The sequence below is a fragment of the Caballeronia glathei genome, assembly GCF_000698595.1.
Lineage (GTDB): Bacteria > Pseudomonadota > Gammaproteobacteria > Burkholderiales > Burkholderiaceae > Caballeronia > Caballeronia glathei.
This window is the reverse complement of the sequence record NZ_JFHC01000034.1, coordinates 1-54,100: the sequence shown is the minus strand read 5'-3', so window position 1 is coordinate 54,100 and position 54,100 is coordinate 1. Positions and strand designations below refer to the sequence as shown.

The 54,100-nt window shown below is 65.1% G+C and carries 58 protein-coding genes and 1 pseudogene (1 of these 59 cut by a window edge); 32 read left to right on the top strand and 27 right to left on the bottom strand.

Annotation, left to right across the window (positions count from 1 at the left end; all coding sequences use genetic code 11):
* The 4 genes from BG61_RS21060 to BG61_RS21045 form a co-directional block, all read left to right on the top strand.
* Positions 1 to 8 carry the final stretch of a lytic transglycosylase domain-containing protein gene (locus BG61_RS21060; RefSeq protein ID WP_035924948.1) on the top strand. It extends 1,960 nt beyond the left edge of the window, so only the last 8 of its 1,968 coding nucleotides appear in the window; its start codon lies beyond the left edge, outside the window; the stop codon is at positions 6 to 8.
* Between the two features lie 99 nt (positions 9 to 107).
* The gene (locus BG61_RS21055; protein ID WP_035924946.1) at positions 108 to 1,064 is read left to right on the top strand and encodes a complex I NDUFA9 subunit family protein; all 957 of its coding nucleotides are present in this window, start codon (positions 108 to 110) and stop codon (positions 1,062 to 1,064) included.
* A 21-nt stretch (positions 1,065 to 1,085) separates the two neighbouring features.
* Complete coding sequence (locus BG61_RS21050; protein WP_035924943.1) at positions 1,086 to 1,703, top strand: glutathione S-transferase family protein; 618 nt, start codon at positions 1,086 to 1,088, stop codon at positions 1,701 to 1,703.
* A complete protein-coding gene (locus BG61_RS21045) occupies positions 1,700 to 2,947 on the top strand; it encodes a multifunctional CCA addition/repair protein (RefSeq protein WP_035924940.1) in 1,248 nt (415 codons plus the stop codon). The genes BG61_RS21050 and BG61_RS21045 overlap by 4 nt, the downstream gene beginning before the upstream one ends.
* Positions 2,948 to 2,966: 19 nt before the next feature.
* Here the strand turns inward: BG61_RS21045 and BG61_RS21040 are convergent, their stop codons facing one another.
* Together BG61_RS21040 and BG61_RS21035 are read right to left on the bottom strand one after the other, a co-directional pair.
* Positions 2,967 to 3,161 carry a DUF2905 domain-containing protein gene (locus tag BG61_RS21040; protein WP_035924937.1) on the bottom strand — a complete coding sequence of 65 codons (195 nt, stop codon included), beginning with the start codon at positions 3,159 to 3,161 and terminating at the stop codon, positions 2,967 to 2,969.
* Between the two features lie 10 nt (positions 3,162 to 3,171).
* Positions 3,172 to 4,377 carry a class I SAM-dependent methyltransferase gene (locus tag BG61_RS21035; protein ID WP_035924935.1) on the bottom strand — a complete coding sequence of 402 codons (1,206 nt, stop codon included), beginning with the start codon at positions 4,375 to 4,377 and terminating at the stop codon, positions 3,172 to 3,174.
* Between the two features lie 13 nt (positions 4,378 to 4,390).
* On the opposite strand from BG61_RS21035, the gene BG61_RS21030 reads away from it, so the two are divergent.
* The 5 genes from BG61_RS21030 (at position 4,391) to glmS (ending at position 9,999) form a co-directional block, all read left to right on the top strand.
* Positions 4,391 to 5,206, top strand: coding sequence for an SDR family oxidoreductase (locus BG61_RS21030; RefSeq protein ID WP_035924932.1), 816 nt, complete (start codon positions 4,391 to 4,393; stop codon positions 5,204 to 5,206).
* Between the two features lie 83 nt (positions 5,207 to 5,289).
* Complete coding sequence (locus BG61_RS21025) at positions 5,290 to 5,691, top strand: dihydroneopterin aldolase (protein WP_035924929.1); 402 nt, start codon at positions 5,290 to 5,292, stop codon at positions 5,689 to 5,691.
* Positions 5,688 to 6,662 (top strand): tRNA 2-thiocytidine(32) synthetase TtcA, encoded by a 975-nt coding sequence (gene ttcA, locus BG61_RS21020; RefSeq protein ID WP_035924928.1) that lies wholly within the window; start codon positions 5,688 to 5,690, stop codon positions 6,660 to 6,662. Before BG61_RS21025 ends, ttcA begins: the two co-directional genes overlap by 4 nt.
* A 97-nt stretch (positions 6,663 to 6,759) precedes the next feature.
* The gene (gene glmU / locus BG61_RS21015) at positions 6,760 to 8,121 is read left to right on the top strand and encodes a bifunctional UDP-N-acetylglucosamine diphosphorylase/glucosamine-1-phosphate N-acetyltransferase GlmU (protein ID WP_035924925.1); all 1,362 of its coding nucleotides are present in this window, start codon (positions 6,760 to 6,762) and stop codon (positions 8,119 to 8,121) included.
* 60 nt (positions 8,122 to 8,181) lie between these two features.
* On the top strand, positions 8,182 to 9,999 hold the full coding sequence (gene glmS, locus BG61_RS21010) for a glutamine--fructose-6-phosphate transaminase (isomerizing) (RefSeq protein ID WP_035924923.1): 1,818 nt from the start codon (positions 8,182 to 8,184) through the stop codon (positions 9,997 to 9,999).
* 221 nt (positions 10,000 to 10,220) lie between these two features.
* Here glmS and BG61_RS21005 read toward each other — a convergent pair whose 3' ends face one another.
* The 7 genes and pseudogenes from BG61_RS21005 to BG61_RS20980 all read right to left on the bottom strand — a co-directional run bounded on the left by BG61_RS21005 (position 10,221) and on the right by BG61_RS20980 (position 14,200).
* Positions 10,221 to 10,496: a hypothetical protein gene (locus BG61_RS21005; protein WP_035924920.1), complete on the bottom strand. Its 276-nt coding sequence runs from the start codon at positions 10,494 to 10,496 to the stop codon at positions 10,221 to 10,223.
* Between the two features lie 700 nt (positions 10,497 to 11,196).
* Complete coding sequence (locus BG61_RS21000; protein ID WP_051672689.1) at positions 11,197 to 11,502, bottom strand: hypothetical protein; 306 nt, start codon at positions 11,500 to 11,502, stop codon at positions 11,197 to 11,199.
* A gap of 244 nt (positions 11,503 to 11,746) precedes the next feature.
* Positions 11,747 to 12,013, bottom strand: coding sequence for a hypothetical protein (locus tag BG61_RS41340; protein WP_129572020.1), 267 nt, complete (start codon positions 12,011 to 12,013; stop codon positions 11,747 to 11,749).
* A gap of 440 nt (positions 12,014 to 12,453) precedes the next feature.
* Positions 12,454 to 13,017 carry a carboxymuconolactone decarboxylase family protein gene (locus BG61_RS20990; protein ID WP_035924918.1) on the bottom strand — a complete coding sequence of 188 codons (564 nt, stop codon included), beginning with the start codon at positions 13,015 to 13,017 and terminating at the stop codon, positions 12,454 to 12,456.
* 117 nt (positions 13,018 to 13,134) lie between these two features.
* Positions 13,135 to 13,454 (bottom strand): annotated as a pseudogene (locus BG61_RS44050) (aspartate aminotransferase family protein); the annotation flags it as partial.
* A gap of 112 nt (positions 13,455 to 13,566) precedes the next feature.
* The gene (locus tag BG61_RS20985; RefSeq protein WP_035925028.1) at positions 13,567 to 13,839 is read right to left on the bottom strand and encodes a cupin domain-containing protein; all 273 of its coding nucleotides are present in this window, start codon (positions 13,837 to 13,839) and stop codon (positions 13,567 to 13,569) included.
* Between the two features lie 88 nt (positions 13,840 to 13,927).
* Positions 13,928 to 14,200 carry a hypothetical protein gene (locus BG61_RS20980; RefSeq protein WP_035924915.1) on the bottom strand — a complete coding sequence of 91 codons (273 nt, stop codon included), beginning with the start codon at positions 14,198 to 14,200 and terminating at the stop codon, positions 13,928 to 13,930.
* Positions 14,201 to 14,747: 547 nt separating this feature from the next.
* Here BG61_RS20980 and arsC point away from each other — a divergent pair.
* The 5 genes from arsC (at position 14,748) to BG61_RS20960 (ending at position 18,454) form a co-directional block, all read left to right on the top strand.
* Positions 14,748 to 15,170 (top strand): arsenate reductase (glutaredoxin), encoded by a 423-nt coding sequence (arsC, locus tag BG61_RS20975; protein ID WP_035924914.1) that lies wholly within the window; start codon positions 14,748 to 14,750, stop codon positions 15,168 to 15,170.
* A gap of 146 nt (positions 15,171 to 15,316) precedes the next feature.
* Positions 15,317 to 15,601: a hypothetical protein gene (locus BG61_RS20970; protein ID WP_035924911.1), complete on the top strand. Its 285-nt coding sequence runs from the start codon at positions 15,317 to 15,319 to the stop codon at positions 15,599 to 15,601.
* 45 nt (positions 15,602 to 15,646) lie between these two features.
* Entirely contained in the window at positions 15,647 to 15,823 is a 177-nt protein-coding gene (locus BG61_RS42875) for a hypothetical protein (RefSeq protein ID WP_158447092.1), read from the top strand.
* Between the two features lie 109 nt (positions 15,824 to 15,932).
* A complete protein-coding gene (locus BG61_RS20965; protein WP_035924910.1) occupies positions 15,933 to 17,105 on the top strand; it encodes a GGDEF domain-containing protein in 1,173 nt (390 codons plus the stop codon).
* Positions 17,106 to 17,449: 344 nt separating this feature from the next.
* Positions 17,450 to 18,454, top strand: coding sequence for a porin family protein (locus tag BG61_RS20960; protein WP_035924908.1), 1,005 nt, complete (start codon positions 17,450 to 17,452; stop codon positions 18,452 to 18,454).
* 11 nt (positions 18,455 to 18,465) lie between these two features.
* On the opposite strand, the gene BG61_RS20955 is transcribed toward BG61_RS20960, so the two are convergent.
* Together BG61_RS20955 and BG61_RS20950 are read right to left on the bottom strand one after the other, a co-directional pair.
* A complete protein-coding gene (locus tag BG61_RS20955; protein WP_035924905.1) occupies positions 18,466 to 18,963 on the bottom strand; it encodes an MgtC/SapB family protein in 498 nt (165 codons plus the stop codon).
* Positions 18,964 to 18,998: 35 nt separating this feature from the next.
* Positions 18,999 to 19,472 carry an Lrp/AsnC family transcriptional regulator gene (locus tag BG61_RS20950; RefSeq protein ID WP_035924903.1) on the bottom strand — a complete coding sequence of 158 codons (474 nt, stop codon included), beginning with the start codon at positions 19,470 to 19,472 and terminating at the stop codon, positions 18,999 to 19,001.
* Positions 19,473 to 19,636: 164 nt separating this feature from the next.
* On the opposite strand from BG61_RS20950, the gene BG61_RS20945 reads away from it, so the two are divergent.
* Entirely contained in the window at positions 19,637 to 20,650 is a 1,014-nt protein-coding gene (locus BG61_RS20945; RefSeq protein ID WP_035924902.1) for a 1-aminocyclopropane-1-carboxylate deaminase, read from the top strand.
* Positions 20,651 to 20,849: 199 nt separating this feature from the next.
* A complete protein-coding gene (locus tag BG61_RS20940; protein WP_035924899.1) occupies positions 20,850 to 21,248 on the top strand; it encodes a RidA family protein in 399 nt (132 codons plus the stop codon).
* 60 nt (positions 21,249 to 21,308) lie between these two features.
* On the opposite strand, the gene BG61_RS20935 is transcribed toward BG61_RS20940, so the two are convergent.
* Positions 21,309 to 21,935: an alpha-ketoglutarate-dependent dioxygenase AlkB family protein gene (locus BG61_RS20935; RefSeq protein ID WP_035924896.1), complete on the bottom strand. Its 627-nt coding sequence runs from the start codon at positions 21,933 to 21,935 to the stop codon at positions 21,309 to 21,311.
* Between the two features lie 288 nt (positions 21,936 to 22,223).
* On the opposite strand from BG61_RS20935, the gene BG61_RS20930 reads away from it, so the two are divergent.
* A complete protein-coding gene (locus BG61_RS20930; protein WP_035924894.1) occupies positions 22,224 to 22,646 on the top strand; it encodes a response regulator in 423 nt (140 codons plus the stop codon).
* Between the two features lie 18 nt (positions 22,647 to 22,664).
* Here BG61_RS20930 and BG61_RS20925 read toward each other — a convergent pair whose 3' ends face one another.
* Both BG61_RS20925 and BG61_RS20920 read right to left on the bottom strand, forming a co-directional pair.
* Entirely contained in the window at positions 22,665 to 23,471 is an 807-nt protein-coding gene (locus BG61_RS20925) for an endonuclease/exonuclease/phosphatase family protein (protein ID WP_035924891.1), read from the bottom strand.
* A 44-nt stretch (positions 23,472 to 23,515) separates the two neighbouring features.
* Complete coding sequence (locus tag BG61_RS20920) at positions 23,516 to 24,037, bottom strand: hypothetical protein (protein WP_035924889.1); 522 nt, start codon at positions 24,035 to 24,037, stop codon at positions 23,516 to 23,518.
* 316 nt (positions 24,038 to 24,353) lie between these two features.
* On the opposite strand from BG61_RS20920, the gene BG61_RS42870 reads away from it, so the two are divergent.
* The 6 genes from BG61_RS42870 to BG61_RS20895 all read left to right on the top strand — a co-directional run bounded on the left by BG61_RS42870 (position 24,354) and on the right by BG61_RS20895 (position 29,184).
* Positions 24,354 to 24,518 carry a hypothetical protein gene (locus BG61_RS42870; protein WP_158447091.1) on the top strand — a complete coding sequence of 55 codons (165 nt, stop codon included), beginning with the start codon at positions 24,354 to 24,356 and terminating at the stop codon, positions 24,516 to 24,518.
* Between the two features lie 156 nt (positions 24,519 to 24,674).
* The gene (locus BG61_RS20915; protein ID WP_035924887.1) at positions 24,675 to 25,652 is read left to right on the top strand and encodes an AAA family ATPase; all 978 of its coding nucleotides are present in this window, start codon (positions 24,675 to 24,677) and stop codon (positions 25,650 to 25,652) included.
* A gap of 184 nt (positions 25,653 to 25,836) precedes the next feature.
* A complete protein-coding gene (locus tag BG61_RS20910) occupies positions 25,837 to 26,937 on the top strand; it encodes an NAD(P)/FAD-dependent oxidoreductase (RefSeq protein WP_035924884.1) in 1,101 nt (366 codons plus the stop codon).
* Positions 26,938 to 27,060: 123 nt separating this feature from the next.
* A complete protein-coding gene (locus BG61_RS20905; RefSeq protein ID WP_035925026.1) occupies positions 27,061 to 27,375 on the top strand; it encodes a high-potential iron-sulfur protein in 315 nt (104 codons plus the stop codon).
* A 177-nt stretch (positions 27,376 to 27,552) separates the two neighbouring features.
* Positions 27,553 to 28,860, top strand: coding sequence for an MFS transporter (locus BG61_RS20900; RefSeq protein ID WP_035924882.1), 1,308 nt, complete (start codon positions 27,553 to 27,555; stop codon positions 28,858 to 28,860).
* A gap of 12 nt (positions 28,861 to 28,872) precedes the next feature.
* The gene (locus BG61_RS20895; RefSeq protein ID WP_035924879.1) at positions 28,873 to 29,184 is read left to right on the top strand and encodes a cupin domain-containing protein; all 312 of its coding nucleotides are present in this window, start codon (positions 28,873 to 28,875) and stop codon (positions 29,182 to 29,184) included.
* Between the two features lie 25 nt (positions 29,185 to 29,209).
* Here the strand turns inward: BG61_RS20895 and BG61_RS20890 are convergent, their stop codons facing one another.
* Both BG61_RS20890 and BG61_RS20885 read right to left on the bottom strand, forming a co-directional pair.
* Positions 29,210 to 29,482, bottom strand: coding sequence for a hypothetical protein (locus tag BG61_RS20890; RefSeq protein WP_035924876.1), 273 nt, complete (start codon positions 29,480 to 29,482; stop codon positions 29,210 to 29,212).
* 86 nt (positions 29,483 to 29,568) lie between these two features.
* Complete coding sequence (locus BG61_RS20885) at positions 29,569 to 30,327, bottom strand: Mut7-C RNAse domain-containing protein (protein ID WP_035924875.1); 759 nt, start codon at positions 30,325 to 30,327, stop codon at positions 29,569 to 29,571.
* On the opposite strand from BG61_RS20885, the gene BG61_RS20880 reads away from it, so the two are divergent.
* The 4 genes from BG61_RS20880 (at position 30,315) to BG61_RS20865 (ending at position 33,076) form a co-directional block, all read left to right on the top strand.
* Positions 30,315 to 31,301, top strand: coding sequence for an NAD(P)-dependent oxidoreductase (locus tag BG61_RS20880; protein ID WP_306434143.1), 987 nt, complete (start codon positions 30,315 to 30,317; stop codon positions 31,299 to 31,301). The two genes, BG61_RS20885 and BG61_RS20880, sit on opposite strands and share 13 nt — an antisense overlap.
* 85 nt (positions 31,302 to 31,386) lie before the next feature.
* Entirely contained in the window at positions 31,387 to 32,013 is a 627-nt protein-coding gene (locus tag BG61_RS20875) for a LysE family translocator (protein ID WP_035924873.1), read from the top strand.
* Positions 32,014 to 32,256: 243 nt separating this feature from the next.
* Positions 32,257 to 32,703 carry a hypothetical protein gene (locus tag BG61_RS20870; protein WP_035924871.1) on the top strand — a complete coding sequence of 149 codons (447 nt, stop codon included), beginning with the start codon at positions 32,257 to 32,259 and terminating at the stop codon, positions 32,701 to 32,703.
* A gap of 7 nt (positions 32,704 to 32,710) precedes the next feature.
* Positions 32,711 to 33,076 (top strand): response regulator, encoded by a 366-nt coding sequence (locus BG61_RS20865; RefSeq protein ID WP_035924869.1) that lies wholly within the window; start codon positions 32,711 to 32,713, stop codon positions 33,074 to 33,076.
* Between the two features lie 274 nt (positions 33,077 to 33,350).
* Here BG61_RS20865 and argC read toward each other — a convergent pair whose 3' ends face one another.
* The 3 genes from argC to BG61_RS20850 form a co-directional block, all read right to left on the bottom strand.
* Positions 33,351 to 34,298, bottom strand: coding sequence for an N-acetyl-gamma-glutamyl-phosphate reductase (argC, locus tag BG61_RS20860; RefSeq protein WP_035924868.1), 948 nt, complete (start codon positions 34,296 to 34,298; stop codon positions 33,351 to 33,353).
* Between the two features lie 136 nt (positions 34,299 to 34,434).
* A complete protein-coding gene (locus BG61_RS20855; RefSeq protein ID WP_035924866.1) occupies positions 34,435 to 35,001 on the bottom strand; it encodes a flavodoxin family protein in 567 nt (188 codons plus the stop codon).
* 229 nt (positions 35,002 to 35,230) lie between these two features.
* A complete protein-coding gene (locus BG61_RS20850; protein ID WP_051672687.1) occupies positions 35,231 to 35,833 on the bottom strand; it encodes a YbhB/YbcL family Raf kinase inhibitor-like protein in 603 nt (200 codons plus the stop codon).
* A gap of 284 nt (positions 35,834 to 36,117) precedes the next feature.
* Here BG61_RS20850 and BG61_RS20845 point away from each other — a divergent pair, with 284 nt between their 5' ends.
* Positions 36,118 to 36,840 carry a response regulator gene (locus BG61_RS20845; protein ID WP_035924862.1) on the top strand — a complete coding sequence of 241 codons (723 nt, stop codon included), beginning with the start codon at positions 36,118 to 36,120 and terminating at the stop codon, positions 36,838 to 36,840.
* Between the two features lie 76 nt (positions 36,841 to 36,916).
* On the opposite strand, the gene BG61_RS20840 is transcribed toward BG61_RS20845, so the two are convergent.
* Positions 36,917 to 37,603, bottom strand: coding sequence for an orotate phosphoribosyltransferase (locus BG61_RS20840; RefSeq protein ID WP_035924861.1), 687 nt, complete (start codon positions 37,601 to 37,603; stop codon positions 36,917 to 36,919).
* Positions 37,604 to 38,164: 561 nt separating this feature from the next.
* On the opposite strand from BG61_RS20840, the gene BG61_RS20835 reads away from it, so the two are divergent.
* Entirely contained in the window at positions 38,165 to 40,438 is a 2,274-nt protein-coding gene (locus BG61_RS20835) for an NADP-dependent malic enzyme (RefSeq protein WP_035924858.1), read from the top strand.
* A 341-nt stretch (positions 40,439 to 40,779) separates the two neighbouring features.
* A complete protein-coding gene (locus BG61_RS20830) occupies positions 40,780 to 43,785 on the top strand; it encodes an ESPR-type extended signal peptide-containing protein (protein ID WP_035924857.1) in 3,006 nt (1,001 codons plus the stop codon).
* Positions 43,786 to 43,861: 76 nt separating this feature from the next.
* On the opposite strand, the gene BG61_RS20825 is transcribed toward BG61_RS20830, so the two are convergent.
* Positions 43,862 to 47,452 carry an indolepyruvate ferredoxin oxidoreductase family protein gene (locus tag BG61_RS20825; RefSeq protein ID WP_035924854.1) on the bottom strand — a complete coding sequence of 1,197 codons (3,591 nt, stop codon included), beginning with the start codon at positions 47,450 to 47,452 and terminating at the stop codon, positions 43,862 to 43,864.
* 348 nt (positions 47,453 to 47,800) lie between these two features.
* Between BG61_RS20825 and BG61_RS20820 the strand changes: the two genes are divergently transcribed.
* Positions 47,801 to 48,013: a hypothetical protein gene (locus BG61_RS20820; RefSeq protein WP_035924852.1), complete on the top strand. Its 213-nt coding sequence runs from the start codon at positions 47,801 to 47,803 to the stop codon at positions 48,011 to 48,013.
* Positions 48,014 to 48,156: 143 nt separating this feature from the next.
* On the opposite strand, the gene hppD is transcribed toward BG61_RS20820, so the two are convergent.
* Positions 48,157 to 49,260 carry a 4-hydroxyphenylpyruvate dioxygenase gene (gene hppD / locus BG61_RS20815; protein WP_035924850.1) on the bottom strand — a complete coding sequence of 368 codons (1,104 nt, stop codon included), beginning with the start codon at positions 49,258 to 49,260 and terminating at the stop codon, positions 48,157 to 48,159.
* A gap of 136 nt (positions 49,261 to 49,396) precedes the next feature.
* On the opposite strand from hppD, the gene BG61_RS20810 reads away from it, so the two are divergent.
* Positions 49,397 to 49,900, top strand: coding sequence for an Lrp/AsnC family transcriptional regulator (locus BG61_RS20810; protein ID WP_035924849.1), 504 nt, complete (start codon positions 49,397 to 49,399; stop codon positions 49,898 to 49,900).
* A gap of 100 nt (positions 49,901 to 50,000) precedes the next feature.
* Here the strand turns inward: BG61_RS20810 and BG61_RS20805 are convergent, their stop codons facing one another.
* The 5 genes from BG61_RS20805 to paaD all read right to left on the bottom strand — a co-directional run bounded on the left by BG61_RS20805 (position 50,001) and on the right by paaD (position 54,069).
* Positions 50,001 to 50,663, bottom strand: coding sequence for a GNAT family N-acetyltransferase (locus tag BG61_RS20805; RefSeq protein ID WP_370818003.1), 663 nt, complete (start codon positions 50,661 to 50,663; stop codon positions 50,001 to 50,003).
* A gap of 220 nt (positions 50,664 to 50,883) precedes the next feature.
* A complete protein-coding gene (locus tag BG61_RS20800; RefSeq protein ID WP_035924847.1) occupies positions 50,884 to 51,489 on the bottom strand; it encodes a TetR/AcrR family transcriptional regulator in 606 nt (201 codons plus the stop codon).
* 26 nt (positions 51,490 to 51,515) lie between these two features.
* A complete protein-coding gene (locus tag BG61_RS20795; protein WP_035924844.1) occupies positions 51,516 to 52,331 on the bottom strand; it encodes a DUF1835 domain-containing protein in 816 nt (271 codons plus the stop codon).
* A gap of 81 nt (positions 52,332 to 52,412) precedes the next feature.
* The gene (gene paaE, locus BG61_RS20790; RefSeq protein ID WP_035924841.1) at positions 52,413 to 53,501 is read right to left on the bottom strand and encodes a 1,2-phenylacetyl-CoA epoxidase subunit PaaE; all 1,089 of its coding nucleotides are present in this window, start codon (positions 53,499 to 53,501) and stop codon (positions 52,413 to 52,415) included.
* Between the two features lie 13 nt (positions 53,502 to 53,514).
* Positions 53,515 to 54,069, bottom strand: a complete 555-nt coding sequence (gene paaD, locus BG61_RS20785) for a 1,2-phenylacetyl-CoA epoxidase subunit PaaD (protein WP_035924839.1) — start codon at positions 54,067 to 54,069, stop codon at positions 53,515 to 53,517.
* Positions 54,070 to 54,100 lie beyond the last annotated feature (31 nt).

Sequence of the window (54,100 nt, the reverse complement as noted above, 5' to 3'; positions counted from 1 at the left end):
CGCCGTAATCCGCGTTTCACGCGAGGCCGCGCGTTGTCACTCCGTCATACGGAACGACCCGCGGCAGCGCCGACCGAGGTCCCGCAGCCGCCACCACAGAGGCGTATATGCGACATCAGAAAGTAGCGCTGATCGGCGGTTCGGGCTTCATCGGCGGTCATCTCGTGAACGCGCTCGTCGAACTCGGCAAGAACGTGCGCGTCGCGACGCGGCGCCGCGCCAATGCCGCGCATCTCACCCTGCTTCCCATCGACGTGATCGAGGCCGACGTGCATGATCCGTCGCAACTCGCCGCCTTCGTGGCGGAAGCGGACGCGGTCATCAATCTCGTCGGCATCCTGCAGGGGCGGCGCGGCGACCCGTACGGCCCCGAGTTCGCGAAAGCGCATGTCGAGCTGCCGAGGAAGATCGTCGCGGCGTGCGAGTCGAAGGGCGTGCGGCGGCTTCTGCACATGAGCGCGATCGGCGCCGATCCGCAGGGTCCGAGCATGTATCTGCGCTCTCGCGGCGACGGCGAAAAGGTGATTCGCGACTCCGCGCTCGCCACCACGATTTTCCGCAGTTCCGTCGTGTTCGGCCCCGAGGACAATCTGCTGAACCAGTTCGCGTTTCTCGAGCGCATGTTTCCGGTCATCCCGCTCGCATGCGCCGACGCCCAGTTCCAGCCGGTGTTCGTCGGCGACGTCGCCAAGGCGATCGTCAACGTGCTCGATCTCGATGCCGCGAGCGGCCGTGTCTACGAACTCGCCGGGCCGAAGGTCTACACGCTCGCGGAACTCGTGCGCTTTGCCGGCGCGGCGATCGGCAAGCATTCGAAGATCATCAAGCTGCCCGACAGCCTCGGCCGTCTCCAGGCGATGACGCTCGAAATGGCGCCCGGCGAGCCGATGATGTCGCGCGACAATCTCGATTCGATGAAAACGCCGAGCATCGCGAGCGGCCCGCTTTCGCCGGAACTCGGCATCGACGAGCCGGCGAGCATCGAGGCCATCGCGCCGCTCTATCTCACCGGTCTGTCGTCGCGTTCGCGCTTCAACGCGTTTCGCGCGACGGCTCATCGCTAGTCCCTTCTACACAGCGTGCCTATGAAACTCGTTATCGGTGACAAGAACTCGTCGTCCTGGTCGATGCGGCCGTGGCTCGTGCTCCGGCACTTCGACATTCCCTTCGAGGAAGTGCTGATCCGTCTCGGCCAGCCCGACACGAAGGAGACAATCCGCCGGTATTCGCCGTCGTGCAAGGTGCCGTGCCTCATCACCGATTCGGGCGAGGCGGTCTGGGAATCGCTCGCGATCATCGAAACGCTTGCCGAGTGCTTCCCGCAGCTCGCGATGTGGCCGCGCGACGCCGCGGCGCGCGCGCGGGCGCGCAGCATCAGTGCGGAGATGCACGGCGGTTTCGCCGACATGCGCCGCGACATGCCGATGGACATCCGCACGATCGCGCCGGGCTCGGGCGCGTCGCCGGAGGCGCTGGAAAACGTCGCGCGGATCGACGAGATCTGGCGCGAGTGCCTCGCCGCGCACGGCGGGCCGTTCCTGTTCGGCGAATTCTCGATCGCCGACGCGATGTTCGCGCCCGTCGTGATGCGCTTCAATTCCTACGCGCCGCCGCTCGGCGACGAGGCGCGCGCCTACGTGAAGCGCCTGACCGCGCTGCCGGCGGTCGCCGCCTGGATCGAAGGCGCGGCCCGCGAGCGATGAACATCTACGCCGTAGGCGGCGCGATCCGCGATGAACTGCTCGGCGTGCCGGTGACGGACCGCGACTACGTCGTGGTCGGCGCGACGCCCGAGCAGATGGCGGCGCAGGGCTACCGGCCGGTCGGCAAGGACTTTCCGGTGTTCCTGCATCCGCAGACGCACGAGGAATACGCGCTCGCCCGCACGGAACGCAAGACGGCGGCGGGCTATCACGGCTTCCAGTTCTACTATTCCCCAGACGTAACGCTGGAAGAGGACCTCGCTCGCCGCGATCTCACCATCAATGCGATGGCGCGCGCCGTCAGCCCCGACGGCGCGCTTACCGGCCCGGTGATCGATCCGTTCGACGGCCGCGCCGATCTCGAAAAGCGCCTGTTCCGGCACGTGGGAGCAGCGTTCGTCGAGGACCCGGTGCGCATCCTGCGGATCGCGCGTTTCGCCGCGCGCTTCGCGGACTTCCGCGTCGCGGACGAGACGCGCGCGCTGATGACGAAAATGGTCGAAGCCGGCGAGGTCGATGCGCTCGTGCCCGAGCGCGTCTGGCAGGAAGTGTCGCGCGGGCTGATGGAGGCGACGCCGTCGCGCATGTTCGGCGTGCTGCGCGACTGCGGCGCGCTCGCACGGGTGCTGCCGGAAATCGATGCACTCTGGGGCGTGCCCCAGCGCGCCGACTATCACCCGGAAGTCGACACCGGCGTGCACGTGATGATGGTGCTCGATTACGCCGCGTCACAGGGATTCGCGCTGCCGGTGCGCTTTGCCGCGCTCACGCACGACCTGGGCAAGGCGACGACCCCGGACGACATCCTGCCGCGCCACATCGGCCACGAAGGCCGCAGCGTCGATCTGCTCCGGCCGCTGTGCGAGCGGCTGCGCGTGCCGAACGAAAGCCGTGATCTCGCGCTGCTCGTCGCGCGGGAGCACGGCAACATTCATCGCGTGATGGAAATGGGGCCCGCGGCGCTGGTGCGCCTGTTCGAGCGCTGCGATGCGCTGCGCAAGCCGGCGCGCTTCGCGGAGGCGCTGCAGGCGTGCGTTGCCGACGCGCGCGGGCGGCTCGGGATGTCGCAGCAGCCCTATCCGCAGGCCGAGCGGCTGCGCGAGGCGCTGGTGGCGGCGCGTGCCGTCGACGCGGGCGCGGTGGCGGAGCGTTACGCGAGCGAGCCGGCGAAGATCAGGGATGCGGTCCACGACGCCCGCGTGGAAGCGGTGAAGGCGGCGCTGGAACAGGCGGGCGCGCAGTGACCCGGTGCGCGGGCGGCGTTCAGAGCGCCCGCGCGATCAGCGACAGCAGAATCGAGAGCAGCAGCGTCGACATGAACGGGAACGGATACTCGCGCCCGAACAGGCGCAGCGTGAAATCGCCCGGCAGGCGGCCGATGCCGAGCTTTCTCAGCCACGGCCAGCACGCCGACAGGATCGACAGCGCGACGAAGGTGGTCAGCAGCCAGCGGATCATGACAGCGCACCTATAGCGTGTGCGAGCGGTCGCCCGAGGCGAACGCGTCGAGCGTATCGGCGATGCCGCGCGAAAACGCGATCACCTTGAACAGCTCGCCCATTTCCGCCTCCGACAAGAGCTTCTGAACCGCGTTCGCCGCCGGCAGGAAGCGCTTGACGTCGGCGGGGTCGATGTCCGAGAGCACGTCGGTGATGCCCGCGTTCATCAGGAAACGCGCCTGCGACGTGAAGCCGAGCAGATCCGCCCCCGTTTCCACGCCGGCCTGCGCGATTCCCGTGAATTCCACGTGCGCCGTGATGTCCTGCAGGCCGGGGTACAGGAACGGATCGGCGTGCGCGCGGTGCCGGTAATGGCACATCAGCGTGCCGCCCGCGCGCTGCGCGTGATAGAACTCGTGGCGCGGAAAGCCGTAGTCGATGAAAAAGGCCGCGCCGCGCGTGAGCATCGCGCAGACGGTCCTCGTGAACGCCATGGCCGCTTCGTGTGTCTCCGTCACGTATTCCATGAAGAGCTCGTCGTTCGCTTCGTCGATGGCCGCGTCGATCGTGGCGACGAGCGGGTCGCCGGCAACCAGCCTGTCGTCGAAGGCGAAGCGCCCGTTCTGCGCCACGACGCCGCGCTCGTGCCACGCACCGAGCTTGCGCACGACGAGCCGCACCGGCATCGCGTCGAGCACTTCGTTGCCGATCACGACGCCGTCGAACGCCTGCGGCAGCGCGTCGAGCCATTTCACCTTCGATGCCAGCGCCGGCGCGTTTGCCTCGATCGTCGCGCGCTGGCGCTCGCGCAGCTCGCCCGACAAGTCGACGATCGTGTAGCGCTCGAACGGCACGCCCAGTTCGGCGAACGCGTTGAGCAGCCCGGCCGCGAGCTTGCCCGTGCCCGCGCCGAATTCCATCAGGTCGCGCGTGCCGCTGTCGGCGAGCGCCTGCGCGAGCGGGCGCGCGAGCGTCGCGGCGAAAAGCGGCGACAGTTCCGGCGCCGTCACGAAGTCGCTGCCGTCTTCCGCGCGGCGGCCGAATTTCGTCGCGCCGCCGCTGTAGTAGCCAAGGCCTGGCGCGTAGAGCGCAAGTTCCATATAGCGGCTGAACGGCAGCCAGCCGCCCGCTCCGGCGATTTCGGCGCGGATCAGCGCGGTGAGCGCTTCGGACTGCGCGAGCGCGTCAGGGCCGGGAGCAGGTAAACTATCGGTTTGTCGAGCATTCGGATTCATTCCAGCATTGTAAATGAGCGTTTCTTCTTCAGTTTCCGCGTCCCGCAATCGCCGCGTGGTGCTCGTCACCGGCGCGGCGAAGCGCATCGGCCGCGGCCTCGCGCTCGGCTTCGCGGAGCGCGGCTGGGACGTCGCCGTGCATTACGGCGAATCGGCGGAAGAGGCGCGCCAGGTCGTCGATGAAATCGTTGCCCTCGGGCGGCGCGCCGTCGCGCTGCAGGCCGACCTCGCCGTGGAAGCGCAGGTCTTGCGGCTCGTGCCTGCGTGCATCGAGGCGCTCGGCGGCCTCGCCTGCGTGGTGAACTGCGCATCGCGCTTCGACGAGGACACGGCGCAGACCTTCGGCTACGCGAAACTGCTGGAAATGACGGCGGTCAACCTCGCCGCGCCGGTCGCGCTCGCCCGCGCGCTGCACGAAACGGTGCCGGACGCCGCCGTCGACGACGAGACCGAGCGCGGCGTCGTGATCAACGTGCTCGACCAGAAGCTGTACAACATGAATCCCGACTACCTGTCCTACACGCTGACGAAGGCCGCGCTGGAAAACGCGACCGTCGCGCTGGCGCAGGCGCTCGCGCCGAAGCTGCGCGTCGTCGGGCTCGCCCCCGGCCTCACGCTGATTTCGGCCGGCCAGACGCCCGCGACGTTCGAGGCGGCGCATCGCGTGACGCCGCTCGGCCGTGCGTCGCGCGTGGAAGACCTTGCCGCGGCCGCCTGCTATCTGGCGAGCGCGCACGGCGTGACGGGCACGACCCTTCTCGTCGATGGCGGCCAGCATCTGGTGCCGAGCCCGCGCGACGTGATGTTCATGATCGGCAATCAGGGCTGAAACGCGCGCGTTCGGCCGGGCAATGCCGGCCGTCGCGTGTCCGACAACGATTGAAAGACACGCCAAACCTACTGGAACCGACCATGCTTGCCGCACTTTCGCATCCCCGGCTCACCGACTGCCGGCGGCTTTTTCTGCGCAATTACGAAGTGCGCATCAACATCGGCGTGCATGACTTCGAGAAGAAGGGCGAGCAGCGCGTCGTGATCAACGTCGAACTGTTCGTGCCGCTCGCGCTTTCGACGCCTGTCGAGGACAAGCTGCGTGAAGTGGTCGATTACGACTTCATGCGCTCGACCATCGCGCAGCGCGTCGAGCGCGGGCACATCCACCTGCAGGAGACGCTCTGCGACGATGTCGCCGCCGCGCTCCTCGCCCATCCGCAGGTGCGGGCGGTGGTCGTGTCGACGGAGAAGCCCGACGTCTATCCCGACTGCGACGCGGTGGGCGTCGAAGTCTTTCGCATCAAAGAGGAACGCGCATGAACACGCCCGCTCAAGCCGAAGTGCTGCACGACGCGCAGGCGAAAGCGCAGGCGCCCGAGCGCGCCGCGCTCACGCGCCGCGAGCAGAAGGAAGCCTACGAGAACAACAAGCTCTTCAAGCGGCTCGCGCGCCAGGTCGGGCAGGCGATCGGCGACTACAACATGATCGAGCAGGGCGACAAGGTGATGGTGTGCCTGTCGGGCGGCAAGGACAGCTACGCGCTGCTCGACGTGCTGCTGCGCCTGCGTGAGCGCGCGCCGATCGACTTCGAGATCGTGGCCGTGAACCTCGACCAGAAGCAGCCGGGCTTTCCTGAGCACGTGCTGCCGGAATATCTGGCGAAGCTCGATATTCCGTTTCACATCGAGAATCAGGATACGTACAGCATCGTCAAGCGCCTCGTGCCCGAGGGCAAGACCACCTGCTCGCTGTGCTCGCGGCTGCGCCGCGGCATCCTGTATCGCGTGGCGGGCGAACTGGGCGCGACGAAGATCGCGCTCGGCCATCATCGCGACGACATCCTGCAGACGCTGCTGCTCAACATGTTCTACGGCGGCAAGCTGAAGGGCATGCCGCCCAAGCTGCAATCCGACGACGGCAAGAACGTCGTCATCCGGCCGCTTGCCTACGTGAAGGAAACCGATCTGGAGAAGTACGCCGAACTGCGCGAATTCCCGATCATTCCGTGCAACCTCTGCGGCAGCCAGCCGAACCTGAAGCGCGCCGAGATGAAGGCGCTGATCCGCGAATGGGACAAGCGTTTTCCGGGGCGCGTCGAGAACATGTTCAACGCGCTCGGCAACGTGGTGCCCTCGCATCTCATGGATCACCAGTTGTTTCCGTTCGCCGGTCTGCGCGCGACGGGCGAGGCGGATCCGCAGGGCGATATCGCGTTTGATGAAGAACCGTGCGCGAGCGAACCGTCAGGTGCGCCAAACACCATTTCAATCGTGCCGTTCGACGTTCGGTAAGAGCGTTGCGCAGTAAGGCCGAGCGTGGGTTCGGCCGCATTGGGCACGATTGCTGCATGCTATATTGACTCCTCCCAAAACTTACGAAACTGACGCGATGAATATCGTGATTCTGGCGGCAGGCATGGGCAAGCGCATGCATTCCGCCTTGCCCAAGGTGCTCCATCCGCTGGCTGGCAAGCCGCTGCTGTCGCATGTCATCGATACCGCGCGTTCGCTCGAACCGACGCGCCTCGTCGTGGTCATCGGACATGGCGCCGAGAAGGTGCAGGCAGCGGTTGCCGCGCCCGACGTGCAGTTCGCCGTGCAGGAGCAGCAGCTCGGCACGGGCCATGCCGTGCAGCAGGCGCTGCCGTTCGTCGATCCGTCCGTGCCGACGCTCGTGCTCTACGGCGACGTGCCGCTCACGCGGGCGAGCACGCTGAAGCGCCTCGTCGATGCCGCGGAGAACGGCCGCTACGGCGTGCTCACCGTGACGCTCGACGACCCGACCGGCTACGGGCGCATCGTCCGCGATGCGAAGGGCGCGGTGCGCAAGATCGTCGAGCAGAAGGATGCGAGCGCCGAGGAGCGCGGTATCGCGGAGATCAACACCGGCATCGTCATCACGCCGACGCGGCAACTGGCCTCGTGGCTCGCAGCACTCAAGAACGACAACGCGCAGGGCGAGTTCTATCTCACCGATGTCGTCGAGCGTGCGCTCGAAGCGGGCGTCGATGTCGTGACGTCGCAGCCCGACGAAGAGTGGGAGACGCTCGGCGTGAACAGCAAGCAGCAACTCGCCGAACTCGAGCGCATTCACCAGCGCAACGTGGCCGACGACCTGCTGGTGGCAGGCGTGACGCTCGCCGATCCGGCGCGCATCGATGTGCGCGGCACGCTGCAATGCGGGCGCGATGTGTCGATCGACGTCAACTGCGTGTTCGAAGGGCGCGTGACGCTCGCGGACAACGTGACGATCGGCCCGAACTGCGTGATTCGCGACGCGGCGATCGGCGCGGGCACGCGCGTCGACGCGTTTACGCACATCGAGGGCGGCACGACGGGCGCGCATGTCGTGCTCGGTCCGTATGCACGGCTGCGCCCGGGCGCGATCCTCGGCGACGACGTGCATGTCGGCAACTTCGTCGAAGTGAAGAATGCGGTGTTCGGGCAGGGATCGAAGGCGAATCACCTTTCCTATGTCGGCGACTCGGATGTCGGCGCGCGCGTGAACATCGGCGCGGGCACGATCACGTGCAACTACGACGGCGCGAACAAGCATCGCACCGTGATCGAAGACGACGTGTTCGTCGGCTCCGATTCGCAGCTCGTCGCGCCGGTGCGCGTCGGGCGCGGCGTGACGATCGCGGCGGGCACGACGGTATGGAAGGACGTAGGCGAAGGCGAACTGGTGCTGAACGAGAAGACGCAGGTGAGCAAGAGCGGTTACGTGCGGCCGGTCAAGAAGAAAGCCTGAGAACGCATTCGGCGAGGCGCGCCACGCGCCCGCGATCAAACTTGAGAGGGATGGAAGACCATGTGTGGAATTGTCGGCGCGGTTGCGCAACGTAACATCGTCCCGGTGCTGGTCGAAGGACTGCGCCGCCTCGAGTATCGCGGCTACGACTCGTGCGGCGTCGCCGTGCTGAGCCACGGCGAGCCGCGGCGCGCGCGCAGCGTGGCGCGCGTGGCGGATCTCGACGCGCAGGTGCGCGACTCGCGCCTCGAAGGCGTGACGGGCATCGCGCACACGCGCTGGGCGACGCACGGCGCCCCGGTGACGGACAACGCCCACCCCATCTTTTCACGCGACGCGGTCGCGCTCGTGCACAACGGCATCATCGAGAACTACGAGTCGCTGCGTGAAATGCTGCGCGGCAAGGGCTACGAGTTCGTGTCGCAGACCGACACCGAAGTCATCGCGCACCTGATCCACAGCATGTATCGCGGCGACCTGTTCCAGACGGTTCGCGACGCCGTGAAGCAACTGCACGGTGCGTATGCGATCGCCGTGATCCACAAGGATCAGCCGCATACGGTGGTGGGCGCGCGGCAGGGTTCGCCGCTCGTCGTCGGTGTGGGCGAGGGCGAGAACTTCCTCGCCTCCGATGCGCTCGCGCTAGCGGGCAGCACCGACCGCTTCGCGTTCCTCGAAGAGGGCGACGTGGTCGAGATCACGCTCGACGGCGTGAAGATCGTCGATCGTGAAGGCGCGCCCGCCCAGCGCGAAGTGCGCGTGGTCGCGGCATACGGCGGCGCGGTCGAACTCGGGCCGTATCGCCATTTCATGCAGAAGGAGATCTTCGAGCAGCCGCGCGCGATCACCGACACGATCCCGCAAACCGAGCAGTTCGATCCGGTGCTCTTCGGGGCCGAAGCGGGCAAGGCGTTCAGCGAGATCGACAACCTGCTGATTCTCGCGTGCGGCACGAGCTACTACTCGGGGTTGACCGCGAAGTACTGGCTCGAATCGGTCGCGAAGATTCCGACGCAGGTCGAGATCGCGAGCGAGTATCGCTATCGCGAATCGGTGGCGGATCCGAAGGCGCTGGTGGTCGTGATCTCGCAGTCGGGCGAAACCGCCGATACGCTCGCCGCGCTCAAGCACGCGCAGTCGCTCGGCCACAAGCACACGCTCGCGGTTTGCAACGTCGCGACGAGCGCGATGGTGCGGCAGACCGAGTTGTCGTTCCTGACGCACGCGGGCACGGAGATCGGCGTGGCGTCGACGAAGGCCTTCACGACGCAACTGGCGGGCCTCTTCGTGCTGGCGGTTACGCTCGGCAAGCTGCGCGGCTACGTGGACGCGAAGCAGGAGACCGCCTATCTCGCGCAGTTGCGGCACCTGCCTGCGGCGCTCAACAGCGTGCTCGCGCTGGAGCCGCAAATCATCGCGTGGGCGGAGGAATTCGCGCGCAAGGAAAATGCGCTCTTCCTCGGACGCGGCCTGCACTATCCGATCGCGCTGGAAGGCGCACTGAAGCTCAAGGAGATTTCGTACATCCACGCGGAGGCCTACCCCGCGGGCGAGCTGAAGCACGGGCCGCTCGCGCTCGTCACCGAGGCGATGCCGGTGGTGACCGTCGCGCCGAACGACACGCTGCTCGAAAAGCTGAAGTCGAACATGCAGGAAGTGCGCGCGCGCGGCGGCGAACTGTATGTCTTCGCCGATGCGGATACGCGCATCACGAGCGAGGACGGCATCCATGTCATCCGCATGCCGGAACACTACGGGCTGTTGTCGCCGATCCTGCACGTGGTGCCGTTGCAACTGCTCGCGTACCACACGGCGTGTGCGCGTGGCACGGACGTGGACAAGCCGCGGAATCTCGCAAAGTCGGTGACAGTCGAGTGAGGATCAACGGATAAGGCAGTGAATACTGTCGCAAGAAGACGATGAACCCTGGCCGGCGGGCGCCGTTATGCCCGTCGGTATTTCAGCGAGCCCTGTTCCTTGGAACAGGGTTTTTTTTGTCCTTTCGCCGCGGGGCTCGCAGCCGGTGACGATGTGCCCGCACGCCGCTGAGCTTCGGTGATCGCATCGAGCATCGCGTGCCTCGTGCCTTGCGGCGGACGTCAGCTTGGCGCGGTGTGTCCCCGATCGGACGTGCCGGACCGTCTTTGGATGAAGTCCTCTAGAAGCAGTCGCAGGTCCGCCTCGCTCGGACGCGTGCCCCAGCGGCTGTTGCCCGCGACCGAAGCGACGGCAAACCACGAATGGGGCGGAAACAGTTCTTCCAGGACGATTGCACCGTCGAGCATCCGCAATCGCCCGGTATCGGGGCGGAATTCGACCGAGAGCGTGCCGTCTTGCACACGCACAACGGTAACAAGCGGGTTGGGACCGGCCATGCTGACCTCATCCGTCTGGTCGCCGGCGCAACGATGCGCCGGCCGATGCGGCAGTGCAGCAATGCCCGTGCCGGATCTCCCGGCACACGCGCACCGCAATGGCTCATGCGGGGGTGTCACCGAGATGGCTGTGTGTTCGGCGGCATAAACACGACGGCTCAATCGTTTACGTGAAGGAGCAGGTCGGAGGAGCAGATTCGCACGCTCGCGTTCTATCGTCGGGAGCGAGACGGCAGCGGGCGCGCCTGCGAGTACGGGCGAACGGCAAGAACGCAAGAAGGCCGCCCGGCGCAGGCACGCAGCCGGATGACGGGGCTGCTGGCCTCCGCGTAAATCCGGAGCCGGAGCGCAACCGGCCGTTCGCCGAATAGCTTGCAAGAGCGCGTGCTTTCCCTGATATCGCGCGGCCGTGCGTGAGCCAGCGCGATCGAGCGCGCGCGCTGTGCGGAGCCGCGCATTTCCTCAGAACAAATTCGTGCGGTGCCCGACTAACGCGATCGCGGCTCGTCCATATGATATTAGCGTCAGAGCCCGGAAGGCTCGACGCCGACGCCAAATGGGGATTGGCGAGAAGAATGCAAAGAATCGGCATACCCGATTGACCCGCAACAGCGATGTCCGCGGGTCTTTTTATTTCGGGCGGCAGGCCGCATGCGCGCCTGCCGCTCAATGCTTCTGCACTGTTCCTGCACCAGCTTCATCAGACCGCAGTGGGTTCGCTGCCTGCGAACGTATCGCCGGGGTCGTCGCCGGTGTAGCTGCTCAGGCCGGTGCGCCGCATCGCGTAGTTCGCGATCACGAGGTAGAGATCGGCTTCGTTCGGGCGCGTGCCCCACCGGCTCTTGCCCGCCACCGATGCAATGGCGAACCAGGAGTGCGGCGGGAACATTTCGGCCACCAGCGCGCCGCCGTCCAGGATTCTCAGCCGACCCGTGTCCGGGTGGAACTCGGCGCTCATCGTGCGGCCGCACGCCTGCACACTCGCCATGACCGGTTTCGCTTTCATCACGACTTCCTCAAGACCTGGCGCGTCGCTGACAGGAATCACGCGACGTCCATGAAGGAACGAAGCTCGGTTGCCGTCCGAAATGCATCCCGCCGACACCGAGGCCGAGCGTTCACTCGATGTCCGGGTTCAAGCGGCATCACGCCGGGTCGATGCGCGCGATGCGGTCATGCAGTCAGGCCGTAGTGCAATCATGCAGTTGAAAAGGAGGGCGTCGTGTGGGGACGCCCTCTTGCGACGCCGGTTATTGCCCGAAGAAGATGTCGCAGTTCGGTGCCGTGCTGCAGCCGCTTTGCCGGTAGCCGCCTGCTGCCATGCTCTTGCCGGCAGCCATGCCGCCATACGAGGAGTCGTCAGCCGATTGTGCGGGTGCTTGCGCATTTTGCTGGGCGGCCGGTTGTGTGCTTTCAGATGCTTCTTGTGCGTACGCTGCGCCGGTGATGACGAAGAGGCCCGCGGCGGCGGTGGCGAGGAAAAGGCGTGATTTCAATTTCAGCTCCGTGATGGACATGCGCAAGCCGCCGGGAATGCGCTTCCCGGCTTCCTGCAACTGGGGATCGACGCTCGTCCTGGCAGTCGACGCGGCGCCGGGCCATTGCAGGCGCGTGCCGGGGTGACGGTGCACATCTCGAGGGTGAGCGAACCTAAAGCCGGTGGCAGACGCGTGCTTCGCGCCTCATGCCGGACTTGAACGTTGGCTTTGCAACACGGCGCGACGCTGGCCGCGCGTTTGACAGGAAGGCGCCGATTCGCTGCACCGGTTTCTGTCGAGGAGACCTCGTAGGTCTGAATGCGCATCAGAAGTGCGCAGTACCTACCTTATATTGGCCACGGGAGGCGGAACAATCCTCCGTAAGGAGGGCGTCCTTGGAGGGGGTGTCGCCCATGCCGCCCATGCCGCCCATGTCGCCAGTGCCGCCAATGCGCACGGCACCGGCGACGACAGGCAACTCACGCTTTCATTTCCGCGAACGGCAACTCGGTCTGCCCCTGCGCGCGCATGCCGAACGCGTTGAGCGTCATCGCGACGAGCGAGTAATAGCCGAGCAGCCCCACCAGGTTTACGACGACCACATGACCGAAGCGCCCGACCGCGCGCCCGTAAGTCTCGTCGCTTACGCGCTTCGATTCGTGCAGCTCCGTTGCGAAGCCGTGGATCAATGCGTCGTCGTCGTTGTCGAAAGCGGGCGCGCGGCCTTCGCGCAACGCATCGGCCACATGTGCGGGAACGCCTGCGTCGAGCGCGATCGGATAGTGGATGTGCCACTCGGCCTGCGATCGCCAGTGCGCGGCGGTCACGAGAATCGCGAGCTCCGAAAGACGCAGCGGCAGGCCCGTCTTGTAGCGGCAGAATGCACCGAGCCGCTGCGCATGCTGCGCAAGCTCGGGGCTGTGGATCCAGCCGAGAAACGGGCCGTTGAGATTGCCACGCGGCCCGCTCAGGATTTCCTGCAATACGGCCTTCTGTTCGTCTGTCGCATCGGCGATGTGGAAGTCGGGAAGTCTGCTCGTCATGAAGTGCTCCGGGGAATGCGTGTTCGCTTTCCTGAGGCGCCGACGCGGCGAATGCGCCGCACAGCCGCCCGCGCGGCGCAGAAAGCGCAGAAAGAATAAGGCAGGCGTGTGATCGTGTCATCGGGAGCAGGCGTCGATGGCGCCCGTCCGCCGCTCGACGAGCGTTTCGATCTGCTGTGACATGCAGATGAACGGCGGCGCGAGCAGGACATGATTGCCTGCACGGACACCGACGGTGCCGCCCATCGGATAGACCATCAGTCCGCGCTTGATCGCCTCGCTCTCGATGCGCGCGTTCAGCTTCTTCTTCCGATTGAACGGGCTTTGGTGGCGCCGTCCTCGACCCGTTCGACGCCGATGAAGAAACCTCGCCCGCGAACGTCGCCGGCGTGCGGATGCTCGGCGTAGTGGCCGCGCAACTGCTCGCCGCGCACTCGCGGATCACGCGCCGCACCTCGAGCGCGGCGGGCTTGGCAGGGTGTTGCGACGGGGATCGACGACGGCCGATGCGGCTCTGGCGGAAAAGCGTTTCGTGCAGCGGGCGGCCGCTCACTTGCGGCCGACGAGATACCTGACCCCGGCGGGCCCGTATCGCTCGGAGTGCGCTTCGTTCGCGCGCAGATGAAAGATGTCGCCCGCGCGATAGTGCTGTTCCGTCTCGCCGGTCCGGATCGTCAGTTCGCCTTCGAGGATCAGCGCCTTCGCCTCGAAGGGATGGGCGTGGACGTCGAGCGCTTCGTCCGGCTCGCGCGCCACCGTCACGACTTCGTCGAATCCTTCGCCGGCGAGTGCGGCGACGAATGCGTCGCGGTCCGTATCGATCACGTCGTGCAGGATGTCTGTGCCTGTCGGATGGAGGGAAGGGCGCGGCCGATGGCGAATCGGGCCGCCGCCCTTCACGGCGCGCTCATCAGTTGCCGAAGAAGATATCGCACTGCGGTCCTGGCAGGCAGGTCCGCGAGGTCATTTTTCCGGCCGCGCTGCGTGTGGCGGGCGTGCCGCCATACGACGGATCGGCTGCGGATTGCGAGGGCTTCGCGTTATGCTGCAACGAGGGCTGACCCATCGCGCTCGTGTCCGGCGTGACCGGTTGCGTCGCTTGATAGGCATCTCCTGCGAACGCGGGCCCTGCCGCCACGAGCAGTAAAGCGGCGACGGCCGCCAGTATCAGACGTGATTTCATGTCGACTCCTATGAGAAGAGCGAAGGTCGCGTGAGACCTGGGCTTCGATGTTCGCTGTATTGAGCCTCCGCCCGCTAAACGCGTGGAAAGCAGACGCAGCGTTGTCACGCGAGCGAATGTCGGGCCGGATCTCGGCCGCGCGGGCCGGCATGCCGAACTAGTTAGGTTGCTACCTGAAGACCGCACGCTGATGGTGCGAAGCAGTGCGGGGCGCCGAGGAAAGCTGGCGAAGGGCCCGGTGGGCCGCAAGCACATAAATGCCGCGCTGCAAGAGTGTTATAGCCCGCGGACACACGAATTGACAGTACATTCGCAGGCGCGGACCCGATGCGGCGGGCATCGGCGGCGAGCGCCGACGCTGCTTCGCGGTGCGCAAGAGCAGGCTCGAAGCGCGGGCTCAAAGCGCGAGCTCAAAGCGCAAGCTCGAAGCGCGCCCGGACGCATCGCGGCCCGCGCGCAAACGGTCCGCACGCGGGCCCGACACGCCCGCAGCCCCTAAAATGAGGGAAAAGCAGCAAGCCAACGGACGAACAAAAGGAGCGCCATCATGACCACCACGATCTATCACAACCCGCAATGCGGCACGTCGCGCAACACGCTTGCGCTGATCCGCAACGCGGAGATCGAGCCGAAGGTCGTCGAGTATCTGGTTCATCCGCCGAGCCGCGAAACGCTGACCGGCCTGATTGCCCGCGCCGGCATGACCGTGCGCGAGGCGTTGCGCGAGAAGGGCACGCCGTACGCGGAACTCGGCCTCGACGACCCGATGCTCAGCGACGATCAGCTCATCGACGCGATGCTCGCCCACCCTATCCTCATCAACCGGCCGTTCGTGGAGACGGAGCTCGGCGTACGGCTGTGCCGGCCGTCGGAGCGCGTGCTCGACATCCTGCCGTCGCAGCAGAAGGGGCCGTTCACGAAGGAGGACGGCGAAGTCGTTATCGACGAGACGGGAAAGCGGGTGCTTTGACGCCTGTCAGGACCGCCCAGGCGCGGCGAGCGGGCCGTTACCGCGCGTTACTTTTCTCGCAGCGCTGTTGCACCTGTGTCGGATATCGCCCTCTAGACTGCATCGCGTGGTCACTGACATGCACCGCTGGTGCAAGGAGAAGCGATATGAACAAGAAAATTCTCGGGGCGGTTCTGGGTGTTGCCGTGCTGGCGGCGTCCTCGGCGGCGTCGGCGCATGTGGATCTGGCGGTGGGCATCGGCGTGCCCGGCTACTACGCGGCGCCGCAGCCGGTGTACGTCGCGCCGCCGCCACCCGTGGCCGTGGCGTATGGCTACGGTTATGACGACGGCGGCTGGCGCGCACGCGAATGGCGTGAGCGGCGCGAGCGCCACTGGCGCCACGAAGCGCGCCGCGAGGAGCGCTGGCGCGAGCGTCACGGCTGGGATTGATCCGGCAATGCAGGCGGACGGTGCGCCGTCTGCCCGACCGATCGAATGGCGGCGTTGCCGCCATTTTTGTTTTCAGCCGATGGCGCCGTCAGCCGGCGCAAGGACGAAAGCACGAAAGCACGAAGAGGTGAATTTCTCCGCAAGCGGCCAAATCTGTCAGCTTTACTCAAGATTTGCACGATTTCCGCCGATAAACCGATGGCACCGCTGGCGATCGCGTGAACACACCGCAACCCGATGCGTCGCATCCGAACCGCAGCCGCCGCTACATCCATCGCACATCGTGCATCAAGCGCCCGCCGCGGCCGGGCGAATCCATTAACCTGCACCGATGTTCAGTCCAGTCAGCATCCTCGTCGTCACCGTCCTGTCGAGCGTTCTCTCGATCCTGGTGCTGATCTCGCTCCTGCCGCACGCGATCGCGGGCGTGCGGCGCTGGATCTGGGCGAACGTGCTGGCGATCGTCTCGCTCGTGCTCTTTTCGATGCAGGGCGTGCTGCCGGCGGCGCTCGGCATCGTGGCCGCGAACCAGTTGCTCGCCGCGACGATTCTCCTGATCTTCGAGGGCTGCAACGAGTTCTTCGCCATCCGCCCGAGTGCCGCGCGCGCGTACACCGGCTGGATCGCGTGGCTCGCGGTGATGGCGGGAATCGTCTACTTCACCTATGCGGTTCCCGATACCCATGTGCGTGTCGTGATCGTCTCGGCGTTTCGAGCAGCATGCGATCTGGCGATCGCCGGGCGCGTGCTGCTGTCGCGCCCGCCGGAGCGGCCGCGCTACAACTATCTTTTCGTCGCCGGCGTGGCGCTGCTGGGCGGCGCGGGGCACATCGTGCGCGGCGCGATCTACGCGGTTGCGCCGCCGCCGCAAACTGCGCTGCTGCAACCGGGGCCAATGCAGGTCGCGTTTCTCGCCATCGGCATTCTGGTGCTGCCGTCGCTGTGCATCGGGCTCGTGATGATGGCGCACGACCGGCTTGCGCAACGTCTGGAGCGGCTCGCGCGCTTCGACGATCTCACCGGCGCGCTGTCGCGCAAGGCGTTCCTGGAACTGGCCGGGGCGCGGCTCAGGCGCCCCGCACAGGACGGCATGCGTGAATACGTGGCGGTGGTCGACGTCGATCACTTCAAGAGCGTGAACGACCGCTACGGCCACGCCGCGGGAGACGAGGTGCTGCGCCATTTCGCGTCGACGGTGAGCGCGCGCCTTCGCCGCGGCGACGCGTTCGGGCGCATCGGCGGCGAGGAGTTCTGCCTGATCTGCGCGGCGGCGCATGCCGTTGACGTCACGGCGCTCGTCGAGCGGCTGCGGCAGACGGTGGAGTCCACGCCCTGCCCGGTGCCGGGTGGAGCGCTGCGCTACACGTTCAGCGCGGGTATCGCAGGCTGGGACGGGCGCGAGTCGCTCGCGTCGCTGCTCGCGCGCGCCGACTCGCTGCTCTATGCGGCGAAAGTCGGGGGGCGCAACCGTGTGGAGGCGTCGGCGCTGGACGAAGCCGCCTGAAAGCTTCCGAAGTATGCACGCAAGTACTAAGCAAGCCGGCGTGGCAAGCCGCGCGGACCGGCACACGGCGTTGTCCAGACCGGCGCGAGCTGTCGCAAAAATAATTCACTGCTTTCGGCGCGCTTGCGCAGCGAAAAGTGCGATCCTGCCAAGGCTGTTAGGATTCTTGTCTCAATAAAAAATCCTGGGACATCGACATGATCCGTCTTCGCATGCCGGGTTCGAAAATTCGTGTAATCCGCGCGCCGCACCCGTTGTGGCGCCATGCAGCTGAAAGCAGAATGTCAGCAGTTTTCGCCGGCGCGGCAGGTCGCCGGCGCTCGCGGGAAGACGGTGGAACGCGCATGGCGGGCCATGTCCGCGTTCAGCGGCTCCTCGGTCCGTCGGCGCTCGGCGCGCTCCTTTTCGCCGCATCGGGGGCGGTGCACGCGCAGGAGTTTTCGTTGTCGGGCGGGGTGTCGCGCAGTTCCGGCGAGCACACGTATTCGTGGGCGGCGGCCTACGAGCAGGGGCTCGGGGAATACTTCGCCGCGAGCTTCACCTGGCTCAACGAGGGCCACGTGACGGACCATCACCGTGACGGCCAGGCGATCCAGCTCTGGGCGCGCCTGCCGCTTGCGCAGCGGCGGCTCGTTCTGTCGGCGGGCGCGGGGCCGTACCGCTATTTCGACACCTCGACCGCGGAGCAGGGCGGCAGCTACTCCAACACGCACGGCTGGGGCGGCGTGTTCAGCCTGCGCGCCCAGTACTACTTCGCGAACCGCTGGATCGCGCAATTTCAGGTGAACCGCGTGCAGGTGCAGCGCGGCCCGAACTCGACGGCGGCGCTCATCGGCATCGCCTACCAGCTCGATGCGCCGGACACGCCGGGCCCGCGCGACTGGGCGCCGAGCCGCACGACCAAGGTCACGAACAACGAAGTCACCGCGTATCTCGGCCAGACGATCGTCAACAGTTCGAGTTCGCAGACGGCGCTCGGCGCGGCGCTCGACTACCGGCGCGGCCTCTGGAATTACGTGGACTGGACGATCGGCTACCTGCACGAAGGCAATGCCGACCTCGTGCGCCGGGACGGCATCACGACCCAGTTGTGGGCGACGCGGGGATTCTTCAACGACCGTCTGACGCTCGGCCTCGGCGCCGGGCTCTATTACGCAGTGCGCCAGAACTCGGAACCCGATATCACCGGCGACAACGACGCCGACGACCGCCTGGCGGGCATCATCTCGGTGTCGGCGTCGTACCGGCTCGGCGATCACTGGAGCACGCGGGTCACGTGGAATCGCATCGTCACGCGCTATAACCGCGACACCGACGTGATTCTCGCGGGCCTCGGCTACCGCTTCTAGCGGGCGGGCGCTCAGTCCTCGTCGGCGAACGCGCGCGCCGCGCGCTCCTCGGCCGGCTTGCGCATCCACTGGCGGTGCAGCGCCTTTTCCACCATGCGTCCCACGGTGAGGAGCAGGATCAGGATCAGCGTCGCGATCGCCGCGACGCTCCAGATGCCGAGGCCGCACACGATGCCCACCGCCGCCGTGACCCAGATCGACGCGGCCGTGGTGAGCCCGCGAATGCGGTTCTGGCCCGGATTCTGGACGATCACGCCCGCGCCGAGAAAGCCGATGCCCGTCACGATGCCCTGCACGGCGCGCGAGACATCGGCGTTCACGGAGAGCGTGTGGCTCGAAAAGCCCATCGCGGCCATGGTCGCGAGGCACGCGCCGAGCGCCACCAGCCCGAGCGTCTTCATGCCGGTGGGTTTGCCATGCAGGTCGCGGTCGATGCCGATGATGCAGCCGATCAGGACCGCGCTCAGCATGCGGATCACGACGTCCATGAGAACGGGGTAGGGGAGCATTTGGGGGTTCCGGTTGTATCGTCGGCGCCAGCGGGTCAGAACAGCAATTGTCCGTCCAGTTTGACCTCGTTCATCACGAAGAACGTGCGGACCTGCCGCACGTTGGGCAGTCCGAGAATCTTCTCGCTGTGAAAGACGTTGAACGCGGCGAGATCGCGCACCCGCACCTTCAGGAAGTAGTCGACATCGCCCGCGACCAGCACGCATTCGAGCACCTGCGGCAGATCGCGCGCCGCGCTTTCGAATTCCGCGAAGCTTTCCTGCGTCGAACGGTCGAGCACGACGCCCACCAGCACGAGCACCGGCCGCTGCACGGCGGCGGGATCGATTCGCGCGTGCACGCCCTGGATCACGCGCAGGTCGAAGAGGCGCTTCGTGCGGTTCCAGCAGGCCGCCGCGGAAAGCCCGACCAGTTTCGCCAGTTCCGCGTTGCTGAGGCGGCCGTCGTTCTGGAGCGCGCGCAGGATCTTGCGGTCGGTCGAGTCGAGCGTGATTTCCTGTTCTTCCATGATGAAGATTCTTCTTTATCTATGACTTAAAAAATAATAAATAACGGTAATTGCAAAGAATACCAAACTTATTTCTGAAGCAAGGGTTTTTGATCAAAGCACCTTCTTCGCGATAATTCCTAGAATGGGTGCTGAATTCGTCCCCTGTTCATCAAGGACCCGCTATGGCACTCGATCTCGAAAAGCGCTTCGGCCGCATCTCGCTCGGCTTCTTTCCGTCGCCGGTTCATCGGCTTAACCGTCTGTCGGATGCGCTCGGCGTTTCCGTGTGGGCGAAGCGCGATGACGTGTCGTCGGGCCTCGCGTTCGGCGGCAACAAGATCCGCAAGCTCGAATGGCTCGCCGCCGACGCCGTGAAGCAGGGCGCCGATACGCTCGTCTCGATCGGCAACATCCAGTCGAATCACACCCGGCAGGTCGCGGCGGTCGCGGCGGTGCTCGGCATGCGCTGCCGCCTCGTGCAGGAGGAATGGACGCACTGGGACGACCCCGTGTACGACAAGGTCGGCAACATTCTGCTGTCGCGGCTGATGGGCGCCGAGACGCTGCTCGAAGGCGAAGGTTATTCGACCGAGGTGAAGCAGACGTGGGAGCGCGCGCTCGAACAGGTGCGACGCGAAGGAGGCAAGCCGTACGCGATTCCGGCGGGCGCGTCGGATCATCCGCTCGGCGGCCTCGGCTACGCCAATTTCGCCGACGAACTCGAGCGGCAGGAAAAGGAGATGGGCCTTTTCTTCGACACCGTGATCACCGCCACCTGCACCGGTTCGACGCAGGGCGGGATGGTCGCGGGCTTCAAGGCGCAGGAGCGGCCGCGCCGGCTGATCGGCATCGATACCGCCTGCGATGAGGCGATGACGCGCCGCGCCGTGACCAAGATCGCGCGGCAGACGGCGGAGCTGATCGGCATCGGCAAGCCCATCGAGGACGCCGACGTGATCATCGACCCGCGCTTCGCCGGCCCCGACTACGGCCTGCCCGACGCGCCGACCATCGATGCGATCCGCACGGCCGCCCGGCTGGAGGCGATGCTCACGGACCCGGTGTACGAGGGCAAGTCGATGGCGGGACTGATCGCGATGGCGAAGGCGGGCGAGATTCCGAAGGGCGCGAACGTGCTGTACGTGCATCTCGGCGGCGCGCCGGCGCTCAACGCATATCACAAGGCGTTCGCCTGATCGCGCCGGTCGCGCCGGTCGTGCCGATCGCGCGCGTGACCTGGCGGGAGCAGGGCACGCGCGCATGCGCGCGGCCGGGCGTCCCGGCGGCGGCGAACTGCTGCCGCGGCCGGCGCGCAGCGAGCATGGCGGCGGCGCGCTTTTTGGTGCGCTAACGTTCGCTGTTCAGCGTTTTTGCTTTCGTTACCAAGGAGCCTGTGTGTCCCAGCAACCCAAATTCACGATGGTCGATGCCGCGCCGACGCCGGTCGGCCCGTTCTCCCATGCCGCCGAAGCCGACGGCTGGGTCTTCCTGACCGGCCAGATGCCGACCGATCCCGCCGACGATAGCGCGCCGCTGCCCGAAGGCGTCGCGGCGCAGACGCGCCGCGTGATGGACAACCTGATTCTCGTGCTGGGCGGACTGGGCCTGACGCTCGACAACGTGGTGAGCGTGCGCATCTTCCTGACCGAGTTCAAGCGCGACTACGAGGCGATGAACGCGGTCTACAAGTCGTATTTCCTGCCGAAGCCGTTGCCGGCGCGGACCTGCGTCGGCGTGACGGGGCTTGCGCGCGATGCGCTCGTGGAGATCGATTTCGTCGCCAGGCGGCCTTGAAGCGGCGGTGAAGCGGCGGTGATGCGGCGGTGATGCCGCGGCTCGCCGCGCGCCGTTGCTTCAGGCGCTTCGCGACCTGCCGGGCCTGCCCCTCGGCGGCGCCGACGCATCGATCCACCGGAAGGTGAGATTGATCCGGTCGCCGCGCGCGTCCGGCTCCTTCGGCACGCGATGCACCCATTCCAGCTGCGTGCGCCCGCGCATCACGAGCAGGCTGCCGTGCGACAGCAAAAGCGTGTGCGTGGCGTGCGTGCGCGCGTGACGAAACTCGAAGGTCCGCGTGGTGCCGAGGCTCACCGATGCGATCACCGGCTCCGGCCCGAGTTCGCGTTCCTTGTCGGCGTGCCAGCCCATGCTGTCCTGTCCCGTGCGGTAGCGGTTGAGCAGCACGCTGTTAAAGCGCGTCTTCGACGCTTCTTCGGCACGCGTCCTCAGTTCCGCGACGGCGGGCGTCCAGGGCTGCGGCACGTTGCGGATGCCGGAATAGACATAGACGGCGTCCGGTTCCCCCTGCCATGCCGTGAGGCGCGGCAGCGGCACGCGGCCGCCGGGCGTCGTCATCGTGTCCTGCTGCCAGCGGACCTCGTCGATCAGCGCGGCCATCAGGTCGGACGCGGTGTCGGCGGCAAGCCAGTCCGGCTGCCAGTCGATGTCGGGCTTGGGGATGTCGTCGAAGAGGTCGAACATGGCGCGCGGTGCGGATGAGCGGCCGCATGGCGCGGCCTGAAGATCCACGATAGCAGACTGAAAAGCGTGGCGCCTTGCGAAGTCGGCGCGCGATCCTTGCGTCCCTGCTGTCTCGAAATGGTGCCGCAACGGCATCCGATCCGCGTCAAACATGCCGCAAAGGGCCGCCGGACAAGCCATAGGCGGATTTCCGCTTCTGGAACGCGTGTGCTAAAGTCGTCCGGACCTATCTTAAAAAGCGCATGATGGCTTTGGGCCGCCAGCGCCTTGCCAACCACGGGGAATCACATGAACACGATCGACGGCGCACGGGACGGCGCGGCAGATGCACGCCGTGTGCTGCTCGTCGACGACAGCGTCGATGCCGCGCAGGCCATGTCGATGCTGCTCGAAACGCTTGGCCACGACGTGCGCATGCTGCACGACGCCGCGGGCGCGCTTGCGATCGTCGACGCGTTTCAGCCCGAGGTGGTGATCCTGGACATCGGTTTGCCGGTGATGGACGGCTGCGAACTCGCGCGCCTGCTGCGCGCGCGGCCATCGACGCGCGATGCGCTTCTGCTCGCCCTCACCGGCTACGGCGGCGATGCCGACCGCCAGCGCGCGCTCGACGCGGGTTTCGATCATCACCTCGTGAAGCCGGTGTCGTTCACCGACCTCGAGGATCTCATCGCGCGCTCGTTCGGGCCGGACCGCACGCGCAACGTCTGAGCGCCCGGCGCCGGGCGGCTATTCCACGCGCAGCCGGGCCATATACGGAAGGTGATCGGAGAGCCACGCGGTGTCCTGCGTGGGCGTGATCCATTCGACCGGCTTCATGCCGCGCACGAACATCTTGTCGAGCGCGAGCGCCGGCGAGAACGCGGGGAAGGTCCGGCCCGATTCGCCGAGCAGCGTTGCCACCTCGTTCATCCCGAGCTCGCCGAAGAGCGGCACGGAATCGTTGCGCCAGTCGTTGAAATCGCCCGCCAGCACGAGCGGGCCGTCCGGCGCCTCTTTCGCGATCCAGTGCGCGATCCAGTTCATCTGACGCAGACGCGCCTGGCGCGTGAGCGCGAGGTGGGCGCACAGCAGCGTGATCGAGCGGCCGGCGAACGTCGCCCGCGCGACGAGCAGACCGCGCCGCTCGAAGCGATGTGCGGAGATGTCCCAGCGGCCGCTCAGATCGAGCGGATGCGGCGACAGGATCGCGTTGCCGTGCCGCCAGGACGGCTTGAACACGTTCGGACCGAGCGCGATCTGCAATTCGAGCGAGGTGGCGATTTCGGTTGCCTGGCAATGCCAGACGTCGTCGAGCGGGCCGTGCAGCGGATTGCCGAAGCCGGTGGCGAGCACCGGCTGCGGCATGCGCCGCGCCATCGCTTCCTGAAGGAAATACGCGTCCGCGTTGGTGGACTGCACCCAGCGCTGCATCGCGCTCCAGGCCTGGCGGCCGAGCGGCGAGCGGCCCTTGTGCAGGTTCCAGCTCACCGCCGTGAAATCGGGGGTTTCATGCGCGGCGGGAATGCTCGGCGGGAAATGTTCTGGGTTTCGCATGCTTTTGTATTGGGATCGGCGCGGCTCGTGCCGGATTCAGCGCGTCACTGAGCCGCCGCCGATGTAGTCAGGCTGGCGCGCACCCGGTACGCCAGCGAGGGGTTCTTGTCGACGATCTGCCAGCTGGTCCACTCGCCCGGCTTGAGCATGAGGCCCGGATGCGACGCGTTCACGACGCGCGGCTGCGGCGGGAGCTTGCAGCCCTGGGCCGTGGCGCGCGGCGTGTTCTCTTCGAGCGTTTCCTGGGCTTCGATGGCGAGCGTCACGTCGTCCGCGCTCGCGTGGACGGGCGAAATCGTGAGGGTGCGTTGCAGGTCGATGTCGCCGGCCGGCTTGTCGGCGCAGCCCACGCTGTTCTTCACGACGTGGTGATGCGTGTCCGTGCGCGCCTGGCCGACGTTCGTCGTGGCGGAGAACGCGTCGATCTGCTGGCCGTCGCGCAGCACCTGCAACTCCCACTTGACCGGCTGCGACGCGCTGGTTTGCGCGTGCGCGTCGACGTATGCGGCGAGCGATGCGCCGATGAACAGCGTGGTGAGAAGGCGGGTGGCGCTTCGTTTCAGCATCGAAAGGTTTCTCCTTGGCGCGGGTGGCGTGCGCGGCTTGCCGTGTGGACTTGTCCGACCGGACCGGCCGATCGGATACGTATTTCTGACTTGGCGCCGTGCGCCGGGTTCAGCAGACGGCGTGCATCCCGAAATGTGGGGTTTTGCACCGTGAACTCAATGGCGGATGTCGTCCGCTCGAACGCCCGCAGCAGGATCCGAACCCGCGTGCCACCGGCGTGCGCGAAGACGGAAACTCCCGATCATACAAGGGGTTCGGAACCGGTGCTTTCTGCATACTTTTTGACTGTTATAGCCGCGGCTCGCCGACTTCGCGATGCGCGCGCTCTATCAGCAGCACGCCAACCACAACACCACCATCCGGCACCTCGTCGCGGCGCTGAATGTGACCGAGCGCACGCTCCACATCGTGATGCGCGCAACCCCCGACGGATGGCGCCACACCGAGCAGGACGCCCGGCCCACAAGCGCCTGCGCCTGACGCCGGCCACGCGCGTCTTCCGGCGCGGACCGCAATTGCCGTCATCGCTGCCCTTTTTGCCCGAATTAGCAGCACACGCGTGCGATTGCTCGCTTGCGCGGCCTTTTGTCGTCGATACACTGAATCCATCGACTACATGAATTGACGGGGTGCGACATGACGACAGCCGTGGTCAAACAGGAACTTGCGGTCGCGTCGTTCAGCAAGGTCTACAGTCTCGACGACGTCGAGACCGCGCTGAACGACCTGCCCGATGGCGCGAGCGACGCGCTGCGCGCCACCTACGAAAAAATGCTCAAGGCGGGCAACCTGCGCTTTTGCGTGAAGCCGAACCGGATGCCGTCGATCGACGATCTCGTCGCCGACCTGCCAAATTTCGAGGAGCCGCTCGCCGACATCCGCAAGCAGATCGCGCTGTGCCTCGAAACCGAGGACCGGCTCGAACTCATGCCGATCCTGCTGCTCGGCGAGCCGGGCATCGGCAAGACGCATTTCGCGAAGCAGCTCGCGCGCCTCCTCGGCACCTCGTGCCACTACGTCGCGATGAGCTCGCTCACGGCCGGCTGGATCCTGTCGGGGGCGTCGTCGCAATGGCGCAATGCCAAGCCGGGCAAGGTCTTCGACGCCCTCGTGAACGGCAGCTACGCGAATCCGGTCATGACGGTCGATGAAATCGACAAGGCCACCGGCGACGCGCAGTACGACCCGCTCGGCGCGCTCTACGCGCTGCTCGAGCACGACACGGCTCAGGCGTTCATCGACGAATTCGCCGAAGTGCCGATCAACGCGGCCAACGTCGTGTGGATCGCGACCGCGAACGACGCCCGCGCGATTCCCGAGCCGCTCCTGAACCGCATGAACGTCTACGAGATACCGCCGCCCGATCGCGACGGCGCGCGCCGCATCGCGCAGTCGATTTATGACGAGATCCGCAATTCGCACGTGTGGGGCCGGCGCTTTCCGGAAACGCTCGGCGATGCGCCGCTCGAGGCGCTCACGCGCGCGTCGCCGCGCGCCATGCGCCGCGCGATGCTCAATGCGTTCGGCAACGCGCGCATCGACGGGCGGCATCACGTCGAGGCGCGCGACATTCAGCTCGATCACACTGCACGTAAGAAAGCGATTGGATTCTGAAAGGCCTCTATTTTGAAAACTTGCCAAAAAAGCTGTCGAAAGGCGGTTTTTTTGGCAAAAATCGGCGGAATTCTTGCCTTTTCCGGAATCACTTCGAAAAACGATGTAATCGAACTGTCGTTGTTGTGGAACACGCAATAGTCCAGAAAGTAGAATGCACCTGACGAGGCTGCACGGAAGGGACATGGACCAGATCGAGTGTGTAGTGATAGGGGCGGGCGTCGTTGGACTCGCGATAGCCCGGGCGCTGGCGGCACGCGGCAGGGAAGTCATGGTGCTGGAGGCGGGCGAGGGGATCGGCATCGGCACGAGTTCGCGCAACAGCGAGGTCATCCACGCGGGCATCTACTATCCGCGCGGCTCGCTGAAGGCCGAGCTTTGTGTGCGTGGCCGCGCGATGCTCTACGAGTTCTGCGAGTCGCACGGCGTGCCCCACCAGCGCTGCGGCAAACTGCTCGTCGCGACGGCGCGCAACCAGGTGCCGCAGCTCGCGGCGATCGAGCAGAAGGGCATCGAGAACCACGTGAACGGGCTCGTGCGCCTGAGCGGCGCCGAGGCGAAGGAGCTGGAGCCGCAGCTTCAGTGCGTGGAAGCGGTGTTTTCGCCTGAAACGGGCATCGTCGACAGCCATCAGTACATGCTCGCCCTCCTCGGCGACGCCGAGCGCCACGGCGCGAACATCGCGTTCCGCACGCCGGTTGCGTCGATCGACGCGAGCGAGGGCTGCTTCATCATCGAGACGGGCGGCGCGACGCCCACTCGCCTGCGCGCCACGCACCTGATCAACAGCGCCGGGCTTCACGCAAACGACATCGCGAGGCAGATCCGCGGACTCGACGACCGCCATGTGCCGCCGCTCTACTTCGCGAAGGGCAACTATTTCAGCGTGAGCGGGCGCGCGCCGTTCGACCGCCTGATCTACCCGATGCCGAACGAGGCGGGGCTCGGCGTGCATCTCACCATCGATCTCGGCGGCCAGGCGAAGTTCGGCCCGGACGTCGAATGGGTGCAGTCGATCAACTACGACGTCGATCCGAACCGCGCGAACGCGTTCTACGCGGCGATCCGCGCGTACTGGCCGGGCCTGCCCGACGGCGCGCTGCAGCCGGCCTACGCCGGCATCCGCCCGAAGCTGTCGGGGCCGGGCCAGGCCGCCGCCGACTTCATGATCCAGGGCAAGTCCGCGCACGGCGTGCGGGGCCTCGTAAATCTGTACGGGATCGAGTCGCCGGGGCTGACGGCGTCGCTTGCGATCGCCGAGCGGGTCGTGGAGATGATCCGCTAGGCGCGACGTTCCGACACGCCTTATCTATAAGATTTGTGTTTTTCGATGTCGCTCCGCGTTGATATGCTCGGGACGTCGCCGTCATCAGAATGGCGCATCCCCCAATACACGGAGTCAAGCATCATGAAAACAAGCCGTCGCACGTTTCTCATATCCAGCATCGGCGTGGCGTCGACGCTGGCGCTCACCCGCACCGCCTTCGCCGCCGACCCCGTCAAGGTCCCGGAAAGCGATCCGACCGCGCAGGCGCTCGGCTACAAGCTCGACGCGAGCAAGGTCGACAAGGCCAAGTTCACGCGCTACGCCGCGGGCCAGGATTGCGGCAACTGCTCGTTCTACCAGGGCAAGGCAAGCGACGAATTCGCGCCGTGCCCGATGTTCGCGAACAAGCTGGTGGCGTCGAAGGGCTGGTGCAACGCCTATAACAAGAAGGCCTGAAGCAGCAGCGAGCCAGTAAAAAGCGCGTCCGGCCGGAAGGCTGGACGCGCTTTTTTCGTCCCTTGATAACCATGCGCCCCCTAATTACACTCGCCAAGGCACCAATTCGTTAAGCGCCGGATGCAATTGCGGCGAATAATCAACCGAAGCAGTGCGCCCGGCGGGCGGGGAGCATACATGGCAACAGCGAATCGCAAGGCGGGCAGGCTGCCGAACACGCGCGCGGTAGCGGCCGCCGTGATCGGCAATGCGCTCGAATGGTACGACTTCACCGTGTTCGGCTTCATGACAGTCGTGATCGCGCAACTGTTCTTCCCGAGCCACAGCGATTATTCGTCGATTCTCCTCACCACGGCCACCTTCGGCGTGGCCTTCGTGATGCGGCCGGTCGGCGGCATCGTGCTCGGTCTCTACGCCGATCGCGCCGGACGCAAGGCGGCGCTGACCATGGTGATCGGCCTCATGACGCTCGGCATCCTGATGCTCGCGATCGCGCCGCCGTATTCCGCCATCGGCATCGGCGGGCCGCTCATCATCGTGTTCGCGCGCCTGCTGCAAGGTTTCTCGGCGGGCGGCGAGTTCGGCAGCTCGACTGCGCTCCTGATCGAAGCCGCGCCGTTCTCGAAGCGCGGCTTCTACGGCAGCTTCCAGATGGCGAGCCAGGCGGCCGCGCTCCTGTTGGGCGCGCTGGTCGGCGCGGCGATCTCGCGCGGCATGTCGCCCGAGGCGCTCAATTCGTGGGGCTGGCGCGTGCCGTTCATTCTCGGGCTCGTGATCGGGCCGGTCGGCTTCTACATCCGCCGCAACATGACGGACACGGAAGCCTTCCTGCACGCGAAGAAAACCGCCCGCCGCGCGACGCTTGGCGAGGTGTTCGCGAGCCACGGCCGCGAGGTGCTGTGCGGGCTCGGCTCGGTGATCGCGCTGACGGTGACGGTCTACGTGCTGATCGGCTATCTGCCGACCTTCGCCGTCAAGCAGCTGAATTTGCCGTTCGCGCAGTCGTTTACGGCGCTGATCGTCGGCAATCTGCTGCTCACCGTGCTTTCGCCGGTTGCGGGCGCGTTGTCGGACCGCATCGGCAGGAAAGGGCTCTCGCTCTGGTCGCTCCTCATCACGCTCGCCTTGATCTATCCGCTCTTTTCGTGGCTCGCCGCCGAGCCGAGCGTGGCGCGCCTCGTGATCGTGCAGGCGCTGCTCTCGATTGCGCTCGCCGGCTACTACGGCCCGTTCGGCGCGCTGATCGCGGAACTCTTTCCCGCGCATGTCCGTTCGACCGGCCTCTCGCTCGCCTATAACATCGCGGTGATGCTGTTCGGCGGCTTCGGGCAGTTCATCGTGACGTGGCTCATCCGGACGACCGGCTCGCAGCTCGCGCCGACCTTCTACGTGATGGCGGGGCTCGCGCTTTCCCTCGTCGCCGTGGCGTGCATTCCGGCGACGCGCCACGCCGACGTCGACGAGGGGCGCAATCTCATCCGCTAGGTAGCGACAACCATGAAACTCATCGAAAGTGAAAGCTTCAGGGCGGAGCGCGCGTGGGGCGCGCTCGACGTCTGCGTGATGAACGGCATCTCGTGCCGCCTGCACTGGACCGACCAGCCGTACAAGTGGCACGTGAACGACGGCGAGGAAGTCTTCGCCGTGATGAACGGCGAGGTGAGGATGCACGTGCGCCGCGACGGGCGGGAAGAAACGCTTGCGCTGAAAGCCGGCGACATCTTCCACGCGCAGGCAGGCGACGAGCATTTCGCCGAGCCAGTCGGCGAAGCGCGCATTCTGGTGATCGAAAAGCAGGGCAGCGTCTGAGCGCTGCCGCCTTGCGCGCTGGCTCCTAGCGCGTGAGGCCGGCGGCCACCAGCAGTTCCGCCAGCGCTTCGGTCATGCCGCCTTCGTGCGCGGCGGCGCGTTCCTGCAGTTGCTGGACGAGCGTGGCGTCGAGCTTGCACGCGAACGGCACGAGCCCTTTCTCCTGATCCAGGCGGCGCTGCTCGCGACGGTCGAGCTTCGGCTGCGCCGCGGCCGCGCCGAAACGCGCCGAGCCGCTTTGCTTCAGGTCGTTGGCGAGCTTGAGCGCCTTGTTCTTTTCGAGGTCGAATTTCTTCACGCGAAGCTCCGGGGCGAAGGGTTGAACGCGAGTTCAACGATGGGAAAGCCGCGTATTGTACGAGACTGGTGCGAGCGCGGCGGCGCTTACGCGCGGCCTGCGTCGGCGAGGGCGTCGATGCGCTCGCGCATCCGCTTCCAGTGCGACCCTTCCCAGAACACGCGCCGGCACACGTCGCAGGTGACGAAGCGCGTGTGGCGCTCGCGCACGCCTTCCGGCACGCGGCCGTCGAGATCGCCGGAACGGGCGGGCCGCAGCGGCGCGTTGCACATCAGGCACAGGCGAAACGCGCGCACATGCGGCGTCAGATCGAGCCGTTCGGCGATTTCGCGCCATTGCGCATCGGCTTGCAGCGCGCGGACGTAGCAGCCGTACACCACCGTGCGGCGCTTGAGCAGTTCGCGGTCGCGCGTGAGAACGACGCGGTGCTCGTCGAGCGCGAGTTGCTCGATTTCGTCGTCGGGGAAATTGTTGTCGTAGCGGGTGTCGAAGCCCGCAAGCCGCAGCAGTTGCGCGAGCGCACCGAGATGCGCATCCGCGACGAACCGCAAGCCCGCGCCGCGCAGCGGCGGGCGCAAAAGCAGCGCGCCCGCGTGCATGCCCTCCGGGACGCCGTTGCGCGGATACACGTCGATGCGATCGCCCTGCACGATGGGCGCATCGAACCCCGCCGGCCTGCCGTTCCTCACGATCAGTTCCACTTCGGTATGCGGCACGCCGAGCGCTTCGATCATGTGCTTGATCGACGACGCCTTCGGGCATGCGCACGTGAACGCCTGCTCGCGCTGCGGCCGCGCCAGAAAATCGTTCAGCTCGCGATGGAATCGGAAGCATGCGTGGATCATCCAGGAAGTATCGCATCGCTTCACGCTGCATGCTTCGGGACGATGTGATCTACTCGCTCTCTGATTGTTCACGGCACGAATTCGGCCACGAGGAGGAAAGCATGGATATCGGTTTCATCGGACTCGGCGGGATGGGCAGCGCGATGGCGGGCAACGCGCTGAAGGCGGGCCACGCGGTGCGGGTGTGGAACCGCTCGCCCGGACCCACGAAAGCGCTCGCGGATCAGGGCGCGTCGGTTGTCGATACGCCCGAGCAGGCCTTCGCGGGCGACGCCGTGTTTTCGATGCTCGCCGACGACACCGCGCTGCGCACGGTGCTGGTCGACGGCGGCTTGCTCAGGCAGGCGCCCAAGGGCATCGTGCACGTCAACATGGCGACGATCTCGGTCGCGCTCGCGGAGGAACTGACCGCGCTTCACGCGCAGCACGGCGTCGCGTACGTGGCGGCGCCGGTGCTGGGCCGCCCGGACGTCGCCGCGGCGGGCAAGCTCAACATTTTCGCCGCCGGGCCGGGCGAGGCGATCGACCGCGTGCAGCCGGTGCTCGACGCGATCGGGCAGAAGACGTGGCGCGTCGGCACGACGCCGCAGCATGCGAACGTGCTCAAGCTGGCCGTGAACTTCATGCTGGCATCCGCGATCGAGACGTTCGGCGAGGCCGCGGCGATGGTGTCGGGACACGGCATCGATCAGCAGATGTTCCTCGATCTCATCACGAGCACGCTGTTTCCGGGGCCGGTTTACCAGGGCTACGGCAAGCTGATCGTGGAAGACCGCTACGAGCCCGCGCTCTTCAAGGCGCGGCTCGGGCTGAAGGACGTCCGGCTCGCGCTCGCCGCGGCAGAAGCGGTCAATACGCCGCTGCCGGTCGGAAGCGTCGTGCGCGACAACCTGATCGACGCGATCGCCCACGGCGAGGGCGACAAGGATTTCGCGGTGCTGGGAAAAGTCGCGGCGAGGCGGGCCGGCCGCTGAAATTGTCAATTAACGTGTAAGTGGTAGGCCACGGCGTATCCAGGCGTCATAATCCGCACCTATCTCAAAATTGGTGCACGCCCCGATGAACCTGCACACGTGGTGGCTTTTCGTTGCAACCGTCTTTGTCGTATCCGCCATTCCGGGGCCGAACATGCTGCTCGTCATGACGCACGGCGCGCGGCACGGCTTGCGGCGCGCGGGCGCGACGATGGCCGGCTGCCTCACTGCGCTCGTGCTGATGCTGTCGGTATCGGCGGCGGGCCTGGGCGTCTTTCTCGAAGCCTGGCCCGCGACGTTCAATACGCTGCGGTTCATCGGCGCGGCATACCTGATCTGGGTCGGCGTGAAAAGCTGGCGTGCACGGGTGAGTGAAATCGATCTCCCGAAAGCGGATGAGATGCACGGTCATTCTCATCTAACGCTGTTTCGCAGCGGCTTTCTGATCGCAGGCAGCAATCCGAAGGCGATTCTGTTTGCCGCCGCCCTGCTTCCCCAGTTCATCGACGCAGGCCGGCCGGTCCTTCCGCAATTCGCCGCGCTCGTATCGACATTCGCCGTGATCGAGGTCAGCTGGTACCTGATCTACGCGGGTCTGGGCACGCGCATCGGCGCGAAACTCAAGAGCCAGAGCGTCGCTACGGCGTTCAACCGGCTGACGGGCGGCATCTTCGTCGGCTTCGGCGCCATGATGGCGCTCGTGCGGCACTGAGCCTACGTGTCGCTTGCGCGTCACAAACAATATGAAAAATAGGGTGGCGTTCGTGCGACGATTCGTCTGCACGAGCGAACGGCAGCGAAACGCACGTACGTTTCCTATACTTGGTGCGCTGCTTGCTACTCCTTGGTATGTTTCATTCGCTTTCGAACATACGCGTGCGGCGCCAGCGAACAGACTGGCTGTCGAAGATGTTGCGTCGATCGAGAAGAACAGCAAAAGAGGGAGGCGCCCCACATGCATCAGCTGAATCGAGCGACCGCGTTTGCAGGCCTCGCTGCTGCGGCCGTTTGCGGGGCGTCGTTCGCGCCCGGCTTCGCGTCTGCCGACGATACCCCGAGCCCGTGCGCGGCGCTCAAGCGGATCGTCGCGGCGTCGCCCGGTTTCGCGGCGCTGAATCCCGACGACGGCAAGGCGGCCGCGCTCCCCTACGGCGAAGACGCCCAGTGCGCCGCGACGCACGGCAGCTATCAATGCACGTGGACCTCACGCGGCGGTTCGAGCGCGGACGCGCTGCAGGCGGTTGCCGCCGACATCGCGTCGTGCCTGCCCGACGCGACGCACGACCAGAACTCCCCATCCCGCCAGCACTTCTATCTGGGAGCGCGCGGCCACCGCACGGAGATCGTTGCGGCGACGGCGGGAACCAACAAGTTGAAGCTCGTGGTTTCGGGCAACAAGTGAGGCGGACGTGACCAAGCGCATCCTGATAGCCGACGACGATGACGACGCGCTCGCCGGGCTTGCAAATCTGCTGAATGGAATGGGGTACGAGGTTGCACTCGCGGCGAACGGGGCGCAGGCGGTGGAGGTCGCGCAGCAGTTCGCGCCCGAAGTCGTGATCCTCGATCTCGGCATGCCGATGATGGACGGACTCGCCGCCGCGCGGGCGCTGCGAAATACGCCCGGCGGGCGCGGCGTGCTGCTGGTGGCGCTGACCGGCTGGGGCCAGCCGCAGCATCACGAGATGACGCACGATGCGGGTTTCGACGTCCATCTCGTGAAACCGGTGTCCACTGATCAACTGGGCTTTATTCTGTCGATGACGCAGCCGTAGGCATTTTGGGGAGGCGGGACGGGGCGACCGGGTACGATCGGTCGTATTGTTGCGATGCACCAATAATTTTGGTATAGTCGTTCCTGTCTCCTCCATGTCTCCACTGATATGGATTCAGCCCGCCAGCTTGGCGGGCTTTTTTTTGCCCGCGCGTGCCGTGCGCGGGCCCGCGACCGTCTGGCCCCGCCAAAACAAAAAGCCGACCCGCCTTTCGGCGAATCGGCTTCGGTCCATTCCGGCGCCCGCGCGCTGCGAAGACAGCGCAGTTGCGCTTTCAGCGATTGAGACCGGCTTCTTCGTCGGCGCCGATGTGCAGGTTCATGCACTGGATCGCCGCCCCCGACGCCCCCTTGCCGAGGTTGTCCAGCCGCGCGACGGTCACGAAGCGCTCGTCGTTGCCGAACACGAAGATATCGACCCGGTTCGTGTCGTTGCAGGCCTGCACGTCGAAAAAGCCGTCGTCCAGGTTGCTCTCGGCGTTGAACGGCATCACGCGCACGAACGGCTCGTTCGCGTAGTACTCCGCCAGCATCGACTGCACGTCCTTCGGCTTGGCCGCGCGCGCGAGCCGGCCCGGCGAGAAATAGGTCGTGACCGCCAGCCCTTTTAGGAAGTTGCCGACGATCGGCGTGAACACCGGCGCGTGCTTCAGTCCCGAGCGCACGGCCATTTCCGGCAGATGCTTGTGCGTGAGGCTGAGCGCGTATGGGCGCGGGCTCGTGAGCTTCGCGTTTCCGCCCGCTTCGTAGTCGGCGATCATTTTCTTGCCGCCGCCGCTGTAGCCGGTGATCGAGTAGGCGTGCGCGTCGAAGTTGGCCGGAACCAGCCCGCCCGCGACGAGCGGCTGCACCGACAGCACGAACGCCGACGCGTGGCAGCCCGGCACGGCGATGCGCTTGGCCGTGCGCAGCCGCTCACGCTGTGCGCGGGTGAGCTCGGGCAGGCCGTACGCCCAGTCGTCGTGGGTGCGGAACGCCGTGCTGGCGTCGATCACGCAGGTGTTGCCGTTTTCGACGAGCGACACCGATTCCCGCGAGGCCACATCCGGCAGGCAGAGAAACGTCACGTCCGACGCGTTGATCAGGCGGCGGCGCTCCTCGACGTCCTTGCGCTTCGCCTCGTCGATGCGCAGCACCTCGATGTCACGGCGCTCCGACAGGTACTCGAAAATCTTCAGGCCGGTGGTGCCTTCCTGTCCGTCGACAAATACTTTCGTGGTCATCTCGATCTCGCTGGTTCGGGCCCATCACGCGGCGCGCGTGAGGGCGGAAAGGCGATATTTTAATGCGCTTCGAAGTCAGCGCGACGGCGCGGTGCCGAATTCGCCAAATGGCCGATGCGCAGGCTGCCGCGCCCGCCTACGCCGCGATCCAGCGCGCGGTGACGGCCGCGATGCGCGCGCCGAACGCCCTCGCCGTTTCGAGATCGCCGGGCGGCGGCGCTTCCTCAGGCGACGCATCCGCCGGCGACTGCGTGAGGAGGCCCGTGAAGCCGCCGACGAAGTTCAGGTCGTTGCGCGTCGCCGCCTTCGTGTTCGACGGCATCATGCCCGTGCCCGTCCAGATCATGCCGTGCTGCATCGCGAGCGTGACGAAGTACGAGATGGTCAGGAACTTGTCGCCGTTCATGTGCGCGGAGTTGGTGAAGCCGGCCGCGATCTTGTCCTTCCACTTCTGCGCGAACCATGGCTTCGAGCTCGCATCGGCGAATTTCTTGAAGTCGGCCGACGGGCCGCCCATGTAGGTCGGGGCGCCGAAGATGATGGCGTCGGCGGTGTCGAGTTCGGCCCAGAGCGCGTCGTCGAGATCGCCGACGGCGATCAGCTTCGTGTCCGCGCCGGCTTCCTGTGCGCCTGCCAGAACGGCTTCCGCGACTTTTCTCGTATGGCCGTAGCCGCTGTGATAAACGATGAGAATCTTCGACATGGGATTTCTTCCGTTCCTGCGGATGCGAAGGCGCGCGCCGCGTGCGTTCGTTGAAGTGTTCGCGCGCGGCGCGCGCAGCGTCGCGACGAATCGACCGGTCGTGCATGCCGGAAAAGTCAGCCGGACCAGTCTAGCAAAGTCAGACTGAGGTCCGGAACATCCGGTAACGGGCGCGAATCGTCTGATGACGTTCGGCGCGGTGGCTCGGCGGGCCCCGCAACCCGTGCCGCTACCGGCCGTAAGTGAAGATCAGCTGGGCGGTAGCGAGCGTCGTCGCGCGGATCTCGTGCTCGAACATCAGCGCCGGGCGCCCCTGGCGCAGGCGCAGATCGTCGCTGTCGAGCGCGTACACCGTGATGACATAGCGATGCGGCTTGCCCGCCGGCGGGCATGGGCCGCCATAGCCGTCGACGTCGAAATCATTGCGCGATTCGACCGCGCCCATCTTGCGCAGGGCGCCGGATGCGCTCGCGTTGCCCGGCAATTGCGTCACGGTCGCGGGAATGCCGGCGACGGCCCAATGCCACCAGCCGCGCCCGGGCGCATCCGGGTCGATCATCGTGATGGCGAAGCTGCGCGTCGCGGCGGGCGCGCCGTGCCAGGAAAGCTGCGGCGAACGGTTGCCGCCCTTGCAGTCGGTCTGGTCGAAGAGCAGCGACGGCGGGACGGGCTTGCCCGCCGGCAGGTCGGTGCTCGTGAGAGTGAAAGTCGTTTGCGCGGACGCGCGGGGCACGTTAGCCGCGATTGCCGCCGCGCAGAGCATGGACAGCGCAAGGCAAGAACGTCGGAAACAAGACACAGCAAGACGCACGTCGGAACATGCCAAGCGCATGGTGCGGGTTCTCCTGTCAGCGGCATCGGTGCCATAGCAGCGTTTCGCCAACTGTAACGATGTTTTTTGTTTCGGAAATGCGCTTTATGTCAGGTTCGAGTTTAACATTGCAACAAAGCATTAAATATTGGTTGTGAATTTGAGAATGACATGAGGCGCCGCCTGTGCGATTCTCATGCCACAGACGCCCCCGAACATTCGGTTTCGAATGGACATCAAATGGACGACAGCACCTTGACGCTAATTTGCGCGGCATTTGATCAATTTCTAGCGAGAGGTAAATAATGAGCCAGCGTATCAAGGTCATTATCGCGGACGATCACCCTGTCATTTTGTTTGGTGCGGCGCAAGCGCTGCTCAAATTTCCCGAAGTCGAGGTGGTCGGGCAGGCTCGTCAATCCACCGAATTGATTCAGCTTTTACAGAAAACGCCGTGTGATGTAGTCGTTTCCGATCTGGCGATGCCGGGCGGTCAATATGGAGACGGCATGCCCCTGCTCGGTTATATCGGGCGCCAGTTTCCGTCGGTGCGCATTGTCGTGTTGACGATGCTCGAAAATCCGGCGCTGCTCAAACGCCTGCGCGAAGTCGGCGTGAATGCGGTCATCAACAAGGCCGACGACCTGAGCCATATCGGGCTTGCCGTCGTCAGCGTGATGCGGGGCAAGGAGTACGTCGGGCCCTCGGTGAAGAAGGCGCTCGACAGCATGGGGCTTTCCGAGAGCGGACTGCAGCGCGATGTGGTTTTGTCGAAACGAGAACTGGAAGTGGTGCGCCTTTTCGTCTCGGGGATGACGATTACCGAAATTGCCGCGCAATTGCGGCGCAGTATCAAAACAATCAGCACGCAAAAAAATACTGCCATGCGCAAACTCGGCATCGAACGCGATTCCGAATTGTTTCAATATGCGCAAAGCAATGGATTATTGAATCTCTCGGCCTATGTCGGTGACGGTCATCTTGATGAACCGCCTTTACCCGACGCACCGAAGGCTGCGGGAGAATAAGTATTTTTTGGCTGCACAAATAAAAAAGCCGCTGGCAGAAAACCAGCGGCTTTTTCCGTTTATATCACCTTCATGATTATTGCGGAGCCGCCGTGGCGCCGCCATGCGCCGCCGACCACTCGGCCGGCGCGTGCAGGAATTTCTCGACCTCGTCGAGCGTCTTGGCTTCAAAGTAGCCCGATTCCTTCGCGACGCGCAGCACGTCCCACCACGTGGCAAGCGCGTGCAGATCGACGTCGATGTCCTTCAGCACGGACACGCTTTCCTTGAAGATGTTGTAGTGAAACAGCACGAAGCAGTGGTTCACAGTCGCGCCGGCGGTGCGCAGCGCGTTGATGAAATTGATCTTGCTGCGGCTGTCCGTGGTCAGGTCTTCCACCAGCAGCACGCGCTGTCCTTCGGTCAGGAGACCCTCGATCTGCGCGTTGCGGCCGAAACCCTTCGGCTTCTTGCGCACGTACTGCATCGGCACCATCAGGCGATCCGACAGCCATGCGGCGAACGGAATGCCGGCGGTTTCGCCGCCCGCGACCGCGTCGATCTGCTCGTAGCCGACATCGCGCAGGATCGTGGCCTCGGCCATCTCCATCAGACCGCGGCGCACGCGCGGATACGAAATCAGCTTGCGGCAGTCGATATAGACCGGGCTCGCCCAGCCGGACGTGAAAATGTACGGTTTCTCGGCGTTGAAGTGCACTGCCTGAACTTCCAGCAGCATTTTCGCGGTGGTGTCGGAGATCGTCTGGCGATCGTAGCCTGTCATGGGCGAATCCTTGGGACGTGGGTGGCGCTTGGAGAAGCGGAGATGGCCTCGCGGACCATGGCGCAGCGGATCAACGGAATGATCGGAAAACGGGGCCGGAAACCGGCCCCGTTTTCCCGCGTTGGTGCCGGTTTGGTGCCGATTGCTTCCTTCCGGCTTGGTGCCCGTTTGGTGCCGGTTCGGTGCCGCTTTACCGCCGCCTTACTGCCGAGTGCATCCGTTCGCTGCGCGCGTAGCCCGCGATTTTACCCGACTGGGCGCCGCTGGGCGAGCGGCAGACTTGCGGCGGATCGCTGGCCCGTGCCTCCGACACCCGTGCGCCAAAGACCCGCTGAGCGCCCAGACACGAATGCTGCTTCGCGCCATTCAATGCGCGAGGTGTACACTAATTGTCCCTAAAAACAGCTCCATCCGTCGATTTCATCCGGAATCGGCGCGATGCGCGCCTACCCGGCGCACCGGGCCGCCGCACGATCGATCCATCGATTCACATACTCCCGCGGCGCATGTCGCCGGCGGCGTGGACCCTGTCAAAAAATTCTTAAACGTCTCAGGCTAATCATGGACGAACAACTGAAGCAAAGCGCCCTCGCGTATCACCAGAACCCGAAGCCCGGCAAGATTTCGGTCACGCCGACCAAGCCGCTTTCCAACCAGCTCGACCTGTCGCTCGCGTATTCGCCGGGCGTCGCCGCCGCGTGCATGGCGATCTTCGACGAGCCGCTCGACGCCCAGAAGTACACCTCGCGCGCGAACCTGGTCGGCGTGGTGACGAACGGCACGGCCGTGCTGGGCCTCGGCAACATCGGGCCGCTAGCCGCCAAGCCGGTGATGGAAGGCAAGGGGTGTCTCTTCAAGAAATTCGCGGGCATCGACGTGTTCGACATCGAGCTTGCCGAAACCGACCCGGACAAGCTCGTCGAGGCGATCGCGATGCTCGAGCCGACGCTCGGCGGCATCAACCTGGAGGATATCAAGGCGCCGGAATGCTTCTATATCGAGAAGAAGCTGCGCGAGCGCATGAAGATCCCCGTCTTCCACGACGACCAGCACGGCACCGCGATTATCGCGTCGGCGGCGATCCTCAACGGCCTGAAGGTGGTCGGCAAGAAGCTCGACGAAGTGAAGCTTGTCTGTTCGGGCGCGGGCGCCGCGGCGATTGCGTGTCTGGACCTGCTCGTCGACCTGGGGCTGAAGAAGTCGAACACGCTCGTCGTCGATTCGAAGGGCGTGATCTACGAGGGCCGCGGCAATCTGGATGCGTCGAAGGAGCGGTATCAGGCGAGCACGGACGCGCGCACGCTGGCGGACGCCATCGACCGGGCCGACGTGTTCCTCGGCTGCTCGAGTGCCGGCGTGCTGAAGCCGGAAATGGTCAAGGTGATGGCGGACAAGCCGCTCATCCTCGCGCTCGCCAATCCGGAGCCGGAAATCCGCCCGGAAGAGGCGAAGAAGGTGCGCCCGGACTGCATCATCGCGACAGGCCGTTCGGACTATCCGAACCAGGTCAACAACGTGCTGTGCTTCCCGTTCATCTTCCGCGGCGCGCTCGACGTGGGCGCGACCACGATCACCGAGGCCATGAAGCTCGCGTGCGTGCGCGCGATCGCGGAACTCGCGGAGGAAACCGATCAGGGCGATGAAGTCGCGAAGGCCTACGAAGGTCACTCGCTCGAATTCGGCCCGGAGTACCTGATTCCGAAGCCGTTCGATCCGCGTCTCATCATCAAGATCGCGCCGGCGGTGGCGCAGGCCGCGATGGAGTCCGGCGTGGCGACGCGTCCGATCAAGGACATGGACGCGTACCGCGAGGAACTGGGCACGACGGTCTATCGCACGGGCATGGTGATGCGGCCGGTGTTCGCGGCGGCGAAGTCGGCGCCCGCGCGCATCGCGTTTGCCGAAGGCGAGGACGAGCGCGTGCTGCGCGCCGCGCAGTTCGTGCTGCTGGAAAAGATCGCGCAGCCGATCATCATCGGCCGCCCGGCGGTGGTGGAAATGCGCCTGAAGAAGATGGGCTCGAAGCTGAAGCCGGGCGTCGATTTCGAGATCGTCAATCCCGAGGACGATCCGCGCTACCAGAAGGCCTGGCAGGAATACCACAGCATCGCGGCGCGCGAAGGCGTGACGCCGGAGAGCGCGAAGGCGGCGCTGCGCAAGTTCAACACGCTGATCGGCGCGATCCTGGTTCGCACCGGCGACGCCGACGGCATGATCTGCGGCCTCATCGATACCTATCAGGACCATCTGAAGTTCATCGAGCAGGTGCTGGGCAAGGCGGAGGGCGTGCAGAACTTCGCCGCGATGAACCTGCTGATGTTGCAGGGGCGCAATCTCTTCATCAGCGACACCTACGTCAATGAACTGCCGACGCCCGAGCAGCTCGCCGACATGACGATTCTCGCGGCAAGCGAAATCGAGAAGTTCGGCATTCAGCCGAAGGTTGCGCTGGTGTCGAATTCGAATTTCGGCAGCGTGCCGACGGCGTCGGCGAAGCGTATGGCGGAAGCGCGCAAGCTGATCGCGCAGCGGGCGCCGCACCTGGAGGTGGATGGCGAAATGCACGGCGACGCGGCGTTGTCGGAGGCCGTGCGCAAGTCGTCGTTTCCGGGCACGACGCTGCACGGCGAGGCGAATCTGCTGATCATGCCGAACGTGGAGGCGGCGAACATCACGTACAACCTGCTCAAGATGGTGAGCGGAGAGGGCGTGACGGTCGGGCCGTTCCTGCTCGGCGCGAGCAAGCCGGTGCATATCCTGACGCCCGCGGCGACCGTGCGGCGGATCATCAACATGACGGCGGTGGCTTCGGCCAATGCGCGGGTGGGGAAGTGACGAAGTGAGGCGGTGACGGCTGCGCGCCGGCTTGGCGCGCCATCGTTCCAAAGCGGCGATCCGAGGTTTGGGTCGCCGTTTTTTTGTTTGTGCCTATGGCGTTTGGGTCATTGCCTTGCATAGTCTCAAGAAAATGCAGCCCTCGATTAAGCGCATGTGATTTTTTATCAATTGAACATTTAGCAACACCTCTTTCAATTCAGACAATTCTAGTTAAATCCATTAGCCACCCTGAGTAAGTTTCTCGATCGCTTGGTTTAAAGCTTTTGACGGACTGACTTCGCAGTCGCACCGTGCTTGCGCCATGCGTTTTCTTGCAAACTCTCGGTGGGTATTTGGTCATGAACAAGATCTATAAATCGGTATGGAATGAACCGCTGGGCGCATGGGTCGCGGTGTCGGAGCATGGGCGGGCGCGGGGCAAGCGCAGTGGGCGGGTGGTAAAGATGGCGCTGGTTGGAGCGACCCTCGCCGCTGTGGCAGCCGGCGCTTCGGCAGGCGGCCTGGACGGAGGTGTTGCATCGGGCAGCTCTTCAATCGCAATTGGGGCGAATTCGGCCACAGGCGGAACGGACGGCATCGCGATCGGCGATACAGTAAAAAGCACGCAGAACGACGGCATTTCCATCGGCTCGCAGATCACAAACGACGCGGTGAATTCCCTGGTCATATCGAGCAACGGGTCGACTCTGGACGCTGCATCGAGTCAGACGGTGTTTCTCGCACCGAATGGTGGATCGGTGAACAACTCCGCCAATTCGTTCGCGTTCAATCCGTACGGCGGTACGGGCACGTCGAATTCGAACGATTCCATCAATCTGGGCGGTGTCGTTACGAACGCCGCCAATGGCGTCGCGCTGGGAGCGAAGTCGACGGTGACCGCCACCAACTCGGTGGCGCTTGGCGCCGGTTCGGTCGCAAGCACGGCAAACACCGTTTCGGTTGGAAGTGCATCGCAGCAGCGCCAGGTCACCTACGTGCAGGCGGGCAACCTGAGCGCCAGCAGCACGGATGCCGTCAACGGCTCGCAACTCTTCGCGACCAACAACAACGTCGCCGCTCTTACGACGAAGGTGAACAACTTCCAGAGCGGCAGCAAATACCTTGCCGCGAATGACGCCGCCAGCAGCACCGACGGCGCATCGGCCACCGGCGTCGGCAGCATCGCGATCGGCGGCAACGCAGTGGCGGACTCGACGGGTGGCACGGATGCTGCAATTGCCATTGGTTCCGACTCCCGAGCCATGGTCGCTCGCGCGACAGCGATCGGCCCGGGCGCCACGGCAAGCGCCAATAACGCCGTCGCCATCGGCACCTACTCGATCGCCGACCGCGCGAACAGCGTCTCCGTCGGCACGGCATCGGCACAACGCCAGATCGTCAATGTCGCGGCGGGCACGCAGGACACGGACGTCGCGAACATCGCCCAGCTGAAGAGCACGGGGCTGAAGCTCGACGCGGCCGGCAAGGCGACCAACGCGCTCGTCGCCTACGACGACACGAGCCTCGACAAGGCCACGCTCGGCGGCACGGCCGGCACGACGATCACGAACCTGAAGGCAGGCGCGCTGAGCGCGTCGAGCACGGACGCGGTCAATGGTTCGCAACTTTTCGCGACCAACCAGACCGTGGCCCAGACCGCCACGCAATTGCAGAACGTGACGTCGTTGCTCGGCGGCGGCGCCGCGATCAAGGGCGACGGCACGGTTCAGGCGCCTGCGTACCAGGCGAACGGCGGCACGCATAACGACGTGGGCTCGGCGGTTGCGGCGCTCGACAGCGGTTTGCAGGATCGTGTGAAGTACGACACCTCGGCGCACGACAAGGTGACGTTTGGCGTCGCCAACGCGCCTGTTGCGCTCGCGAACGTCAAGGCCGGTGCGCTGAATGCGTCGAGCACGGATGCCGTCAACGGCGCGCAACTGTTCGATACGAACCAGAGCCTCGCAACGACGAACGCGAATCTCGCAACGACGAACACCAACCTTGCGGCGCTCTCAGCCGACGCCGTCAAGTACGACACCTCCGCGCACGATCTGATCACGCTCGGCAGCGTCGGCACGCCGGTCGCGCTGACGAACGTGAAGGCTGGCGCGCTCAGCGCATCGAGCACCGACGCCGTCAACGGCTCGCAACTCTTCGACACGAACCAGAAGGTCGCGAAGAACACGACGGACATCAGCAACCTGACCACCACTGTCAACACCTGGACGAACGACGTCGCGACTGGCCAGGTCGGCCTCGTACGTCAGGATCTGGCGACGCGCATCATCACGGTGGGCGGCCAGACCGACGGCGGCACGGTCAACGTGGCGGGCACTTCGGGGCCGCGCGTCGTCACCGGCGTGGCGAACGGCGCCGTGAATGCCGCGAGCAACGACGCGATCAACGGGTCGCAACTGTTCAACGCATCGTCGACCATTGCGGCCGCGCTCGGCGGCGGGGCAGGCGTGGATGCGAACGGCGGCGTGACCGCGCCGTCGTACTCCGTCGGCGGAACGAAGGTGAACAACGTCGGCGCGGCCATCGAGAACCTCGACGGGCGCGTGACGAAGAACACCAGCGACATCGCGGCGCTGCAAGGCGATCTGAAGAGCGTCTCGGAAGTGGCATCGAATGCTGTCGCGTATGACTCTCCCGAGCACGACAAGGTGACGCTCGGCGGCCCCACGCCGGCGGACGGCAACGCTCCCAAGGCGGTTCAGCTGACCAACGTGAAGGACGGCGAGTTGTCGGCCACCAGCACGGACGCCGTCACCGGCCGCCAGTTGAACGCCACCAATAATCGGCTGGACGAATACGCGAGCGTCGTGAACCACTTCCAGAGTTCCGGCGTGGACTACGTCGCCGTCAATTCGACCAACGCGCCGCTGCCGGTCGCGAAGGGCACGGATGCCGTCGCGATCGGCGCAAATGCGCAGGCGAACGGCAACAACTCGGTGGCGCTCGGGGCGAATTCGGTGGCGGATCAGGCCAATACCGTCTCGGTGGGGTCGGCGGGCCATGAGCGGCGAGTGACGAACGTGGCGCCCGGCACGCGTGGCACCGACGCCGCCAACATCAACCAGCTCAACGCCTTGCGCAACGACCTCGGCGCGAACATGACGACGTTGCAACGCAGCGCCTTCGCGGGTGTCGCATCGGCGATGGCGATGCCGAACCTCACTCCGCGCGAGGCGGGCAAGACCGTCGTCGCGCTGGGTGTGGGCAACTACAAGGGCTACAGCGCGTTCGGCGTCGGCGGAACGTACCGCTCGCGCGACGGCGCGTGGCTGATCAACGGCGCATTTTCGTCGACCGGCCACGGTGACACGGGCCTGCGCGCCCAGGTCGGCTACGAGTTCTAAACCCGGCTGAACGGGCCGAAAAAAAGGCGATCCGGAACTGCGGATCGCCCTTTTTACTTCCTCCCGCACACGTGGCTCACGCCACCTGACGCGACTCCCCGCTTGGACCTTCGCGCCACTTCGCGAGCAGCGTGTTCCACTTCGTCCTGGCCGCGCGCACGTTGTTGTCCTTCACGTGGCCATAACCGCGCATCGAGTCGGGCAGGCTCGCCAGTTCGATCGCGAGCGCGAGCTTCTGCGGCGTCAGACCGCCGATCAGCTCCTTCACCAGCGCTTCGTACTCGACGATCAACGCGCGCTCCATCCTGCGCTCTTCCGTCTTGCCGAACACGTCGAACGCCGTGCCGCGCAGGAACTTCATCTTCGCGAGCACGCGCATCGCGGGCAGGACCCACGGGCCGTACTGCTTCTTGACGAAGTGCCCGTTCGCGTCCTTTTTCGAGAACGCCGGCGGCGCGAGGTGGAACTTGACCTTCCAGTCGCCTTCGAAGCTGCCCTTCAGCTTCTCCACGAAAGCCGGATCGGCGTAAAGGCGCGCGACTTCGTACTCGTCCTTGTAGGCCATCAGCTTGTGCAGGTTCCGGGCAACGGCTTCCGACAGCGGATACTGTCCGTCCGACGGGCCGATTTCCGCTTCCGCCGTGCGCACCTGCGCGACGAGGCGTCCGTAGCGCGCCGCATACGCTTCGTTCTGGTAGTCGGCGAGATATTTGAGACGCTTGTCGATCAGCGTGTCGAGCGCCTTCGGCGTGTGCAGCGCGATGATCTTGCTCGTGCCGTCCTGCGCCGCGCTTTTCCCCTGCGAATTCACGATACGGCGCACGGCCTCCGGATCGTGCGCGGCACGGCGGCCCCATTCGAACGCCGCCAGGTTCTTCTCGACCTGCACCGCATTCAATTCGATCGCACGCACGAGCGACTCATGGCGCAACGGCACCCAGCCGCGCTGCCACGCGAAGCCGAGGACGAACGGGTTCGTGTAGATCGCGTCGCCGAGCAGCGCCACGGCGCACTGGTTCGCATCGACAAGCGCGACGTGCTCGCCCGCGGCAGCGCGAATGTCGGCTTCCGCGCTCGCGCCCGGGAAGCGCCAGTTCGGGTTCTTGATGAACTCGGCGGTCGGCGTCTGCGCGCTGTTCACGACGACGCGCGTATGGTCCGGCTGCATCCGCGAGCCGCATTCGTCGCTGGCCGTCACGATCGCGTCGCAGCCGATCACGAGATCCGCCTCACCCATCGCGATGCGCGTCGCGTGGATGTCTGCCGGCTTGTTCGCGATCTGCACGTGGCTCATCACGGCGCCGCCTTTCTGCGCGAGGCCGGTGACGTCGAGCACGGTCACGCCCTTTTGTTCCAGATGCGACGCCATGCCGAGCAGCGCGCCGATCGTCACGACGCCCGTTCCGCCGACGCCCGTCACGAGCACGCCGTACGGACGGTTGATCGGCGGCAGTTCGGGCTCCGGCACCGGCGGCATCGCGTCGCCCGCGACAGCCGATACCTTCGGCTTCTTCAACTGGCCGCCCTCGACCGTCACGAAGCTCGGGCAGAAGCCGTTCAGGCACGAATAGTCCTTGTTGCACGTCGACTGGTTGATCTGGCGCTTCGTGCCGTATTCGGTATCGAGCGGCTCGACCGACAGGCAGTTCGACTTCACCGAACAATCGCCGCAGCCTTCACACACCGCCTCGTTGATGACGACGCGTTTCGCCGGATCAGGGTACGCGCCGCGTTTGCGGCGGCGCCGCTTTTCGGTCGCGCAGGTCTGGTCGTAGATCAGGATCGTCGTGCCGGAAATCTCGCGAAGCTGGCGCTGGATTTCGTCGAGCTTGTCGCGGTGATGCACGTCGATGCCCGGCGCGAGGCCGACGTTCGCCGAGTACTTCTCGGGCTCGTCGGTGACGATCACGATCCTGCTCGCGCCTTCGGCCGCGAGCTGATGCGTGATCTGCGGCACGGTGAGCACGCCGTCGACCGGCTGGCCGCCCGTCATCGCGACGGCGTCGTTGTAGAGAATCTTGTACGTGATGTTCGCTTTCGACGCGATCGCCGCGCGAATCGCGAGCAGGCCCGAGTGGAAGTACGTGCCGTCGCCGAGGTTGGCGAACACGTGCTTGTCGTTGGTGAACGGCGCCTGGCCGATCCACGCGACGCCTTCGCCGCCCATCTGGCTGAACGTGCTCGTGCTGCGGTCCATCCACACGGTCATGTAGTGGCAGCCGATGCCCGCCATCGCGCGCGAGCCTTCCGGCACGTTCGTCGACGTATTGTGCGGACAGCCCGAGCAGAACCACGGTTTGCGCTCGGCTTCGACGCGCGGCTTCGCGAGCGCGCGCTCCTTCGCTTCGATCACCGCGATGCGCGCTGCGATGCCCGCGCGCACTTCCGCGGGGAGGTCGAGCTTGTCGAGGCGCGTGGCGATCGCCTTCGCGATGATCGCCGGCGACAGTTCATAGTGCGCCGGCAGGAGCCAGTTGCCCATCGGCACCGACCATTCGCCGCCCGCGCCGTCCTTTTCGTCGAACTTGCCGTACACGCGCGGACGTTGCGCATCCGGCCAGTTGTACAGTTCTTCCTTGATCGCGTATTCGAGAATCTGGCGCTTTTCCTCGACGACCAGAATCTCCTCCAGCCCGTGCGCGAACGAATGCGCGCCCTGCGCTTCGAGCGGCCAGACGCAGCCCACCTTGTAGAGGCGAATTCCGATGCGCGCGCAGGTTTCGTCGTCGAGACCGAGGTCCGCGAGCGCCTGGCGCACGTCGAGATAGGCCTTGCCCGCGGTCATGATGCCGAAACGCGCGTTCGGCGAATCGATTTCGATGCGATCCAGCTTGTTTGCGCGCACGTAGGCGAGCGCCGCGTACCACTTGTAGTCGAGCAGACGCGCTTCCTGAACGAGCGGCGGATCGGGCCAGCGGATGTTCAGCCCGCCTTCGGGCATCGCGAAGTCGGTCGGAATGACGATTTTCGTGCGATGCGGATCGATGTCCACCGACGCCGACGATTCCACCACGTCGGTCACGCATTTCATCGCGACCCAGAGGCCGGAGTAGCGGCTCATCGCCCAGCCGTGCAGGCCGAAGTCGAGATATTCCTGCACGTTCGACGGAAACAGCACCGGCAGGCCGCACGCCTTGAAGATGTGCTCCGACTGGTGCGCGAGCGTCGAGGATTTCGCGGCGTGATCGTCGCCGGCGAGCACCAGCACGCCGCCGTGCGGCGCGGAACCGGCCGAGTTGCCATGCTTGAAGACGTCGCCGGAGCGGTCGACGCCCGGGCCCTTGCCGTACCACATCGAGAACACGCCGTCGTATTTGGCGCTCGGGTACAGGTTGACCTGCTGCGAGCCCCAGACAGCCGTGGCGGCGAGGTCCTCGTTCACGCCCGGCTGGAAGACGACCTGATGCGCGGCGAGATGCTTCTTCGCCTTCCAGAGCGACTGGTCGAGACCGCCGAGGGGGGAACCGCGATAGCCGGAGATGAAGCCGGCGGTGTTGAGCCCGGCAGCCTGATCGCGTTCCTGCTGCAGCATCGGCAGGCGTACCAGCGCCTGGATGCCGCTCATGTACGCACGGCCGCGTTCGAGCGTGTATTTGTCGTCGAGCGTGACGGATTTCAGAGCGGCTTCTAGCGAAGCTCTTTGCTCTGCGTCTAGCGGGGCATTCATTGTGTGTAGTCCTCCATCCAGTTTGGGATCGCCAAAGCATGCATCGGGCCTGAGCATCTTGTGGACGCCTCGGCCGGGATTGTGAGTGTGACCAGTTTAACCAACTAAAGGCAGTGGGAAAAACCCGTTAAAAATCCGTAATAGGTACAGTTTATGTCGCCTTGTTGACGACTTCGCGTGGTTTTGCGCACGGATGTTACGAGTCGTAAAAATGACCGGTGCAGGGAACCGGCCGTGGCGCGCCTGTCTAACCTCCCGCTTGCGCAATTTCGCGTACCGTTTTTGGAGTCGCGCTCGATCGGCAAGGCTGGCAGTACCCATGCAGCACGCAGTTAGAAGGAGAAAACGATGAAGCAACGTCATGTCCAGAATTTCCTGCTCGTTTCGGCAGCATTTTTCGCGATGTCCGCGCCGATGCGCGGCAACACCGCGAGCGCGCCGCAAGTGAGCGCACCGCCCGCCCAGCGGGTGGCACAGGTCCGCTTGCAGGCCGGCTCGCAGGCCGAGGAAGTCCGCGCTGAGAAGCGTGCGTCGCGGTCCGACGACGAGTCGGCCGCCTGATTCGCGGCTGGCCGGTCCGCTGCATCCGCAGTGGATCGGTGGTCCGTCAACATTGGCGGGGAGAAGAAAGTCCATACGGACAAAGGGCGAGGATCATTCGGATCCTCGCCCTTTTTTCATGTCACGCGCGGAAGAACCGCCTGTCAGCTCGCTGTCGGGTCCTTCAATACGCCGCGGCGCATCTGATCCAGTTCGATCGATTCGAAAAGCGCCTTGAAGTTGCCTTCACCGAAGCCCTGATTGCCCTTGCGCTGAATGATCTCGAAGAAGATCGGCCCGATCTGGTTCTCGGTGAAGATCTGCAGCAGGATTTCGTCCGCGTCGCCGTCGATCAGGATCTTGCGCTTCTTGAGCTCAGCCACCGATTCGCCGTGATTCGCCACGCGGCGGTCGACCAATTCGTAATAGGTGTCGATGGTATCGAGCAGCGCGATCTTCGCATCGCGCAGGTTGTCGACCGTGCGATAGATATCGTCCGTGCCGAGCGCGATGTGCTGGATGCCCTCGCCATGGTAGGCGTCGAGATATTCCTGAATCTGGCCCGCCGTCTCCGAACCTTCCTCGTTGATCGGAATGCGGATCTTGCCGCACGGCGAGGTCATCGCCTTCGACTTCACCGACGTCACCTTGCCTTCGATGTCGAAATAGCGCACTTCCCGGAAGTTGAAGAGGCGCTCGTAGAACTCCGCCCATTCGACCATGCGGCCGCGATGCACGTTGTGCGTCAGGTGGTCGATATAGGTGAGGCCGTTGCCGACCGGGTTCTGATTGGCGCCGGGAATCGGTTCGAAATCGACGTCGTAGATGCTGATATCGCCGATCGCGCCCGCCTCGGCGCCGTTCTTGCCGCGCCAGCGGTCGACGAAATAGATCAGCGAATCGCCGATGCCCTTGATCGCCGGGATGTTCAGCTCCATCGGGCCGGTCTTGTTGTCGAAGCCCCAGGCGCCGAGTTCGAGCGCGCGCTGGTAGGCCTTGCCCGCGTCGGCGACGCGAAACGCGATCGCGCAGATCGACGGGCCGTGCAGGCGCGCGAAGCGCTGCGCGAACGAATCCGGCTCGGCGTTGATGATGAAGTTGATTTCGCCCTGACGGTACAGCGTCACGTTCTTGTGCCGGTGACGTGCGATCGCCGTGAAGCCCATCTGTTCGAACAGCTTGCCGAGCGCGACCGGATCGGGCGCCGTGTATTCGATGAATTCGAAGCCGTCGGTGCCGACGGGGTTTTCCCAGCCCTTGAACGTCATGTCTGTCTCCTGGCGCATCCGCCGAAATATTGAAACAAGTTTAGTCAAACGGGCACGGCGAAAACTTGCGAAATAAATCGCCAATCAATAGCATTGCGCACGTTGCTGCTCTAATCGGATAAAGCGGAGACAGAAAATGGCCGACATTGAACTCGACGCGATCGACCGGAAAATTCTTGCCATCCTTCAGGAGAATGGCCGGCTGTCGAATCAGGAGATCGCGGATCGCGTGAGTTTGTCGCCGAGTCCGTGCCTGAGGCGCATTCGGCGGCTGGAGGAGAGCGGCGTGATTCGCGGCTACGTCGCGCTGCTCGATCCGCAGAAGCTCGGGCTCGGGCTGCTCGCGTACGTGAACGTGCGGCTGGAAAAGCGGGGCGGGACGCCGATGTCGGCAGGCTCACCGAACCCGCCGACCCACGCCGACCTGTTCCGCGAGGCGGTGCGGGGATGGCCGGAAGTCGTCGCCTGCGACGCAATGACGGGCGACATGGATTATCTGCTGCGCGTCCTGGTGGAAGACATGACGCATTTTTCGCGCTTCGTGCAGGATCAGCTGCTGCACCATCCGTCGGTGATCGACGTGAAAACCAGCTTTTCGCTGGAGCGCATCAAGGAAACGACGGCGCTGCCGCTTCGGTGACCGGACGCGCGCTCAAAAGAAGAAGGGCGGTCGTGGCCGCCCTTTTCTTGTCCTAGTCCCGCTCGCAGCGCCAACTCCGCGCTGACTTGCCCGCATTCACTCATGCAGCATCGGCGGTGGGCATGAACGCCTCGAACATCCGGGAAGTGCGGCACGCCTGACGCTTGATCGCGTAGTCGAACACGGCGGCCTGCTCCTGCAGCATTTCCGCGATCAGGCTCGTCTGGTCCGCGGGCGCAAGCGACAGATAGGCGTCGGCTTCGCCGTACGCGTATTCGATCTTCATGCCCGCCTTCTTCGCGATGTGCATCATCGTGGCGTTGCGCGACAGGCAGTGAATATAGAGCGTCGACACCTGTGTGTTGCGGCTGCGGATCGCGGCGCGCTCGAAGAGCTTCGTGCCGATGCCGCGGCCGCGCGCGCTTTCGAGCACCGACACGCCGTACTCGGCCGTGCGCTTGTCGCCTTCGGCCGGCAGGTACGCCAGATGGCCGACACCGACGAGCAGCAACTGGTCGTCGAAGACGCCGAACACGGTGTCGTGGGCGAAATCGATGTTGCCCACGTAGTTCTCGATCACGTGATCAGGCACGATCTGGCCGAAGCGCAGCAGGCGGTCGTCTTCGTCGAGCGCGAGGAAGTGCGCCAGCAGACGATCACGGTCGCCCGAGGACAGCTCGCGAACGAGAACCGGCGATCGACCGGTGTCCGGCAGCGGACGGCCAGCTGCGACGATCGGCGAGGCTAAGCGGTTGAAAGACATGTTCACGGTGGGTTCTCCTGGATTCGTCATGCGTGCTGCATAGCAAAACGAATTTTACCCGATCGGGCAAATCGGTGTACGGGAAAACCCTTAAAACGGCCCCGAGGTGCAGTTCTAAAAGACCACTAAAAAGATGTAAAACGTATATAAATCAATGATATGTAGACTGTGTCTCAAAACAACATTCACTCCGCGATGCGGCGTGCTGTCGCGCAGCAAATCAGGCGTCCCCGTTCATGCCGTGCTCGATCACGTCCACCACCTGCTCCGCAAACTCCCTGTATCCGAGCTTTCCGCCGGGCTTGAGCCAGGTGAACGTCCAGTTGATCATGCCGAAGACCATCATCGTCAGCGCGGTCTGGTTTTCCTTCGTTGCGCGCTTCGGATAGGCGCGCGCCAGTTGCCTCGCGAATGCGGCCACGATGTCGCGTTGCCGGTCGAGCACGATTTCGCGCTGGGTGTCCTCGAGATACTTCACGTCGTTGAGCAGCGCGACGTGGCGGCTGTGCGACGTCTCGTACTCGGTCAGAAACGCGCGCACCAGTTCCGCGAACGCTTCGCGCTCGCTTAGCCCGCGCCGCTGGCTCGAGCCCTCCACCTCGGCGATGATCAGCATCAGCCGTTTGGTGTAGCGGTCGAGCAGGTCGAAGAGAATCGCTTCCTTGCTCTCGTAGTAGTGGTAAAGGCGCGCTTTCGAGGTGCCGCTCGCGGCGGCGAGATCCGCCATCGACGTGCTCGGGTAGCTGGTCTGCGCAAATTTTGCGGCGGCGAGTTCGAGAATCTGCTCGCGTTGGGAATCGTGGTCGGGCGCTCTTGTTCGGGCCATTGATCGGAAAGTTCGATGCGGTGATGTTAGTGGGGTGAGCGGCGCAATTCGGCGTCGACGATGTCGCCGGGTTCGCCGCGAAGTTTAAGGCGGCCGGCAATTGCTAGTTCACGGCAGCGCCAGAACGCGATCGAGTCGCTCAGCATGAAGCCGAAGCTCGCGCCCATCACGCGGCCGACGATCCTGCGTGCCGCCTGCCATTCGGTGGTGAGGAGCTCGAGGATCGCGTCGTCGATGTCCGCATAGCTGCCGGACACGATCATGTTGTCGCGCCACCGGCGCGTCTCGGCATTCATGTGCTTCGCTTCCTGCCATTCGAGCGCGAGCCGCCCGATGCGCAGCACCGAAATGGGCGCGGCGCTCGGGAGTTTCGCCAGCAGTTCCTCGGCGGTGAACATGCCGACCGCCGTCACGCCGTCTTCGCGTCCGCGGCGCTGCTTGTTGCCGTCCGAGCCGGTGACGAACGGCAGATCGCGCTCCGACAGTTGTGCCTCGTTCACCCGCTGCGGCGTATTGCGCAGATGATAGGCGACACGGCGCAGCGTCAGCTGGTCGGCGGCGCTCTGGCCGTGCCAGATGACGACCTGCGCCTCGTCGCGCACGAGGCTGTCGACGAGCGCTTCCTGGCTTTCGAATTGAGCCTCGAAGTCGATGGTGTGGCTGGCGAGCACGTGATGCCAGAACGCGGCGCGCGTCTGCGGCGCGTCGTCGACGCCGTTGAGCGGGCCGAACGCGAGATCGTCCTTCAGCGCGACCACGCGATCGTTCTGGTCCGCGAGGTGCAAGGCCTCGCGCAGTGTGTCGGCGGCGTGATCGCCGTTGGTGACGTGAATGGTGCTCATCGATGAGTGATGCCCGAAAAACAAAGAGACCGCTCGAAGCGAGCGGTCCCTAGTTTAAGCGAATGCCCCGCTGCTCAGCACTCAACGTTCGTCGTAGCTCACCACCACGCGATCGCTCACCGGGTGGCACTGGCACGTGAGCACGAAGCCGTCGTCGATCTCGTGCTGCTCGAGCGTGTAGTTCTTTTCCATCTTCACTTCGCCTTCAAGCACCTTCGCGCGGCAGGTGCAGCACACGCCGCCCTTGCACGCGTACGGCAGCGCGAGTCCGGCCTTCAGCCCGACATCGAGCACGCTCACGCCGACATAGGGCAGACGCAGCTTGCGCTTCTTGCCGTCGATGATCAGTTCGAGGTCGGCCGCCGGCGTGTCCTCGGTGATTTCGACCGGCGGCACGCCTGCCTGCGGCAGCGGCGTGCCGAAACGCTCGACGTGCACCTTTTCGGGCGCGAGGCCGGCCGCTTTCAGCGCGCCTTCCGCGGCGTCCATCATCGGCGCGGGGCCGCAGATGAATGCTTCGTCGATCTCGTCCGGGGGCAGCAGCGATTCGAGAAACGCCGCGCACTTCGCCTGATCGAGCACGCCGTTGAAAAGCTCGACGTCCTGCAGATCGTCCGACAGCACGTGATACAGCGAAAACCGGCTCATGAAGCGGTTCTTCAGATCTTCGAGTTCCTCGGCGAACATGATCGCGTCGACGCTGCGGTTGCCGTAGACGAGCGTGAAGCGGCTGGTCGGCTCCATTTCGAGCGTCGTCTTGATGATCGCGAGCACCGGCGTGATGCCCGAGCCGCCCGAAAACGCGACGTAGTGTTTCGCGTGATCGGCGTTCAGGTGGGTGAAGAAGCGGCCGTCGGGCGTCATCACTTCGATCTCGTGGCCCGGCTTGAGCGTGTCGAAGGCGAAATTCGAGAACCGGCCGCCGCGCACGCGCTTGATGCCGATGCGCAGTTCGCCATCGCGGTCGTAATCCGTCACGCCCACGCAGATCGAGTACGAGCGGCGCGTTTCCTCTCCGTCGATATGCGTCTTGAGCGTCACGAACTGGCCCTGCGTGAAGCGGAACGCGTCGCGCAGGTCGGGCGGAACATCGAACGAGACGGTGACGGCATCAGCGGTTTCTGGCCGTACCTCGCGGATACGCAGCGGATGGAATTGCGGAGTCGCCATGATTCGGGTCGTCTCAGTATGGTTTGAAGTAGTCGAACGGCTCGCGGCAATCGATGCAGCGATACAGCGCCTTGCACGCCGTCGAGCCGAACTGCGCGAGCCGCTCGGTGTGCGGCGAGCCGCAACGCGGGCAGGCGGGCTGGTCGACCGGCTTCTTCAGCGCGCGTGGCACGAAGCGGATGGTCTTTTCCTGCGGAGCGGCGGCGTTGCCGCAATTGCCGGTCGGCGGCGCGATGCCGTACTTGCGCAGCTTTTCGCGGGCCTCGGTGGTCATCCAGTCCGTGGTCCAGGCGGGCGCGAGCACCGTGGCGATGCGATGCGGTCCGATGTCGGCGCGCTTGAGCGCGTCCTCGATGTCCTCGGCGATCTGCGACATCGCGGGGCATCCGGAGTAGGTCGGCGTGATCACGACTTCGATGACGTCATCGGCGGCGCGGCGCACGTCCCGCAGGATGCCCAGTTCGCGGATCGACACGACCGGGATTTCCGGGTCCGGAACGCTTTCAAGCACTTCCCAGGCACGTTCGAGCGTGGCGTCGGCGGTCGTCATGGCGTGTGCGGTCATCATTTGGGTTACCAGGTCGCGCCAGGATGCTGGC

What these genes read in the sequence shown, in the direction of transcription:
- BG61_RS21055 (WP_035924946.1), top strand. Translation starts at nt 108, where the DNA reads ATGCGACATCAGAAAGTAGCGCTGATCGGCGGTTCGGGCTTCATCGGC.
- BG61_RS21050 (WP_035924943.1), top strand. Translation starts at nt 1,086, where the DNA reads ATGAAACTCGTTATCGGTGACAAGAACTCGTCGTCCTGGTCGATGCGG.
- BG61_RS21045 (WP_035924940.1), top strand. Translation starts at nt 1,700, where the DNA reads ATGAACATCTACGCCGTAGGCGGCGCGATCCGCGATGAACTGCTCGGC.
- BG61_RS21040 (WP_035924937.1), bottom strand. Translation starts at nt 3,161, where the DNA reads ATGATCCGCTGGCTGCTGACCACCTTCGTCGCGCTGTCGATCCTGTCG.
- BG61_RS21035 (WP_035924935.1), bottom strand. Translation starts at nt 4,377, where the DNA reads ATGAATCCGAATGCTCGACAAACCGATAGTTTACCTGCTCCCGGCCCT.
- BG61_RS21030 (WP_035924932.1), top strand. Translation starts at nt 4,391, where the DNA reads ATGAGCGTTTCTTCTTCAGTTTCCGCGTCCCGCAATCGCCGCGTGGTG.
- BG61_RS21025 (WP_035924929.1), top strand. Translation starts at nt 5,290, where the DNA reads ATGCTTGCCGCACTTTCGCATCCCCGGCTCACCGACTGCCGGCGGCTT.
- ttcA (WP_035924928.1), top strand. Translation starts at nt 5,688, where the DNA reads ATGAACACGCCCGCTCAAGCCGAAGTGCTGCACGACGCGCAGGCGAAA.
- glmU (WP_035924925.1), top strand. Translation starts at nt 6,760, where the DNA reads ATGAATATCGTGATTCTGGCGGCAGGCATGGGCAAGCGCATGCATTCC.
- glmS (WP_035924923.1), top strand. Translation starts at nt 8,182, where the DNA reads ATGTGTGGAATTGTCGGCGCGGTTGCGCAACGTAACATCGTCCCGGTG.
- BG61_RS21005 (WP_035924920.1), bottom strand. Translation starts at nt 10,496, where the DNA reads ATGGCCGGTCCCAACCCGCTTGTTACCGTTGTGCGTGTGCAAGACGGC.
- BG61_RS21000 (WP_051672689.1), bottom strand. Translation starts at nt 11,502, where the DNA reads ATGAAAGCGAAACCGGTCATGGCGAGTGTGCAGGCGTGCGGCCGCACG.
- BG61_RS41340 (WP_129572020.1), bottom strand. Translation starts at nt 12,013, where the DNA reads ATGTCCATCACGGAGCTGAAATTGAAATCACGCCTTTTCCTCGCCACC.
- BG61_RS20990 (WP_035924918.1), bottom strand. Translation starts at nt 13,017, where the DNA reads ATGACGAGCAGACTTCCCGACTTCCACATCGCCGATGCGACAGACGAA.
- BG61_RS20980 (WP_035924915.1), bottom strand. Translation starts at nt 14,200, where the DNA reads ATGAAATCACGTCTGATACTGGCGGCCGTCGCCGCTTTACTGCTCGTG.
- arsC (WP_035924914.1), top strand. Translation starts at nt 14,748, where the DNA reads ATGACCACCACGATCTATCACAACCCGCAATGCGGCACGTCGCGCAAC.
- BG61_RS20970 (WP_035924911.1), top strand. Translation starts at nt 15,317, where the DNA reads ATGAACAAGAAAATTCTCGGGGCGGTTCTGGGTGTTGCCGTGCTGGCG.
- BG61_RS42875 (WP_158447092.1), top strand. Translation starts at nt 15,647, where the DNA reads ATGGCGGCGTTGCCGCCATTTTTGTTTTCAGCCGATGGCGCCGTCAGC.
- BG61_RS20965 (WP_035924910.1), top strand. Translation starts at nt 15,933, where the DNA reads ATGTTCAGTCCAGTCAGCATCCTCGTCGTCACCGTCCTGTCGAGCGTT.
- BG61_RS20960 (WP_035924908.1), top strand. Translation starts at nt 17,450, where the DNA reads ATGGCGGGCCATGTCCGCGTTCAGCGGCTCCTCGGTCCGTCGGCGCTC.
- BG61_RS20955 (WP_035924905.1), bottom strand. Translation starts at nt 18,963, where the DNA reads ATGCTCCCCTACCCCGTTCTCATGGACGTCGTGATCCGCATGCTGAGC.
- BG61_RS20950 (WP_035924903.1), bottom strand. Translation starts at nt 19,472, where the DNA reads ATGGAAGAACAGGAAATCACGCTCGACTCGACCGACCGCAAGATCCTG.
- BG61_RS20945 (WP_035924902.1), top strand. Translation starts at nt 19,637, where the DNA reads ATGGCACTCGATCTCGAAAAGCGCTTCGGCCGCATCTCGCTCGGCTTC.
- BG61_RS20935 (WP_035924896.1), bottom strand. Translation starts at nt 21,935, where the DNA reads ATGTTCGACCTCTTCGACGACATCCCCAAGCCCGACATCGACTGGCAG.
- BG61_RS20930 (WP_035924894.1), top strand. Translation starts at nt 22,224, where the DNA reads ATGAACACGATCGACGGCGCACGGGACGGCGCGGCAGATGCACGCCGT.
- BG61_RS20925 (WP_035924891.1), bottom strand. Translation starts at nt 23,471, where the DNA reads ATGCGAAACCCAGAACATTTCCCGCCGAGCATTCCCGCCGCGCATGAA.
- BG61_RS20920 (WP_035924889.1), bottom strand. Translation starts at nt 24,037, where the DNA reads ATGCTGAAACGAAGCGCCACCCGCCTTCTCACCACGCTGTTCATCGGC.
- BG61_RS42870 (WP_158447091.1), top strand. Translation starts at nt 24,354, where the DNA reads ATGCGCGCGCTCTATCAGCAGCACGCCAACCACAACACCACCATCCGG.
- BG61_RS20915 (WP_035924887.1), top strand. Translation starts at nt 24,675, where the DNA reads ATGACGACAGCCGTGGTCAAACAGGAACTTGCGGTCGCGTCGTTCAGC.
- BG61_RS20910 (WP_035924884.1), top strand. Translation starts at nt 25,837, where the DNA reads ATGGACCAGATCGAGTGTGTAGTGATAGGGGCGGGCGTCGTTGGACTC.
- BG61_RS20905 (WP_035925026.1), top strand. Translation starts at nt 27,061, where the DNA reads ATGAAAACAAGCCGTCGCACGTTTCTCATATCCAGCATCGGCGTGGCG.
- BG61_RS20900 (WP_035924882.1), top strand. Translation starts at nt 27,553, where the DNA reads ATGGCAACAGCGAATCGCAAGGCGGGCAGGCTGCCGAACACGCGCGCG.
- BG61_RS20895 (WP_035924879.1), top strand. Translation starts at nt 28,873, where the DNA reads ATGAAACTCATCGAAAGTGAAAGCTTCAGGGCGGAGCGCGCGTGGGGC.
- BG61_RS20880 (WP_306434143.1), top strand. Translation starts at nt 30,315, where the DNA reads ATGCGTGGATCATCCAGGAAGTATCGCATCGCTTCACGCTGCATGCTT.
- BG61_RS20885 (WP_035924875.1), bottom strand. Translation starts at nt 30,327, where the DNA reads ATGATCCACGCATGCTTCCGATTCCATCGCGAGCTGAACGATTTTCTG.
- BG61_RS20875 (WP_035924873.1), top strand. Translation starts at nt 31,387, where the DNA reads ATGAACCTGCACACGTGGTGGCTTTTCGTTGCAACCGTCTTTGTCGTA.
- BG61_RS20870 (WP_035924871.1), top strand. Translation starts at nt 32,257, where the DNA reads ATGCATCAGCTGAATCGAGCGACCGCGTTTGCAGGCCTCGCTGCTGCG.
- argC (WP_035924868.1), bottom strand. Translation starts at nt 34,298, where the DNA reads ATGACCACGAAAGTATTTGTCGACGGACAGGAAGGCACCACCGGCCTG.
- BG61_RS20855 (WP_035924866.1), bottom strand. Translation starts at nt 35,001, where the DNA reads ATGTCGAAGATTCTCATCGTTTATCACAGCGGCTACGGCCATACGAGA.
- BG61_RS20850 (WP_051672687.1), bottom strand. Translation starts at nt 35,833, where the DNA reads ATGCGCTTGGCATGTTCCGACGTGCGTCTTGCTGTGTCTTGTTTCCGA.
- BG61_RS20845 (WP_035924862.1), top strand. Translation starts at nt 36,118, where the DNA reads ATGAGCCAGCGTATCAAGGTCATTATCGCGGACGATCACCCTGTCATT.
- BG61_RS20840 (WP_035924861.1), bottom strand. Translation starts at nt 37,603, where the DNA reads ATGACAGGCTACGATCGCCAGACGATCTCCGACACCACCGCGAAAATG.
- BG61_RS20835 (WP_035924858.1), top strand. Translation starts at nt 38,165, where the DNA reads ATGGACGAACAACTGAAGCAAAGCGCCCTCGCGTATCACCAGAACCCG.
- BG61_RS20830 (WP_035924857.1), top strand. Translation starts at nt 40,780, where the DNA reads ATGAACAAGATCTATAAATCGGTATGGAATGAACCGCTGGGCGCATGG.
- BG61_RS20825 (WP_035924854.1), bottom strand. Translation starts at nt 47,452, where the DNA reads ATGAATGCCCCGCTAGACGCAGAGCAAAGAGCTTCGCTAGAAGCCGCT.
- BG61_RS20820 (WP_035924852.1), top strand. Translation starts at nt 47,801, where the DNA reads ATGAAGCAACGTCATGTCCAGAATTTCCTGCTCGTTTCGGCAGCATTT.
- hppD (WP_035924850.1), bottom strand. Translation starts at nt 49,260, where the DNA reads ATGACGTTCAAGGGCTGGGAAAACCCCGTCGGCACCGACGGCTTCGAA.
- BG61_RS20810 (WP_035924849.1), top strand. Translation starts at nt 49,397, where the DNA reads ATGGCCGACATTGAACTCGACGCGATCGACCGGAAAATTCTTGCCATC.
- BG61_RS20805 (WP_370818003.1), bottom strand. Translation starts at nt 50,663, where the DNA reads ATGTCTTTCAACCGCTTAGCCTCGCCGATCGTCGCAGCTGGCCGTCCG.
- BG61_RS20800 (WP_035924847.1), bottom strand. Translation starts at nt 51,489, where the DNA reads ATGGCCCGAACAAGAGCGCCCGACCACGATTCCCAACGCGAGCAGATT.
- BG61_RS20795 (WP_035924844.1), bottom strand. Translation starts at nt 52,331, where the DNA reads ATGAGCACCATTCACGTCACCAACGGCGATCACGCCGCCGACACACTG.
- paaE (WP_035924841.1), bottom strand. Translation starts at nt 53,501, where the DNA reads ATGGCGACTCCGCAATTCCATCCGCTGCGTATCCGCGAGGTACGGCCA.
- paaD (WP_035924839.1), bottom strand. Translation starts at nt 54,069, where the DNA reads ATGATGACCGCACACGCCATGACGACCGCCGACGCCACGCTCGAACGT.